Genomic DNA, 54,632 nt, shown 5'->3' with positions numbered 1-54,632 from the left:
CCGCCCGCGACGACCAAACGTCCCGCGATGGCGGCGCGTCCAGCGACGACAACCTGTCCGCTGACGACAATGAGACCGGCGACGACAGTCAGCCCAACGGGTCAGAGCCAAACCAGTCCAGCCAGTCCAGCGGAGACAACCAGGAGGTGCCGAGCCCATGGCGCTCGACCAGTCCTTCGTGGGGCGGTCCTACCCGCCCACCGACCCGTACGAGGTCGGCCGGGAGAAGATCCGCGAGTTCGCGGAGGCGGTGGGTGACGCCAATCCCGCGTACACGGACCCGGAGGCCGCGAAGGCCCTCGGCCACGCCGATGTGATCGCCCCGCCGACCTTCGTGTTCTCGATCACCTTCAAGGCCGCGAGGCAGGTCGTCCAGGACCCCCGACTGGGTCTCGACTACAGCCGCGTGGTGCACGGCGACCAGAAGTTCGCCTACAAGCGCCCGGTGCGCGCCGGTGACCGGCTCACCGTCACCTCCACCATCGACGCGATCAAGTCGATGGCGGGCAACGACATCCTGGACGTCCGCGGTGAGGTCCACGACGAGGCGGGCGAGCACGTGGTGACCGCCTGGACCAAGCTCGTGGCCCGCGCGGCCGAGGAAGGCTGACAATGACCGCGAAGATCGCATACGACGATGTCGAGGTCGGCACCGAACTGCCTGCCCAGGCCTTCGGCGTGACCCGCGCCGTCCTCGTCCAGTACGCGGGTGCCTCCGGGGACTTCAACCCGATCCACTGGAACGAGAGGTTCGCCAAGGAGGTCGGCCTCCCGGATGTCATCGCGCACGGCATGTTCACGATGGCCGAAGCGATCCGGGTCGTCACCGACTGGACCGGCGACCCGGCCGCGGTTATCGAGTACGGCGTCCGTTTCACCAAACCCGTCGTCGTCCCGAACGACGACAAGGGCGCCACGATCGAGGTCAGCGGCAAGGTCGCGGCCAAGCTCGACGACAACACCGTCCGCGTCGACCTCACCGCGACGAGCGCGGGGCAGAAGGTGCTGGGCATGTCCCGGGCGGTTGTACGGCTGGCCTGACGGCAGCGGTAAGCGCAGTGCAGCGCGTAAGGGGCGCCCGCCATTGGGGGCGCCCCTTACGCATACCCGCCCCGTGATCCGCCGCCGGCCCTCACTCCTCCCGGAGTCACGCCCCTTGACGTAGTTAGTGATTGAGTACTAACTTACTCGCATGGTCAGGATGAGCGCAGAAGAGAGGCGTGAGAGCGTCATCCGCGCGGCGGTGAGCGAGTTCTCCCGGGGTGGCTACTACGGCACCTCCACCGAGGCGATCGCCAAGCGCGTGGGTGTCTCGCAGCCGTACCTCTTCCGACTTTTCCCGGGCAAGAAGGCGATCTTCCTCGCGGCGGCCGAGCGGTGCATGGAGCAGACCATGCGCATCTTCGCGGATGCCGCCGAAGGACTGGAGGGTGAGGCGGCCCTGCACTCCATGGCGGACGCCTACACCAAGGTCATCGCCGAGGAGCCTGAACTGCTGCTGATGCAGATGCAGATGTACGTCGCGGTGGCGGCCGCCGAACAGGCCGGAGAGCCCGAGCTCGGCGAGGCGGTACGGGCCGGCTGGATGCGCCTGTGGGAGACCGTTCACCTGCCGCTCGGTGCCGACGTGAACGACACCACGACCTTCATGGCCTACGGGATGCTCGTCAACTGCCTGGTGGCCATGGGATTTCCGCCCGAGCACCGGGTGTGGGAGGGGCTTTACCCCTCGGCTCGGACCAAGGGTCGGCTGGAGCACTGAAGCAAGGAAGGCGGAGTTCGGCGCCTTCTCACGTCCATGGAAGTTAGTTATCAGTTACTAACTAGATGCTCTGGGGGAGCGATGTCACAGCAGACAGAAGGTCGCGGGGGAACCGTCTGGGCCCTCGTCATCACCAGTGTCGCCGGATTCATGGCGGCCCTCGACAACCTCGTCGTCACCACCGCCCTGCCCTCGATCCGCGAGGACCTCGGGGGAGGGCTCGACGACCTGGAATGGACCGTGAGCGCGTACACGCTCACCTTCGCCGTGCTCCTGATGTTCGGCGCGGCCCTGGGTGACCGGTTCGGCCGCCGTCGGCTCTTCCTCGTCGGCATCACCGTCTTCACCGGAGCGTCCGCCGCCGCGGCCATGGCCCCCGGCATCGACTCGCTGATCGCCGCCCGCGCGGTCCAGGGCGTCGGCGCGGCCATCATGATGCCGCTGACGCTGACCCTGCTCACGGCCGCCGTTCCGGCCGCCAAACGCGGGATGGCGTACGGGATCTGGGGCGCCGTGAACGGTCTCGCCGTCGCCTCCGGGCCGCTCATCGGCGGCAGCCTCACCGAACACATCTCCTGGCAGTGGATCTTCTGGCTGAACGTCCCGCTGGGCCTGGCCCTGCTGCCGCTCGCCCGGCTGCGCCTCTCGGAGTCGTACGGCACCGGTGCCCCGCTCGACGTCCGTGGCACCCTGCTCGCCAGTGGCGGCCTCTTCGGGATCGTGTACGGCCTGGTCCGCGCGCCTGTCGTCGGCTGGACCGACGGGCTGATCCTCCTGAGCCTGTTCGCGGGCGCGGCTCTGCTCGTCGGCTTCGTACTACACGGCATCCACGCCAAGAACCCGATGCTGCCGATGCGGCTCTTCCGCAACCGGGCTTTCGCCGGCATCAACGCGGCCAGCCTGCTGATGTTCCTCGGGATGTTCGGCTCGATCTTCCTGCTCAGCCAGTACATGCAGGGCGTGCTCGGCTACTCGCCCACCGAGGCGGGGCTGCGAATGCTGCCCTGGACCGGCATGCCGATGATCGTCGCGCCCGTCGCCGGCTATCTGTCCGACCGGATCGGCGGCCGCCCGGTCGTCGCGGTGGGCCTGTTCCTGCAGGCTGTCGGGCTGGGCTGGTTCGCGTCCGTGATCGCGGCCGACACTTCGTACGCCGCGCAGCTGCCCGCCTTCGTCATCAGCGGTATCGGGATGTCCCTCTTCTTCGCCCCTGCCTCCAGCCTGGCCATGTCCAGCGTCCGGGTTAAGGAGCAGGGGATCGCGTCCGGCACCAACAACGCACTGCGCGAGGTCGGGGGCGCGCTCGGTATCGCGGTGATGGCCTCGATCTTCTCCGCCCAGGGCGGCTACGAGACCCCGCAGACCTTTGTGGACGGGATCCAGCCGGCGCTGTGGGTGGGCGCCTCCGCGGTGGCCGTGGCGGGGATCGCGGCGCTGTTCATCCCGGGGCGTCGCCGTACGGCCGGGCCGGGGGAAGAGAGCGCGGGAACGGCGCCCGCTCCGGTGCTGGAGACGGCCTCGCACTGAGTACGGAAATCAAATGCTCCTCCGGTAGAGGTCAGAGAAGCGCCATCGCTTGGGTCCGGAAATCGAACTCCGATCGGAAATCAGACCCCGAAAGGAACCCGACATGCCCACCGCCCCTTGGACCGTGCCCAACACCCCGCCCCGCCACGCCGAGGTCCACGTCTTCGCCTCGCGCTTCGAGACCCGCACCCTGTGGGGAGCGCTGAAGTTCTTCGTCAAGACGCCCAGCGTCTGGCGGCAGGTGAACGAGGCGCCCGGGGCGTACGGGGCCACGATGAGGGCGGCGCTGCTGCGGCGGACCTTCTGGACCCTGTCCGCCTGGGAGTCACCCGCGGCGCTCAAGGCCTTCGCCCGCTCCGGCACGCACGCACCGACCGCCCGGGGCCTGGCCCCCCTGATGCGGGACGCGAAATTCGCCACCTGGACGGTGACCGCGGAGGACCTCCCGCTCGACTGGTCGGAGGCGCTCCGGCGCCTGTGACCGAGCCGCGCCGAGAGGCACCTGCGGCCGAGCCCCGCCGAGAACGGCCCCGCCCAGACCGGCGGGGCCGTTCTCGTACTCTTGTGCACGTGCAGGAACTCCATGACGCCCCGCTCGCCCCGCTGACCACCTTCCGGCTCGGCGGTCCCGCCGCGCGGCTTATCACCGCGACGACCGACGCCGAGGTGATCTCCGCCGTCCGCGAGGCCGACGACTCCGGTACGCCGCTGCTGCTGATCGGAGGTGGATCCAACCTGGTCATCGGCGACAAGGGCTTCGCGGGCACCGCCCTGCGCATCGCCACGCGCGGCTTCGACCTCGACGGTACGAAGCTGGAGCTGGCCGCCGGCGAGGTGTGGACGGACGCGGTCGCCCGCACCGTCGAGGCCGGCCTCGCGGGCATCGAGTGCCTCGCCGGAATCCCCGGCTCCGCGGGCGCGACGCCGATCCAGAACGTGGGCGCGTACGGCCAAGAGGTGTCGTCGACGATCACCGAAGTGATCGCGTACGACCGGAAGACCCGCGAAACGGTCACCGTTCCGAACGCCGAGTGCGTCTTCTCGTACCGCCACAGCCGATTCAAGGCCGACCCCGAGCGCTTCGTCGTGCTGCGTGTCCGCTTCGAGCTGGAGGATGCGGAGGGGCTGTCCGCGCCGCTCAAGTACGCCGAGACGGCTCGCGCCCTCGGTGTCGGGCCAGGCGACCGCGTGCCCCTCGAAGCCGCCCGGGAGACCGTCCTCAAGCTTCGCTCGGGCAAGGGCATGGTGCTCGACCCGGAGGACCACGACACGTGGTCGGCGGGATCGTTCTTCACCAACCCGATCCTCACCGACGAGGAGTTCGCCGCGTTCCACGCGCGCGTGGCGGCACGGTTGGGCGCCGACGTGACCCCGCCCGCGTACCCGGCGGGCGACGGCCACACCAAGACCTCCGCGGCCTGGCTGATCGACAGGTCGGGCTTCACCAAGGGCTACGGCACCGGCCCCGCCCGCATCTCGACCAAGCACACCCTGGCCCTCACCAACCGGGGCCAGGCCACCACGGAGGACCTGCTGACGCTCGCCCGCGAGGTCGTCGCCGGGGTCCACGCCGCCTTCGGGATCACGCTCGTCAACGAGCCGGTGACGGTGGGCGTCAGCCTCTAGGAGACCGGCAGTCCTCAGGCAGGCCTCTAGAGAGCCGAGTCGGTCAGCCAGTCGTCGATCCCGGAGAGCAGCTTCCGCCTGACGTCCTCCGGCGCCGCCGAACCCCGTACCGACTGTCGTGCCAGCTCGGCCAGTTCCGCGTCCGTGAAGGCGTGATGGCGGCGTGCGCTCTCGTACTGGGCGGCCAGCCGCGAGCCGAAGAGCAGGGGGTCGTCCGCACCGAGCGCCAGGGGGACCCCGGCCTCGAAAAGTGTGCGCAAGGGGACGTCCTCCGGTTTTTCGTACACCCCTAGGGCGACGTTCGACGCCGGGCACACCTCACAGGTGATGCCCCGGTCCGCGAGGCGCTTCATGAGGCGCGGGTCCTCGGCGGCCCGCACTCCATGTCCGATCCGCGTGGCATGCAGGTCATCCAGGCAGTCACGCACCGACGCCGGGCCCGTCAGCTCGCCACCGTGCGGCGCCGCCAGCAGCCCGCCCTCGCGCGCGATCGCGAAGGCCCGGTCGAAGTCCCGCGCCATGCCCCGTCGTTCGTCGTTGGAGAGCCCGAAGCCGACGATGCCCCGATCCGCGTACCGCACCGCCAGGCGGGCCAGTGTGCGGGCGTCCAGCGGGTGCTTCATGCGGTTCGCCGCCACCAGAACCCGCATCCCGAGCCCCGTCTCCCGCACGGCCGAGTCCACCGCGTCCAGAATGACCTCCAGGGCCGGGATCAGACCGCCCAGCCGAGGCGCGTACGAGGTCGGGTCGACCTGGATCTCCAGCCACCCGGAGCCGTCCCTGATGTCCTCCTCGGCGGCCTCGCGCACCAGCCGCTGAATGTCCTCGGGCTCTCTGAGACACGACCGCGCCGCGTCGTACAGCCGCTGGAAGCGGAACCAGCCCCGCTCGTCGGTGGCCCGCAGCTTCGGCGGTTCCCCGCTCGTCAGCGCGTCGGGAAGGTGGATCCCGTGCTTGTCGGCCAGTTCAAGAAGGGTGGCGATCCGCATCGACCCGGTGAAGTGCAGGTGCAGATGGGCTTTGGGCAGTTCAGAGACATCACGTACGCGCTCCATTCCAGGATCCTGCCGTACGCCCCTGCCATACCGGTAGCGCTTTCCCCGATCGTGGTCTTGCTCGCACAAACGGATGGTGGACCACCCCGTACCGATATGGAGTGGCCCACCAGGGGTGGTGCTGGGGAGACCTCAGTCCCGCGCCTCCGCCAACAGCTTCTGAATCCGGCTCACACCCTCCACGAGATCCTCGTCACCCAGGGCGTACGACAGACGCAGGTACCCGGGCGTGCCGAACGCCTCACCCGGGACGACCGCGACCTCGGCCTCCTCCAGGATCAGCGCGGCCAGCTCGACCGTGCTCTGCGGGCGCTTGCCGCGGATCTCCTTGCCGACGAGGGCCTTGACGGAGGGATACGCGTAGAAGGCGCCCTCGGGCTCGGGACAGACCACGCCGTCGATCTCGTTGAGCATCCGGACGACGGTCTTGCGGCGGCGGTCGAAGGCCTCGCGCATCTTGGCGACGGCGTCCAGGTCGCCGGAGACGGCGGCGAGTGCGGCGATCTGGGCCACGTTCGACACGTTGGACGTGGCGTGCGACTGCAGGTTCGTCGCGGCCTTGACGACGTCCTTCGGACCGATGATCCAGCCCACACGCCAACCGGTCATCGCATAGGTCTTGGCCACACCGTTGACGACGATGCACTTGTCGCGCAGCTCGGGCAGCAGCGCCGGCAGCGACACGGAGACCGCGTCGCCGTAGACCAGGTGCTCGTAGATCTCGTCGGTCATCACCCACAGGCCGTGCTCGACGGCCCAGCGGCCGATGGCCTCGGTCTCGGCCTCGGTGTAGACCGCGCCCGTCGGGTTGGACGGCGACACGAAGAGGACGACCTTCGTCTTCTCCGTACGCGCAGCCTCCAGCTGCTCGACCGAGGCCCGGTAACCGGTGGTCTCGTCGGCGACCACCTCGACCGGGACACCTCCGGCGAGACGGATCGACTCCGGGTACGTCGTCCAGTACGGAGCCGGGACGATCACCTCGTCGCCCGGATCCAGGATCGCGGCGAAGGCCTCGTAGATGGCCTGCTTGCCGCCGTTGGTCACCAGGATCTGCGAGACGTCGGGCTCGTAGCCGGAGTCGCGCAGCGTCTTCGCGGCGATCGCGGACTTCAGCTCGGGCAGCCCGCCGGCCGGTGTGTAGCGGTGGTACTTCGGGTTCTTGCAGGCCTCAATGGCGGCCTCGACGATGTAGTCCGGGGTCGGAAAGTCGGGCTCGCCGGCGCCGAAGCCGATCACCGGACGCCCGGCGGCCTTGAGAGCCTTGGCCTTGGCGTCCACGGCGAGGGTGGCGGACTCGGAGATCGCGCCGACTCGGGCGGAGACCCGGCGCTCGGTGGGAGGGATTGCAGCGCTCATGGGCCCATCGTTCCAGACACGAAACGTCCCCGGCACACGGGTTTCACAGACTGAACCGCCGCAGGCAAGGCCCTTACGGACGCTTTCTGTTCGACGACCGGCCGCCGACCACGTACACTCTCACCTCGTTGGCCTTCACCGGTCGCGCTCACCCTGTGCACACCGAGCACTCGGGCGGATGCGGTACGTTGAGGGGAAACAAAGGGTCGTAGCTCAATTGGTAGAGCACTGGTCTCCAAAACCAGCGGTTGGGGGTTCAAGTCCCTCCGGCCCTGCTACACACACCTTTCGCCAGGCTGTGTGCGCATGTACGTACTGCAATTGCACCGCCGTGCGGCTCATACCGGGCGCGGCACGGCCACGACCCGGAATCAGGTGAGGACGAGTGACGGACGCCGTGGGCTCCATCGACATGCCTGATGCCCAGGATGAGGCGCCGGAGTCCCAGAAGAAGGGCCGCAAGGGCGGCAAGCGTGCCAAGAAGGGCCCGCTGAAGCGCCTTGCACTCTTCTACCGCCAGATCGTCGCGGAGCTCCGCAAGGTTGTCTGGCCGACCCGTAATCAGCTGACGACGTACACCACCGTGGTGATTGTCTTCGTCGTCATCATGATCGGTCTGGTGACTGTGATTGACTTTGGACTCGACAAGGCCGCCAAGTACGTCTTTGGCTGAGCCAAGCGCGAAGGGCGCCGTACCCGGCGCCCCTATTCGCGTGTTCCACCCACATGATCCAGGAAGAAGCAGCCACCGTGTCTGACCCGAACCTGAACGACGCCAGCGAGTCGGTCGAGTCCGTTGAGGACGAGCTCGACATCGTTGAGGGCGCGGACACCGAGGAGCCGGACGAGGTCGAGGCTGCCGACGCCGAGGCCGGCGAGGCTGCCGAGGACGCCGCTGTTCACGTCGAGGACGAGTCCGACGAGGACGTCGAGAGCGCCGAGGAGTCCGAGGAGTCCGAGGACGAGGCCACCGCCGAGGAGGCCGAGCCCGAGGAGGAGTCCGAGCCGGTCGACCCCGTCACCGCCCTCCGCGAAGAGCTCCGCACGCTGCCCGGCGAGTGGTACGTCATCCACACGTACGCCGGTTACGAGAACCGCGTGAAGACCAACCTCGAGCAGCGTGCCGTCTCGCTGAACGTCGAGGACTTCATCTTCCAGGCCGAGGTGCCGCAGGAAGAGGTCGCGCAGATCAAGAACGGCGAGCGCAAGACCGTCCGGCAGAACAAGCTCCCCGGCTACGTGCTGGTGCGCATGGACCTGACGAACGAGTCCTGGGGTGTCGTCCGCAACACCCCAGGCGTCACCGGCTTCGTGGGCAACGCCTACGACCCGTACCCGCTGACCCTGGACGAGATCGTCAAGATGCTCGCCCCGGAGGCCGAGGAGAAGGCCGCCCGTGAGGCCGCCGAGGCCGAGGGCAAGCCGGCTCCGTCCCGCAAGCTCGAGGTCCAGGTGCTGGACTTCGAGGTCGGCGACTCGGTCACCGTCACCGACGGCCCGTTCGCGACGCTGCAGGCGACCATCAACGAGATCAACGCCGACTCGAAGAAGGTCAAGGGCCTCGTCGAGATCTTCGGCCGCGAGACCCCGGTCGAGCTCAGCTTCGACCAGATCCAGAAGAACTAGCTTCTTCTGGAACAGATGCCTCCGACCAGGTCAGACAGGCCCTTCGTGGCCCGTCTGACCTGCTCGGTTTTTGGCCGCGCATAGATACCCGTTATCGTTGTGCGGTATGCCTCCATCCGGATGATCCGGAACGGAGGCTGGAAACTCTCACTAGGACCCGGAGAGAGCAATGCCTCCCAAGAAGAAGAAGGTCACGGGGCTCATCAAGCTCCAGATCCAGGCCGGCGCGGCCAACCCGGCTCCGCCGGTCGGCCCGGCGCTGGGCCAGCACGGCGTCAACATCATGGAGTTCTGCAAGGCCTACAACGCGGCGACCGAGTCGCAGCGCGGTTGGGTCATCCCGGTGGAGATCACGGTCTACGAGGACCGTTCCTTCACCTTCATCACCAAGACCCCGCCGGCCGCGAAGATGATCCTCAAGGCCGCGGGTGTGGAGAAGGGCTCCGGCGAGCCGCACAAGACCAAGGTTGCCAAGATCACCCAGGCGCAGGTCCGTGAGATCGCCACCACGAAGATGCCCGACCTGAACGCCAACGACCTGGACGCCGCGTCGAAGATCATCGCCGGCACCGCCCGCTCCATGGGCATCACGGTCGAGGGCTGACCGCCACCCCCGCAGACAGAAGAACCGTGGAAGGGCCTGCTCGGCCCGTACCACGACTCCTCAGAAAACATCAGGAGCAGTAGTGAGCAAGCGCAGCAAGTCTCTCCGCGCTGCGGACGCCAAGATCGACCGGGAGAAGCAGTACGCCCCGCTCGAGGCCGTCCGTCTCGCCAAGGAGACCTCCACGAGCAAGTTCGACGGCACCGTCGAGGTCGCCTTCCGTCTGGGTGTCGACCCGCGCAAGGCCGACCAGATGGTCCGTGGCACCGTGAACCTCCCGCACGGCACCGGTAAGACCGCCCGGGTCCTGGTCTTCGCGACCGGTGACCGTGCCGAGGCCGCGACCGCCGCGGGCGCCGACATCGTCGGCTCCGACGAGCTCATCGACGAGGTGGCGAAGGGCCGTCTGGACTTCGACGCCGTCGTCGCCACCCCGGACCTCATGGGCAAGGTCGGCCGCCTGGGCCGTGTCCTCGGCCCGCGTGGTCTGATGCCGAACCCGAAGACCGGCACCGTGACCCCGGACGTGGCCAAGGCCGTGACCGAGATCAAGGGCGGCAAGATCGAGTTCCGCGTCGACAAGCACTCGAACCTGCACTTCATCATCGGCAAGACGTCCTTCGAGGACACCAAGCTGGTGGAGAACTACGGCGCCGCGCTGGACGAGATCCTTCGTCTGAAGCCGTCGGCCGCCAAGGGGCGCTACATCAAGAAGGCCACGATCAGCACCACGATCGGCCCCGGCATTCAGCTTGACTCGAACCGCACCCGCAACCTCCTCGTCGAGGAGGACCCGGCCGCCGTCTGAGCCTGACGCTCACCCGGCAGCCGCGTCGCGCACGCGATTTCAGGACGGGCCCCGCACCTTTCGAGGTGCGGGGCCCGTCCCTTTTTGCCGGATGCCCGGTTCGGATCCTTGTGTCAGTGGCCTGCGCTAGCGTTCAAATCACGGGAACGGCATAGGGGTGGGGACTAATGAAGAGCACAACCGTGCGTCGCGCGGCCCTCTCGGTGGCGCTGGCGGCCGCTCTGACCGGGATGGCGGCCTGCAGCGGCTCGGACTCCGGCGAGGGCGCCGACGACGGGGACAAGGCGGCCCACGAGGGCGCGGCCGACGTCAGCTCCGTAGCGGCCCTGCGCTCTGTTGACAGGTCCATCGACAAAGCCGACTCCGCCTATATCGAGTCCGAGACGACGCTGGGCACCATGCTGTCCGTGAAGGCTCAGGGCCCCATCAGCTGGGCCGACGGCTACACGGGCACGCAGATGACCCAGTACACCGGCGGCACCATGGCCGACACGATGCGTCAGCTGGGCAGCACGTCGGTCGAGGGCCGCTATCTGCCCGATGCCTACTACGTGAAGATGGGCGACCAGTTCGCCGAGCAGTCGGGCGGCAAGCACTGGATCAAGTACGCGTACGACGACGTGGCGGATCTCGCCGGCGCGTCGGGCGCGTACTTGAAGGACCAGATGCGGAACACCACGCCGAACCAGTCGGTGAAGCTCCTGCTGGCCTCCGGCGACGTGAAGAAGGTCGGCGAGGAGAAGGTGCGCGGCGAGAACACCACGCACTACTCGGGCACGGTCGACGTCGCGGACCTCGCCGACCGGAACTCGGACCTCACCGAGGACCAACTGGCCGGTCTGAAGCATCAGTTGGAGCAGGCCGGCGTCACCACCGAGACCGTCGACATCTGGGTCGACGACCAGGACCTGCTGGTCAAGAAGGTCGAGAAGGGCGAGCTGGCGACCGGCTCGATGTCCTCGACGGCGTACTACAGCGACTACGGCGTAGAGGTCTCCGCCAAGGAGCCACCGGCGAGTGACACGGCCGACTTCAAAGACCTGATACGGACTCAGCCGGCGACCTGAGGCCGGGCGGCGGGCGCGGAAAACCGGCCGACGATTCGGTCGGGCTGGGATAGGTTCGCGCTCTGCTCATTGATTCGGTCATACGTTCCTGGGGGGACTCATGATGATTTCCGCACGCGGCTCCGCGCGGCACAAAGCGGCTTCCGCTGCCCTCGCCGCCGCACTCCTTTCCGCCGGCGCGACCGCCTGCGCGTCCTCGGACGGGGACTCGCCGGGCATGACACCCGCCGCGGCTGTGGCGAAGGCGGCGGCGAAGACGGAGGAGATCACGTCCCTCCACTACCGGATGACCGGCAAGGTCCCGGGGGAGGGCCGCATCGAGGCCGAGGCGTCGATGAGCATGAAGCCGACGATCTCCATGAGCATGGAGATGACGGCACTCGACCAGGCCACGGACAACGAGATCGAGATCCGGCTCGTCGACAAGGCGATGTACGTCGGCGGGGGCGCGGCGGCCGCCAAGGAGATGGACGGCAAGAGCTGGATGAAGTTCGACCTGTCCGCGCTGGGGGAGGGCGCCCTCGGGGGTGAGTCGCTGGGCGCCGGGCAGGCCGACAGGAACCCGGCCGAGGAGTCCGCCATCCTGACCGGCGCCAAGGACGTGGAGAAGGTCGGCACCGAGACCGTCGACGGAGTGAAGACCACGCACTACAAGGGGACGATCACCCTCGACGAGTGGCGTGAGCAGCTGAAGGACGAGGACAAGCAGACGCGCGAGCGCAGGGAGAAGGCCCTCGACCAGTACGAGGACATCGGCATCGAGAAGCTCACGATGGACATGTGGGTCGACCCGGACGACCACACCAAGCAGTTCCGCCTCCGCGGCAGCGCGGACAAGGGCCCGCTCGACATGACCGTCACCTTCCTCGACTTCAACAAGCCGGTGACGGTCAAGGCCCCGCCTGCCAAGGACACCGCGGATCTGGCCGACATGATGGGCGACCTCGACAGCTGAGTGTGCACAACCCCCTCGTTTTGACACGTGGGGCGACAGATACGTACTCTTCCACAGAAGCCAAAGACCGCTGGTCGTTGCCGTGTGCTCGCAAGAGGGCGCGGTGGCCGAAGGATCCGCTGAAACTGCGGACGACCCGCGTAGGTGACTGTGGATGAACTCCCGGACAGTCCCGTACCTCGCTATTCGGTACGGATTCCGTTCGGTCGAGTCACGCCCCGTGCGCCTGCGCCGGGGCGTTTCGTTTTGCCGGGCTCCTTTTGAGCGGTCCTCATCACCCGGAAGGAGGCCGACGCTCTATGGCAAGGCCCGACAAGGCTGCCGCGGTAGCCGAGCTCGCGGACCAGTTCCGCAGCTCGAGCGCTGCTGTGCTGACCGAGTACCGGGGTCTCACCGTGGCGCAGCTCAAGACGCTGCGCCGTTCGCTCGGTGAAGACGCCCAGTACGCCGTGGTGAAGAACACGCTGACCAAGATTGCGGCCAACGAGGCCGGGATCTCTACGCTCGACGACCTGTTCAACGGTCCGACGGCGGTTGCCTTCATCACCGGTGACCCGGTGGTGTCGGCGAAGGGTCTTCGTGACTTCGCCAAGGACAACCCGAACCTCGTCATCAAGGGCGGTGTCCTTGACGGCAAGGCGCTGTCCGCCGACGAGATCAAGAAGCTCGCGGACCTCGAGTCCCGCGAGGTTCTGCTCGCCAAGCTGGCCGGTGCCATGAAGGGCAAGCAGTCCCAGGCTGCCTCGCTCTTCCAGGCTCTGCCGTCGAAGTTCGTCCGCACTGCGGAAGCGCTTCGCGTCAAGCTCGCCGAGCAGGGCGGTGCCGAGTAACTCGGCTCGCGCATTGACCGTCGCCTGAGGCGACGGTCGCAGCGGGCCGAACGTACGCCCGCCTCACATGTACATCGGCACCAGCCGAATTAGTGGAAGGACGCCAACATGGCGACGAAGCTGTCCCAGGAAGAGCTGCTCGCGCAGTTCGAGAACCTCACCCTCATCGAGCTCTCCGAGTTCGTGAAGGCCTTCGAGGAGAAGTTCGACGTCACCGCCGCCGCCGCGGTCGCCGCCGCCCCCGCCGGCCCGGCCGCCGCCGCCGAGGTCGCTGAGGAGCAGGACGAGTTCGACGTCATCCTCACCGGTGCCGGCGAGAAGAAGATCCAGGTCATCAAGGTCGTGCGTGAGCTGACCTCCCTGGGTCTGAAGGAGGCCAAGGACCTCGTGGACGGCGCTCCGAAGCCGGTCCTCGAGAAGGTCGCCAAGGACGCCGCCGAGAAGGCCGCCGAGTCCCTCAAGGGCGCCGGCGCCTCCGTCGAGGTCAAGTGACCCGAGGAGTCGTACGCCACGCGCCCCGGCGCACCGTGGCAGCGGCTCTCGCGAGCTGACGCAGCCGCTCACGTAGCGCTGTAACGCTGACGCACCGAAGAGCGATCATCCATCTGGGTGGTCGCTCTTCGGCGTTCGAGGGGGCCGTGCGGCGGCTGCCTTGCGCTGTCGGTGGCGACGAGTATGGTGATCTTCGTTCGTGCCTCCGGCCGCCCCGGTGACGGGCAGCGGGACGGGCTGCAAGTGACGATGGCAGCACGCGGTTTGGGCATGGGGGGCCTTGACGAACTGCACGCAGCGCGCAATTCTCAGGACGCGTCGTCACAACGATCCGGATCCGAGGCATGGATCGGTGGCGAAGAGGGCAGTATCGATGTGCATCGAGGGCGTGGCTTGCAGCAGGGGTTGAGAACAACGAGGGTCTTCAAAAACCCGCACTGGACATCAGTGGGCCTATTGGCTACACTGACCCTTTGCGCTGCCTGTTAGCTGCCTCCTGCCCGTCACCAGGGGCATGCCCTCGCTTGAGCACTGTGGATTGAAACGGCTCTGACCTGGCCTTCTCTGGCTGAGTCAGGAAACGTCTGTCTCTGTGCCCGGCTTGGGACCGGTACGCGCGTAGTGAGTCCGAGCCCTCGGAAGGACCCCCTCTTGGCCGCCTCGCGCACTGCCTCGACCGCGAATACGAACAACGGCGCCAGCACCGCCCCGCTGCGCATCTCCTTTGCAAAGATCAAGGAGCCCCTCGAGGTTCCGAACCTTCTTGCGCTGCAAACCGAGAGCTTCGACTGGCTGCTCGGCAACGACGCGTGGAAGGCTCGTGTCGAGGCGGCTCTGGACAGTGGACAGGACGTCCCCACCAAGTCCGGTCTGGAAGAGATCTTCGAGGAGATCTCTCCGATCGAGGACTTCTCCGGGTCGATGTCTCTGACATTCCGAGACCACCGCTTCGAGCCTCCCAAGAACTCGATCGACGAGTGCAAGGAGCGCGACTTCACGTACGCGGCCCCGCTCTTCGTCACCGCCGAGTTCACCAACAACGAGACCGGCGAGATCAAGTCCCAGACGGTCTTCATGGGCGACTTCCCGCTCATGACCAACAAGGGCACCTTCGTCATCAACGGCACCGAGCGTGTCGTGGTGTCCCAGCTGGTCCGCTCGCCGGGTGTCTACTTCGACTCCTCCATCGACAAGACGTCCGACAAGGACATCTTCTCCTCCAAGGTCATCCCGTCCCGGGGCGCCTGGCTGGAGATGGAGATCGACAAGCGCGACATGGTCGGTGTCCGCATCGACCGCAAGCGCAAGCAGTCCGTCACCGTTCTCCTGAAGGCTCTCGGTTGGACGACCGAGCAGATCCTGGAGGAGTTCGGCGAGTACGAGTCCATGCGCGCCACCCTGGAGAAGGACCACACCCAGGGCCAGGACGACGCGTTGCTCGACATCTACCGCAAGCTGCGTCCGGGTGAGCCCCCGACCCGTGAGGCCGCGCAGACGCTGCTCGAGAACCTCTACTTCAACCCGAAGCGTTACGACCTCGCCAAGGTCGGCCGCTACAAGGTCAACAAGAAGCTGGGCAGTGAGGCCCCGCTGGACGCCGGGATCCTGACCGTCGAGGACATCATCTCGACGATCAAGTACCTGGTGAAGCTGCACGCCGGTGAGACCGAGACGGTCAGTGAGTCCGGTCGCTCGATCATGGTCGAGACCGACGACATCGACCACTTCGGCAACCGCCGTATCCGCAACGTCGGCGAGCTGATCCAGAACCAGGTCCGTACGGGTCTCGCCCGTATGGAGCGTGTCGTGCGTGAGCGCATGACCACTCAGGACGTCGAGGCCATCACGCCGCAGACCCTGATCAACATCCGGCCGGTCGTCGCCTCCATCAAGGAGTTCTTCGGCACCAGCCAGCTGTCCCAGTTCATGGACCAGAACAACCCGCTGTCGGGCCTGACGCACAAGCGTCGTCTCAACGCCCTCGGCCCGGGTGGTCTCTCCCGTGAGCGGGCCGGCTTCGAGGTCCGTGACGTGCACCCCTCGCACTACGGCCGCATGTGCCCGATCGAGACGCCCGAAGGACCGAACATCGGTCTGATCGGCTCGCTCGCCTCCTACGGCCGGATCAACCCGTTCGGCTTCATCGAGACGCCGTACCGCCGGGTCACCGGTGGTGTCGTCACCGACGAGGTCGACTACCTCACGGCCGACGAGGAAGACCGGTTCGTCATCGCGCAGGCCAACGCGCCGCTCAGTGACGAGTTCCGGTTCGAGGAGGCCCGCGTCCTGGTCCGCCGCCGTGGCGGTGAGGTCGACTACGTCCCCGGTGACGACGTCGACTACATGGATGTCTCCCCGCGCCAGATGGTGTCGGTCGCGACTGCCATGATCCCGTTCCTCGAGCACGACGACGCCAACCGTGCCCTCATGGGCGCGAACATGATGCGCCAGGCCGTGCCGCTGATCACCGCCGAGGCCCCCCTCGTCGGTACGGGCATGGAGTACCGCTGCGCCGTCGACGCCGGTGACGTCATCAAGGCCGAGAAGTCGGGTGTGGTCCAGGAGGTCTCCGCGGACTACATCACCGTCGGCAACGACGACGGCACGTACACCACGTACCGCGTCGCCAAGTTCTCCCGCTCCAACCAGGGCACCTCGGTCAACCAGAAGGTTGTCGTCGACGAGGGCGACCGGGTCGTCGAGAGCCAGGTGCTCGCCGACGGTCCGGCCACCCAGGAAGGCGAGATGGCGCTGGGCAAGAACCTGCTCGTCGCCTTCATGCCCTGGGAGGGTCACAACTACGAGGACGCGATCATCCTGTCGCAGCGCCTCGTGCAGGACGACGTCCTCTCCTCGATCCACATCGAGGAGCACGAGGTCGACGCCCGTGACACCAAGCTCGGCCCGGAGGAGATCACCCGGGACATCCCGAACGTCTCCGAGGAGGTCCTCGCCGACCTCGACGAGCGCGGCATCATCCGTATCGGTGCCGAGGTCGTCGCCGGTGACATCCTCGTCGGCAAGGTCACGCCCAAGGGCGAGACCGAGCTGACGCCGGAGGAGCGCCTGCTCCGTGCGATCTTCGGTGAGAAGGCGCGCGAAGTGCGCGACACCTCGCTGAAGGTGCCGCACGGCGAGATCGGCAAGGTCATCGGCGTCCGCGTCTTCGACCGCGAGGAGGGCGACGAGCTTCCCCCCGGTGTGAACCAGCTGGTGCGCGTGTACGTGGCGCAGAAGCGCAAGATCACCGACGGTGACAAGCTCGCCGGCCGTCACGGCAACAAGGGCGTCATCTCGAAGATCCTGCCGATCGAGGACATGCCGTTCCTGGAGGACGGCACCCCGGTCGACATCATCCTCAACCCGCTCGGTGTCCCGTCCCGAATGAACCCGGGACAGGTCCTGGAGATTCACCTCGGCTGGCTCGCCAGCCGCGGCTGGGACGTCTCCGGGCTCGCGGAGGACTGGGCGCAGCGCCTGCAGGTCATCGGCGCGGACCAGGTCGATCCCGGCACCAACGTGGCGACCCCGGTCTTCGACGGTGCGCGCGAGGACGAACTCGCGGGCCTGCTCCAGCACACCATCCCCAACCGCGACGGCGAGCGCATGGTGCTTCCGTCCGGCAAGGCACGGATGTTCGACGGCCGCTCCGGCGAGCCGTTCCCGGAGCCGATCTCGGTCGGCTACATGTACATCCTCAAGCTCCACCACCTGGTCGACGACAAGCTCCACGCTCGCTCGACCGGTCCGTACTCGATGATCACCCAGCAGCCGCTGGGTGGTAAGGCCCAGTTCGGTGGCCAGCGATTCGGTGAGATGGAGGTGTGGGCGCTGGAGGCGTACGGCGCCGCTTACGCCCTCCAGGAACTGCTGACCATCAAGTCCGACGACGTGACCGGCCGCGTGAAGGTCTACGAGGCCATCGTCAAGGGCGAGAACATTCCTGAGCCCGGCATTCCCGAGTCCTTCAAGGTGCTCATCAAGGAAATGCAGTCGCTCTGCCTCAACGTGGAGGTGCTGTCCTCGGACGGCATGTCCATCGAGATGCGCGACACGGACGAGGACGTCTTCCGCGCCGCGGAGGAGCTCGGTATCGACCTGTCCCGGCGCGAGCCGAGCAGCGTCGAAGAGGTCTGACGGGTCTGGCCGGGGCTCCCTGAACAAGAGCCCCGGCTAACCCCGGACCCCAGTCAGACCAGTGAAGAATCGACCCCGAAAGAGGGATTGACGACAAGTGCTCGACGTCAACTTCTTCGACGAGCTGCGGATCGGCCTTGCTACCGCTGACGACATTCGTCAGTGGTCCCACGGTGAGGTCAAGAAGCCGGAGACCATCAACTACCGCACCCTCAAGCCCGAAAAGGACGGACTCTTCTGCGAGAAGATCTTCGGTCCGACCCGGGACTGGGAGTGCTACTGCGGCAAGTACAAGCGTGTCCGCTTCAAGGGCATCATCTGCGAGCGCTGCGGCGTCGAGGTCACTCGCGCCAAGGTGCGTCGTGAGCGGATGGGCCACATTGAGCTGGCCGCTCCCGTCACCCACATCTGGTACTTCAAGGGCGTTCCGTCGCGGCTGGGCTACCTGCTCGACCTCGCCCCGAAGGACCTCGAGAAGGTCATCTACTTCGCCGCGTACATGATCACGTTCGTCGACGACGAGCGTCGTACGCGTGACCTGCCCTCGCTGGAGGCGCACGTCTCCGTCGAGCGTCAGCAGATCGAGAACCGGCGCGACTCCGACCTGGAGGCCCGTGCCAAGAAGCTCGAGACCGACCTGGCCGAGCTCGAGGCCGAGGGCGCCAAGGCCGACGTACGCCGCAAGGTGCGCGAAGGTGCCGAGCGGGAGATGAAGCAGCTGCGTGACCGTGCGCAGCGCGAGATCGACCGTCTCGACGAGGTATGGACCCGCTTCAAGAACCTCAAGGTCCAGGACCTGGAGGGTGACGAGCTCCTCTACCGCGAGCTGCGTGACCGCTTCGGTACCTACTTCGACGGCTCCATGGGTGCGGCTGCCCTGCAGAAGCGCCTGGAGTCCTTCGACCTGGAGGAGGAGGCCGAGCGCCTCCGCGAGATCATCCGTACCGGCAAGGGCCAGAAGAAGACCCGTGCGCTGAAGCGGCTGAAGGTTGTGTCCGCGTTCCTGCAGACCTCCAACAGCCCCAAGGGCATGGTTCTCGACTGCGTCCCGGTCATCCCGCCGGACCTTCGCCCGATGGTGCAACTGGACGGTGGCCGCTTCGCGACCTCCGACCTGAACGACCTGTACCGCCGTGTGATCAACCGGAACAACCGCCTGAAGCGACTCCTTGACCTCGGTGCTCCCGAGATCATCGTGAACAACGAGAAGCGCATGCTTCAGGAGGCCGTCGACGCGCTCTTCGACAACGGCCGTCGTGGTCGCCCGGTCACGGGCCCCGGCAACCGTCCGCTGAAGTCGCTGTCCGACATGCTCAAGGGCAAGCAGGGCCGTTTCCGTCAGAACCTGCTCGGCAAGCGTGTGGACTACTCCGCGCGTTCCGTGATCGTCGTCGGCCCGCAGCTCAAGCTGCACCAGTGCGGTCTGCCGAAGGCGATGGCGCTGGAGCTCTTCAAGCCGTTCGTGATGAAGCGCCTGGTGGATCTCAACCACGCGCAGAACATCAAGTCGGCGAAGCGCATGGTCGAGCGCGGCCGTACGGTCGTGTACGACGTCCTGGAAGAGGTCATCGCCGAGCACCCGGTTCTGCTGAACCGTGCGCCGACGCTGCACCGCCTCGGCATCCAGGCCTTCGAGCCGCAGCTGGTCGAGGGCAAGGCCATCCAGATCCACCCGCTCGTCTGCACCGCGTTCAACGCGGACTTCGACGGTGACCAGATGGCCGTGCACCTGCCGCTCTCCGCGGAGGCGCAGGCCGAGGCCCGCATCCTGATGCTGTCCTCGAACAACATCCTCAAGCCCGCCGACGGTCGTCCGGTGACGATGCCGACCCAGGACATGGTCCTCGGTCTGTTCTTCCTCACCACCGACGGCGAGCTGCGGGACGTCAAGGGCGAGGGCCGGTCCTTCGGCTCCGCGGCCGAGGCGATCATGGCGTTCGACGCCGGTGACCTCTCGCTGCAGTCGCGCGTGGACATCCGCTTCCCGGTGGGCACCATCCCGCCGCGCGGCTGGACCCCGCCGGCTCAGGAGGAGGGCGACCCGGAGTGGCAGCAGGGTGACACCTTCCGCTTGAACACCACGCTGGGCCGCGCGCTCTTCAACGAGTTGCTGCCCGAGGACTACCCGTTCGTCGACTACGAGGTCGGCAAGAAGCAGCTCTCCGAGATCGTCAACGACCTCGCCGAGCGCTACCCCAAGGTCATCGTGGCGGCGACGCTCGACAACCTGAAGGCGGCCGGCTTCTACTGGGCGACCCGCTCCGGCGTCACCGTGGCCATCTCCGACATCGTCGTTCCCGACGCGAAGCGCGCGATCGTCAAGGGCTACGAGGACCAGGACGAGAAGGTCCAGAAGCAGTACGAGCGTGGTCTGATCACCAAGGACGAGCGCACGCAGGAGCTCATCGCGATCTGGACCAAGGCGACCAACGAGGTCGCCGAGGCGATGAACGCGAACTTCCCGAAGACCAACCCGGTCTCGATGATGGTCAACTCGGGCGCTCGCGGCAACATGATGCAGATGCGTCAGATCGCCGGTATGCGTGGTCTGGTGTCGAACGCCAAGAACGAGACGATCCCGCGTCCCATCAAGGCGTCCTTCCGTGAGGGCCTGTCCGTGCTGGAGTACTTCATCTCCACGCACGGTGCCCGTAAGGGTCTGGCGGACACCGCCCTGCGTACCGCCGACTCGGGTTACCTCACCCGTCGTCTGGTCGACGTGTCGCAGGACGTGATCATCCGCGAGGAGGACTGCGGCACCGACCGCGGTCTGCGTCTGGCGATCGCCGAGCGGGGCGCCGACGGCGTCCTGCGCAAGACGGAGAACGTCGAGACCAGCGTGTACGCACGTGCGCTGGCCGAGGACATCACCGTCGACGGCAAGGTGCTGGCCCCGGCCAACACCGACCTGGGCGACGTCCTCATCGACGAGCTCGTCAAGCACGGCATCGAGGAGGTCAAGACCCGTTCGGTCCTGACCTGTGAGTCCGCCGTCGGTACCTGCGCCATGTGCTACGGCCGCTCGCTGGCCACCGGCAAGCTGGTCGACATCGGTGAGGCGGTCGGCATCATCGCCGCCCAGTCCATCGGTGAGCCCGGCACGCAGCTGACGATGCGTACCTTCCACACCGGTGGTGTGGCCGGTGACGACATCACCCAGGGTCTGCCCCGTGTCGTCGAGCTCTTCGAGGCTCGTACGCCGAAGGGTGTCGCCCCGATCTCCGAGGCCTCCGGCCGCGTGCGGATCGAGGAGACCGAGAAGACCAAGAAGCTCGTCGTCACCCCGGACGACGGCAGCGACGAGACGGCGTTCCCGATCTCGAAGCGTGCCCGTCTGCTGGTGGGCGAGGGCGACCACGTCGAGGTGGGCCAGAAGCTCACCGTGGGTGCCACCAACCCGCACGACGTGCTGCGCATCCTCGGTCAGCGGGCCGTCCAGGTCCACCTGGTCGGCGAAGTCCAGCGGGTCTACAACTCGCAGGGCGTGTCGATCCACGACAAGCACATCGAGATCATCATCCGGCAGATGCTCCGCCGTGTGACGATCATCGAGTCGGGCGACGCGGAGCTGCTGCCCGGCGAGCTGGTCGAGCGTTCGAAGTTCGAGACCGAGAACCGTCGTGTGGTCCAGGAAGGCGGCCACCCGGCCTCCGGCCGTCCGCAGCTGATGGGTATCACCAAGGCGTCGCTGGCCACCGAGTCGTGGCTGTCGGCGGCGTCCTTCCAGGAGACGACCAGGGTTCTGACGGACGCGGCGATCAACGCCAAGTCCGACTCCCTGATCGGCCTCAAGGAGAACGTCATCATCGGTAAGCTCATCCCGGCCGGTACGGGCCTCGCCCGCTACCGCAACATCCGGGTCGAGCCGACCGAGGAGGCCAAGGCCGCGATGTACTCGGCCGTCGGCTACGACGACATCGACTACTCGCCGTTCGGCACGGGCTCCGGCCAGGCCGTTCCGCTGGAGGACTACGACTACGGTCCGTACAACCAGTAAGGCGTACGTCTGCTGAAGGGCGGCCACTCCGTTTCGTACGGGGTGGCCGCCCTTCGGCGTTTCGCCGACTACAGGTACGGCCGGAGCCGGTGCGGACGGGTCGGGTGGCCGGGGTGGCTGGACAGCAGACGGGCCAGGAACCCAGGCGCGGCGTGTCCACGGTCGGCGGCGGCCTTGGCCGCGTACCTGGCCTCCCGCTGGGTCTGGTGCGTCGTCGCGAGTACCGCGGCGAGTTCGCGGGCGAGGCCGAGCACGGCGGCATGCTGGTCCGCGCGCAGTTCCGCCCCTGCGGTCCACGGCGGCGATGAGATACGGCGTTGCCAGCAGCATGAGGGGCAGCCCGTTGCTTGAGGGCGTCGCGCGGGGGCGAGCGACAATCGGCCTCACTGGCCGACGAGCGACTTCCGGGACGGGAAAGTCCGGCGTACTGGTCAGCCGGCCCCCGGAAACGACTCGTCCCGCACCGGAATATCCGCAGTGAGGCAGTGCGGGAACCTGTGCCGGAAATGCCGCGTTGGGGGATGATGTAGGCCCAGCCGTTCGGGGGAGGTGCTCCCGTGTCGTACCCGTCGTGGCAGCCCTGGGAGGGGCCGAAGGATGCGCAGGCCCGGCAAGGGGCGGGCGGTCCGCAGTCCTGGGGCGGTCAGCCGCAGTCGTGGCAGGGGCAGGGCGGTCCGCCGCAGCCCTGGCGCGGGGAGAGCGGCCAGTCGATGCTCGCCTCACACGCCGACCGGGAGCGCGCCGTGGACGTGCTGAGAGCGGGCTTCGGCGAAGGGCGTATGCAGCAGCCCGAGTTCGAGAAGCGGGTTGCGCGGGCGTACGCGGCCCGTACGGTGGGCGAGCTGGCCCTTCTGGTCGCCGACCTGCCCCAGGGGCCTGTACCGCTCCCAGCGGCCCCTGCGCACGTGCCACCGACGTTCCTGCCCGCTCCGGCACCGAAGACGAACGAGAAGGCCATCGGCTCGGCCGTCTGCGGCGGGCTCTGCCTGCTGACCGTCGGTCTCACCGGCATTCCCGCGGTGATCCTGGGACACACGGCGCGCTCCGAGATCCGCCGCACGGGCGAGGGCGGCGACGGTCTCGCGCTCACCGGGCTCGTACTCGGGTGGTTGTCCACCGCGGGCTGGACCCTGATGCTGACGCTGCTGCTCATCGCTGCCCTGGCGGCCGGCTGAAGATCGCGGAGGGCGTGAAGGCTTGGCATGAGCCGCTCAGGAATGTTAGTGCGGTGTATTTGTTTTGACCGCAGCGTATGAGGTAGGTACGCTCAGACCTTGTGCCTGGGGTGTGCCCTGGCTCCGCTGCGTGCCTTTGAACCGCAGCGGAAGCCGTAGGCGGCCACCGTAATCTGCGCTCTTTTCGCCTTGCGGCGGGAGTCTGCAGTTTCGACACACCCGACCGCGTGGGTCGGCGACGTTCCAGGTTAGCTTTACCATTCGGCACACAGAAACCGGAGAAGTAGTGCCTACGATCCAGCAGCTGGTCCGGAAGGGCCGGCAGGACAAGGTCGAGAAGAACAAGACGCCCGCACTCGAGGGTTCGCCCCAGCGTCGTGGCGTCTGCACGCGTGTGTTCACGACCACCCCGAAGAAGCCGAACTCGGCCCTGCGTAAGGTCGCGCGTGTGCGTCTGACCAGCGGGATCGAAGTCACCGCTTACATTCCGGGTGAGGGACACAACCTGCAGGAGCACTCCATCGTGCTCGTGCGTGGCGGCCGTGTGAAGGACCTGCCCGGTGTTCGTTACAAGATCATCCGTGGTTCGCTCGACACCCAGGGTGTCAAGAACCGCAAGCAGGCCCGCAGCCGCTACGGCGCCAAGAAGGAGAAGTAAGAATGCCTCGTAAGGGCCCCGCCCCGAAGCGCCCGGTCATCATCGACCCGGTCTACGGTTCTCCTCTTGTCACCTCCCTCATCAACAAGGTGCTGCTGAACGGCAAGCGCTCCACCGCCGAGCGCATCGTGTACGGCGCCATGGAGGGCCTGCGCGAGAAGACCGGCAACGACCCGGTCATCACGCTGAAGCGCGCCCTGGAGAACATCAAGCCGACCCTCGAGGTCAAGTCCCGCCGTGTCGGTGGCGCCACCTACCAGGTGCCGGTCGAGGTCAAGCCCGGCCGCGCCAGCACGCTGGCGCTGCGCTGGCTGGTCGGTTACTCCCGCGCCCGTCGCGAGAAGACCATGACCGAGCGTCTGCTCAACGAGCTTCTCGACGCCTCCAACGGCCTTGGTGCCGCTGTGAAGAAGCGCGAGGACACCCACAAGATGGCCGAGTCCAACAAGGCCTTCGCGCACTACCGCTGGTAGTCGCAACCCACATCGAGACCGAGAGAAGACCGAAGCCTTATGGCTACCACTTCACTTGACCTGGCCAGGGTCCGGAACATCGGGATCATGGCCCACATCGACGCGGGCAAGACGACCACCACCGAGCGGATCCTCTTCTACACCGGCGTCAGCTACAAGATCGGTGAGGTCCACGACGGCGCTGCCACCATGGACTGGATGGAGCAGGAGCAGGAGCGTGGCATCACGATCACCTCTGCTGCCACCACCTGTCACTGGCCGCTCGAGGACAACGACTACACGATCAACATCATCGACACCCCGGGGCACGTCGACTTCACGGTCGAGGTGGAGCGCTCGCTGCGCGTCCTCGACGGTGCCGTCACGGTGTTCGACGGTGTCGCCGGTGTTGAGCCGCAGTCCGAGACGGTATGGCGTCAGGCCGACCGTTACGGCGTGCCGCGCATCTGCTTCGTGAACAAGCTGGACCGTACCGGCGCCGAGTTCCACCGCTGCGTGGACATGATCTCGGACCGTCTGGGCGCCCAGCCGCTCGTCATGCAGCTGCCGATCGGTGCCGAGGCCGACTTCAAGGGTGTCGTCGACCTCGTCACCATGAAGGCGTTCGTGTGGTCCGCCGAGGCCGCCAAGGGCGAGATGTACGACGTCGTCGACATCCCGGCCACGCACGCCGAGGCCGCCGAGGAGTACCGCAGCAAGCTGATCGAGGCTGTCGCGGAGAACGACGAAGAGATCATGGAGCTGTACCTGGAGGGCGAGGAGCCTTCCGAGGAGCAGCTGTACGCCGCGATCCGTCGCATCACCATCGCGTCCGGCAAGTCCAACGACACCACGGTCACCCCGGTGTTCTGTGGCACCGCGTTCAAGAACAAGGGCGTCCAGCCCCTGCTCGACGCGGTCGTGCGCTACCTGCCGACCCCGCTCGACGTCGAGGCCATCGAAGGCCACGACGTGAAGGACCCCGAGCTGGTCGTCAAGCGCAAGCCGTCCGAGGACGAGCCGCTGTCCGCCCTCGCGTTCAAGATCATGAGCGACCCGCACCTGGGCAAGCTCACCTTCGTCCGGGTTTACTCGGGCCGCCTGGAGACCGGCACCGCGGTGCTGAACTCCGTCAAGGGCAAGAAGGAGCGCATCGGCAAGATCTACCGCATGCACGCGAACAAGCGTGAGGAGATCGCGGCGGTGGGCGCCGGCGACATCGTCGCCGTGATGGGCCTGAAGCAGACCACCACCGGTGAGACGCTGTGCGACGACAAGCAGCCGGTGATCCTGGAGTCCATGGACTTCCCGGCGCCGGTCATCCAGGTCGCCATCGAGCCCAAGTCCAAGGGTGACCAGGAGAAGCTGGGTGTCGCCATCCAGCGTCTCGCGGAGGAGGACCCCTCCTTCCAGGTCCACACGAACGAGGAGACCGGCCAGACCATCATCGGTGGCATGGGCGAGCTGCACCTCGAGGTGCTGGTCGACCGTATGCGCCGTGAGTTCAAGGTCGAGGCCAACGTCGGTAAGCCTCAGGTCGCCTACCGTGAGACGATCCGCAAGGCCGTCGAGCGGGTGGACTACACCCACAAGAAGCAGACCGGTGGTACCGGTCAGTTCGCCAAGGTGCAGATCGCGATCGAGCCCATCGAGGGCGGCGACGCGTCGTACGAGTTCGTGAACAAGGTGACCGGTGGTCGTATCCCGAGGGAGTACATCCCTTCGGTCGACGCCGGTGCGCAGGAGGCCATGCAGTTCGGCATCCTCGCCGGGTACGAGATGACGGGCGTCCGCGTCACGCTTCTCGACGGTGCCTACCACGAGGTCGACTCCTCCGAGCTGGCGTTCAAGATCGCCGGTTCGCAGGCCTTCAAGGAGGCCGCGCGCAAGGCCAGCCCCGTGCTGCTCGAGCCGATGATGGCCGTCGAGGTCACCACGCCCGAGGACTACATGGGCGAGGTCATCGGTGACATCAACTCCCGCCGTGGTCAGATCCAGGCCATGGAGGAGCGTGCCGGTGCCCGCGTCGTGAAGGGCCTGGTTCCGCTGTCGGAGATGTTCGGCTACGTCGGCGACCTCCGCAGCAAGACGTCGGGTCGCGCGAGCTACTCGATGCAGTTCGACTCCTACGCCGAGGTTCCCCGGAACGTCGCCGAGGAGATCATCGCGAAGGCCAAGGGCGAGTAACTCACCGAGTCGGACTCAATAGAGTTCACACCTTAGGCTTGACTCCGGAGCCTGCTGGGGCATTCCACCGCAACCGCGGCGGAACTGCCCCGGGCCCCGGCTTTCCAGCAAAGATCACCTGGCGCCGATGAGTAAGGCGTACAGAACCACTCCACAGGAGGACCCCAGTGGCGAAGGCGAAGTTCGAGCGGACTAAGCCGCACGTCAACATCGGCACCATCGGTCACATCGACCACGGTAAGACGACCCTCACGGCCGCCATTACCAAGGTGCTGCACGACGCGTACCCGGACCTGAACGAGGCCTCGGCCTTCGACCAGATCGACAAGGCTCCTGAGGAGCGCCAGCGCGGTATCACCATCTCCATCGCGCACGTCGAGTACCAGACCGAGACGCGTCACTACGCCCACGTCGACTGCCCCGGTCACGCGGACTACATCAAGAACATGATCACGGGTGCGGCGCAGATGGACGGCGCCATCCTCGTTGTCGCCGCCACGGACGGCCCGATGCCGCAGACCAAGGAGCACGTGCTCCTGGCCCGCCAGGTCGGCGTTCCGTACATCGTCGTAGCCCTTAACAAGGCCGACATGGTGGACGACGAGGAGATCCTGGAGCTCGTCGAGCTCGAGGTCCGTGAGCTGCTCTCCGAGTACGAGTTCCCGGGCGACGACCTGCCGGTCGTCAAGGTCTCGGCGCTCAAGGCCCTTGAGGGTGACAAGGAGTGGGGCCAGTCCGTCCTCGACCTGATGAAGGCCGTCGACGAGAACATCCCGCAGCCCGAGCGTGACGTCGACAAGCCGTTCCTGATGCCGATCGAGGACGTCTTCACGATCACCGGTCGTGGCACCGTCGTCACCGGTCGTATCGAGCGTGGTGTCCTCAAGGTCAACGAGACCGTCGACATCGTCGGTATCAAGACCGAGAAGACCACCACCACGGTCACCGGCATCGAGATGTTCCGCAAGCTGCTCGACGAGGGCCAGGCGGGCGAGAACGTCGGTCTGCTCCTCCGTGGCATCAAGCGCGAGGACGTCGAGCGCGGCCAGGTCATCATCAAGCCGGGCTCTGTCACCCCGCACACCGAGTTCGAGGCGCAGGCGTACATCCTGTCCAAGGACGAGGGCGGCCGTCACACGCCGTTCTTCAACAACTACCGTCCTCAGTTCTACTTCCGTACGACTGACGTGACCGGTGTTGTGACCCTCCCCGAGGGCACCGAGATGGTCATGCCGGGCGACAACACTGAGATGATCGTTGAGCTCATCCAGCCCGTCGCCATGGAGGAGGGCCTGAAGTTCGCCATCCGTGAGGGTGGCCGGACCGTGGGCGCCGGCCAGGTCACCAAGATCAACAAGTAAGTCTCGCTTACCTGTTGGGCTTGAATGCCTGGTAGCTCCTCGCGAGCTCCTTGAAGGGGCCCGTACGACTTCGGTCGTGCGGGCCCCTTCGCTGTGCAAGTTGCGCAAGCGTCGGGTCGTGTCGAAATGATTCGTTACGAAACTATTCGACGCTTCCGACCCGTTGTTCCCTCGGTTCACTCGCCCCACTATTTGTCATGCCACTGACCAAATTGGGCTTCGGGTCTTCGAATCGAGGGGTGAGGCATGTCTGGGCACGTCAGCCGTAGAGCCGTTCTCGGGGTGGTGGGAGCCGGGCTCGTGGCGTTACCCGCGCTGCCAGGCGTCGCAGGGGTCGCGCGGGCGGCCGCGGGGCCGCGGCCCACGGACCCGGGCGCGTACATCTCCTTCTCGCCGAAGGCAGGGGCCTTCTCGCTCGTGGGTGCTCCGGTCGTCGTCAGCCCCGAGGACCACTCCGGAGTCGTACGGGTGGCGGGGGATCTCCGTGACGACATCGAGCGGGTCACGGGTGTACGGCCCGGGTCCTCGGTGGCGCGGGAAGTCGTCATCGTGGGGACGATCGGGCGCAGTCCGCTGATCGACGGGCTGGTCGCGGACGGAAAGCTGGACGTCACGGGCGTGAAGGGCAAGTGGGAAACCTCCCTCCAGACCGTCGTCGAGCGCCCGATGCCGGGCGTCGACCGCGCCTTCGTCATCGTCGGCAGCGATCCGCGCGGCACGATCTTCGGGGCGTACGACGTCTCGTACGGGATCGGGGTCTCGCCCTGGTACTGGTGGGACGACGTGCGGCCGGTGCGGCGGAGTGAGGTGTACGTGCTGCCGGGGCGGTACAGCCAGGGCACGCCGGCGGTGAAGTACCGCGGGGTCTTCATCAACGACGAGAATCCGGCGCTGGGGACGTGGGCCCCCGGGTATTTCGGGCCGGGGAAGGCGCCCGGGCATCCCGGCGGCTTCACCGCGGACTTCTACGCCAAGGTCTTCGAGGTGCTGCTGCGGCTGAAGGCGAACTACCTGTGGCCGGCGGTGTGGGGGCGGGCCTTCGCCGAGGACGACCCGGAGAACCACGCGCGCGCCAAGGAGTACGGGATTGTCATGGGCACGTCCCATGAGGCGCCGATGATGCGGGGGATCGAGGAGTGGAACCGGCATGCGGTGCCCGCGGAACGTGACAGTTCTGGGGAAATCGTCACACCCGGGCGGGACCCCTATGGCGGCACGGGGGAGTGGTCGTACCGGCGTAACTCCGAAGCGATCAAGGCGTATTGGCGCGACGGCATCCGGCGCATGGTCGACCAGGACTTCGAGGGCGTCGTCACGCTCGGCATGCGCGGCAACGGCGACACGAGCCTGCCGGACGGCGATGCCGTCGAGTTGATGCAGGAGATCATCGCGACCCAGCGGGGGATTATCGCGGAGGTCACGGGCAGACCGGTGGTGGAGACCCCGCAAGTGTGGACGCTCTACAAGGAGGTCCAGCGCTACTGGGACCGCGGCCTGCGCGCCCCGGATGACGTGACCGTCGTCCTGACCGACGACAACTGGGGGAACATCCGCAAGCATCCGGACCCCGCGGAGCCGGCGCGTGGCGGCGGCTATGGGCTGTACTACCACTTCGATTACGTGGGCGTCGGCCGCAACTACAAGTGGGTCGACACCACCTCGCTGCCGAACATGTGGGACCAGCTCCACCAGGCGATCGAGTACGGGAACCACGGACTGTGGGTCACGAACGTCGGCGACCTCAAAGGGAACGAGCTCCCGACCGAGTTCTTCCTGAACTACGCCTGGAATCCAGAGCGTTGGCCGCTGGAGAGTCTGGGCGAGTGGGAGCGGCGGTACGCCCGGCAGAACTTCGGCGAGGCGCGGGGCCAGGGTCAGAGCCATGGCCAGGGTCAGGCGTCGGCGATCGCGTCGGTCCTGCGGGCGTACGCGCAGCTCCAGTCGCGCCGCAAACCCGAGCTGCTGAACCGCAGGATCACGCTGGTGGACGGGAAGGTCGTGTACGACGACCAGGAGACGCCTTTCCACTTCGGCCACCGCGAGCTGGAGCGGGCGACGGACGAGTGGCGGCGGCTGGGCAAGGACGCGGAACGGATTGCGCGGAGCCTGCCGGCCTCCGCGCAGGACGCCTGGTACGAGCTCGTCGGGTACGAGGTGGAGGCGACCGCCAACCTGTACGAGCTGCGCGAGGCGGAGTTCACCAATCTGCTGTACGCGAGGCAGGGCCGGGCCGCGACCAACGACCTGGCGTCCGCCGCGGAGGCCGGTCTCGCACGCGACTTCGCACTTGCCGAACGCTTCAACTCCCAGGTGGCGAACGGGAAATGGCGCGGCTTCCAGACGCAGCCGCACATCGGATACGGCGACGTCGAACGCTACGGGCCGAACGCGCCCTGGCAGCAGCCCGAGCGGAACAACGTGGCGCTTCCCGACGAGATCTTCCCGGCGGTCAAGCGCATCGAGGTGCCGCTGAAGGCCGAGCTGGGCGTGGCGGTGGACGGCTCGGAGTCGGGGCAGTGGTGGCCGCGTGGGGCGTCCGACGCGGCGGCCGTGTTGCCGGTCTTCAGCCCGTACCAGACCCGGCCCACCCAGTACATCGAGGTCTTCAACCGGGGCCGTACGCCCTTTGACTACCGCATCACACCGTCCGTCCCGTGGATCAAGGCCGACCGCCCGCGCGGCCGGGTCGACCAGCAGGTGCGAGCCGTACTGACCGTGGACTGGGCGAAGGCTCCGCGCGGACGTACCGAGGCGTCGGTGACCGTGGAGGGAGCGGGCACCACGGTGACGGTCGCGCTGATCGCCGAGCACCCGTCCGCGCGCGGGCTGCGCGGCTTCGTGGAGGCGGGCGGGTACGTGGCGATCGACGCCGCTCACCACACGCGGGCGGTCGGCGCATGGCGCCGTATCGACGGGATCGGCCGCACGGGGGCCGGCATGACGCCGTGGCCGGTGACGGCTCCTCGGAGGACTCCCGGTGGCTCGTCTCCGCGCCTTGAGTACGAGGTGAGCCTGCTGGACTCGGGCCCGGTGACGGTGTGGGCGTACCTGTCGCCGCGGAACCCGACCCTGCCGACGGGCGGTCTGAAGTACGGGATCTCGTTCGACGAGGACACCCCGGAGACCGTCGACATCCACGCGGCCACCGGGGCCGACGACGGCCTGATGGACATCGAGTGGGCCCGCAACACATCGGACAACGTCAACCGTACGGCGACCCAACACACGATCAACGCGGCCGGAGTGCACCGGCTGAAGTTCTGGATGGTCGACCCGACGGTCGTGCTGCAACGGCTCGTGATCGACACGGGTGGGCTGACGCCGACGTATCTGGGGCCGCTGGAGAGCCGTCGTCTCGGCTGAGCGTCGGCCCGCATTCCATCGCGGTACTCCCTTCTCGCCCGCGGTACTCCCTTCTCGCCGTAACTCACTTCTTGAGGAAGGACCGGACATGAAGTACTTCCGCATACCCGTTGTAGGCCTGCTCGGCGCGACGTTGCTGCTCACAGGCATCCAGGCGGCTTCCGCGCACGAGGCCCCTGGGGGTGCGCAGGCTCCTCTACGGACGCTCGCCGACCGCGCGGACCTACGCATCGGCACGGCCGTGGACATGGCCGCCCTGGCCGACGACACCACGTACCGCAGAACGACGGGCCGGGAGTTCAACTCCGTCACCGCCGAGAACGTCATGAAGTGGGAGGTCGTCGAGCCCGCGCGTGGAACCTATGACTGGTCGGGGGCCGACGCCCTGGTCCGTTTCGCCCGCGACCGAGGCCAGGTCGTGCGCGGCCACACGCTGGTCTGGCACAGCCAGCTGCCCGGCTGGCTGACGTCGGGGGTGGCGGACGGTTCGATCGACGCGGCGGAGCTGCGCGGGATCCTGCGGAAGCACGTCACCACGGAGGTCAAGCGCTACAGGGGCCAGATCCAGCAGTGGGACGTGGTGAACGAGGTCTTCGAGGAGGACGGTTCGCTGCGGGATTCGATCTGGCTGCAGAAGCTCGGCCTGTCCTACATCGCCGACGCCTTCCGCTGGGCGCACGCGGCGGATCCGAAGGCGAAGCTCTTCCTGAACGACTACAACGTGGAAGGGATCAACGCGAAGTCCACGGCCTACTACGACCTGGCGAAGCGGCTGCGGGCGGAAGGCGTTCCGGTGCAGGGCTTCGGGGCCCAGGGGCACCTGGCGATCCAGTACGGGTTCCCGGGCGATGTCGCCGCCAACCTCGACCGCTTCGCGAAGCTGGGCATGCAGACGGCCTTCACGGAGGTGGACGTCCGGATGATCCTGCCCGTGGACGAGGAGAAGCCGGCGACTCAGGCGGCGTACTTCCGAGGGCTGCTGGACGCGTGCCTGGGGACGCGTAGCTGCAAGTCGTTCACGGTGTGGGGATTCACGGACAAGTACTCGTGGGTGCCGGGGGTCTTCGAGGGGCAGGGGGCGGCGACGTTGATGGATGAGGGGTTCGGGGTGAAGCCGGCGTGGGGGGCGGTACGGGAAGGGCTGGCGGCGGGTCGCTGAAGCTGAATGCGGCCTCTTCCGCGCCGAAGGCGCACTCCCAATTCCAGCTCACGCGCGGACTGCCTTCATCGCCTCGTCCAGGACGGCGCTCAGCTCCCGCAGGGCTTCCTGCGCGATGGCCGGGTTCTCGTGCTCCAGGTTGCTCTTCGTGTCGGCGTACCGGGTGGAGAGGTCTGAGCGGCGGGCGATCTCGATCTCCCTGGCCCAGACGAGGACCCAGCTCTGCACTGGAGTCAGAGACTGCCATTCGACCGCCTTGGCGAAGGCTTCGTCCTTCTCGGCCTGCATCTCCTTCACGCGACGGGGGCGACGACAGCGAGGGCCTCGCGCAGGGCGTCAGGAATCTGTTCGGGGCGGGGGATCAAGCTCGTGTCCCTGGTCTCGCGGAGCCGTTCGTCATAGCTCCCGTCCCGTTCGGTCTCGCGGAGCTGAAGCTCTTCGTCGAGGTGAGGGCTCACCGCGCTCTGCCCACCCGGGTCGGAGGTTCCGGCAGGCCGGGAGGGTGGCCATCGGGATGCGGGCCGTGCACCGGCTCCGGAGAGCCACCTACGGCTGTCGCACGTGTACGGCGCAGGCTGTTCCGACGAGTTCCTGTGGATTTTCGCCGACAGCCCAGAGAACGAGTACCTCGACATCGACGCGGCCACCGCACAGACGCGGTCGGCCCTGCGACACAAGCACATCCCCGAACTCCGTGACGCGCTGCGGGAGTTCGGCTCGCCCCCGGAGAGGCTCATCCAGTGGGGAGTGACCGACAACGCGGACGTACTGCTGTGGGTCCCTGCCGGGGACCCCGAGGGTTGGCCGACCGTCGTACTCCAGGCCGGACAGCTGGGCTTCGTCGTCGCGCGACGCAGCTCGACCGGTCTGGTGCTCGACCTGCTGACGGGGGCGCTCCGCGTTCCGTTCTTCCCGGAGGAGGACTTCCCCAGCCGCTGCTGCCCCCGCTTCTTGGCGCCCCCGCCGTAGGGGAGGGGCACGGGCCGGCCGCATATGGACCTGTGCCGCATCAGCTTGGTCTAGCGGGATGACCTGTACGCGACTGTGATGTCGCCGACTCCCTCCTGATCGGTACGGAGTCTCGGGCGGAGGCCTTGCCGAACCTGCGTTCCCTGTATGTTCGCGTGTGCATACGGTGTTGTTGTAGGTGTGGACGTGACGGGGGTTGCGTGGTGGCGGGTTATCGGCCGACGGACTGGCATGTCCTCGATCTGGAGAAGGATCCGACGCCGGGGGATCCGGTCCGGGTGAAGTCGCTGACCAAGAGCCTGCACGACTTCGCGGACGATGTGCAGGACGCGCTGCGTCTCGTCAAAGGGATGGCGGAGGAAGACGCCGTCCTGACGATGGTGGGCAAGACAGCCCAGGTGTTCCGGGACGAGTTTTCCGGCGTGCCGAAGAACTTGAAGAAGCTGAAGAGGTCGTACGACCTGGCCGGGGACGCGCTGGCCGCGTACTGGCCGAAGCTCGAACGCGCGCAGGCGCTGGCCGACAAGGCCCTCGCCAGGGGGCGCGAGGCTCAATCCGATCTCTCCTCCGCCAAGTCCCGGCTCTCGTCGGCCGACTCGTGGGTGACCCGGGCGAACAAGGAGGCGGACAAGTACAAGGACGACCCGACCAGCGGTAAGGACGTCGAGAAGCCCGACGAGGCCAAGGTCAGGGCGGCCACCCGGGATGCGCAGAGTGCCAAGGACGCGCACACCGCCGCCCAGTCGGATGTGACCTCCGCGCAGAGTGCGCTGGACGCGGCGAAGAAGATGGCCGCCGACGCCCGTCAGATGCGTGAGGAGGCCGCGGGGGAGGCGAAGCGCAAGCTGGACGAGGCGTCCGACGCGGGGATCCAGAACCGTAAGTGGTACGAGGAGGTCGGGGACTGGTTCGTCGACAACTGGGACACCATCGTCGCCGTGTGCAAGGTCGTCGTCGCCGTCCTCGGGATCATCGCCCTCATTATCGGTGGGCCCATTCTCGGCGCCATCGTGCTCATCGCCGCTCTCGTCGTCCTGGCCGACACCCTCAACAAATACATGAAGGGGCAGGCATCCCTGTGGGATGTGGCCTTCGCGGCGCTGGACTGCATACCCGGCATGAAGGGCCTCACCACCCTCGGCGGACTCGCCAAGGGGCTCAAGGGCCTCCGGACCATGAACGGGCTCAAGGCCGGGCTCAAAGGCATGGCCGAGGGCGTTCGCGGCATGAGCGGCGTCTTCAAGGGCGGAGCCCGCATGCCGGGTGGCCAGATCCCTTACCGGGCGCTGTCCCCGAAGGCCAGGCAGCTCACCCGGGCGCTGGAGAACGGGCACATACCCATCAGGCCCGGAGAGGTGAATGTTTCCCACCTCTCCGAACTCCAGAGCTTCCACGGGGTCGAGCACGCCATCATCCAGAATCCGGCGGGAGATCTGCGTCTCTTCCGGGGGACGGAGCGGACGAGTTCCATTCCACGGGACCTCAGGGGACAGGATTACGATTTCATCGCCCATACACACCCGGAAGACCGAATTCCCGGACCGCCCAATCGAATAGAAGAGGCGCGAGGAATTCCCAACAGCATGTCGCGGGACTTGGAATACAAGGCGTCGGATCATATGGAAGTGGTCGTCAGCAGGGACGGAAATCTGAGATTTTTCGACGGTGCGGGAATCCGCGAGCTGCCGCAGGGAACGTATCCTGAGGGTGGTCCGGTGAATCCATTGGGGTTCATCGTTCCCGTGCGGATGGGATGACCGATGTGCATACCTTGGCATGAACCGCGCCGCGGAAAGGGAAAGCTGCAATGAGTAATGAACACGCTTCGTGTGTCTTCTGCGGGGAATTCGTCCTGCACATCCCCGGGTGGGCCAGCAGTGTTCCTTCGTACCGCCTCATGCGGGCGACCTGGCAGGAGGACCACGCGTTCGTGGTCGGGTCGCTCCACTTCTCCTGCCTGCGTGCCTCGCCCGCCCGGTCGGAGTTCGCCGCCGAGTTCGCGCAGATCGCGACAGGACACGGAAGGGAGATCACGTATCAGGCGGCCGGCGAGACCCAGACCCTGATCCAGCCCGGTCTCGGCTACGTCGAGCAGATCTTCCGGGGCGACGAATGCGCCATCCATCGCAGTGACACCCGGGACAGCTGGCTCGTGCAGGAGTATGCCGGGCCCTGGTACGTGCTGGACCGGCCCCAGTTGGAGGACATCGCGCAAGGGAAGCGGCCTCGTCTCGACCCCGGTGTGGAGCGGATCGTGCTCCCGCGTGAGCCGATGGCGAATCTCGCCGATGCCACGCTTCCCGAGCTCCTGGACAGCCTCGGCGTCACGGACCGGTATCCGGGCCTCGCGGCGGGGGAGCCGGAGTACGAGTTCTGGAAGTACTTCGCCCCGAAGCGCGTACTGGAGTACGCGGTGATCGCGACCCCGCCCCTGCCGACGGAGGCGGCCGCGTTCCTGCGTGACTACGCCCCGGGCTATCAGCCGATCGACTTCGACGCACTCGAGCGCGACGAGCCCCGGAGCTGAGAAGCCGGTCGACGCGGGCCGGGGGCAGGCCCGCCGACCGCGAGCGACCGCGATCGTGTCACGAGTGCAGGACGGCTGCGAGACCTGGCGGCGGGAGATCGTCCAAGCGGTCGGCGATGCTCAAAAGGCCCTGCGTCGGCATCGCTGACGGGGCGGGCCCGCCCGAAGAGTTTGAGCCGCGTCCCCCCGGGGGTATCCTCTCCCGCTCGATTGGCCAGCCCCCTGCCCCGTATGGCAGACTGTCGGGGTTGCTCGGTTGAGTTGCCGATGCTGCGCGCCTCCCGTCGGGAGGACCGGAAGCGAGTCCCACAGTACTCGTCGCTCCAACTGCCGTGAGGCAGCGCTGGGGCGGACGTACGGGAATCTTCCGGGAAGTGTCAGCGGGGTGCCGACCAGGCGCCCGGTGGGTGTTCGGCCCCCGGTCCTGCGGTTGATATTGGGCCGCGTCCCTCGGTAGGGAAAATCCACTCGTGGATATTTCTGTCAGTGAGGACGCGACACGCCCGACCGCGTGGGTCGGAGGTAGGAACGCGAACCCCCGGGTTCCAGAGCGTTAAACGAGACAAAGGACTACTGAGTAGCCATGGCGGGACAGAAGATCCGCATCCGGCTCAAGGCCTACGACCACGAGGTCATCGACAGCTCGGCGAAGAAGATCGTCGAGACGGTGACCCGCACTGGTGCGTCGGTCGCGGGCCCGGTGCCGCTCCCCACCGAGAAGAACGTGTACTGCGTCATCAAGTCGCCGCACAAGTACAAGGACTCGCGCGAGCACTTCGAGATGCGCACGCACAAGCGCCTGATCGACATTCTCGACCCGACCCCCAAGACCGTTGACTCCCTGATGCGACTCGACCTCCCGGCCGGTGTCGACATCGAGATCAAGCTCTAAGGGCCGGTGATCTGAGAATGGCTAAGCAGATCAAGGGCATCCTGGGCGAGAAGCTCGGCATGACGCAGGTGTGGGACGAGAACAACCGTGTTGTTCCCGTCACCGTCGTCAAGGCCGGTCCGAACGTCGTGACCCAGGTCCGTACGAATGACTCCGACGGCTACGAGTCGGTCCAGATCGCCTTCGGCGAGATCGACCCTCGCAAGGTGAACAAGCCCCTCAAGGGTCACTTCGCCAAGGCCGACGTCACCCCCCGCCGCCACCTCGTCGAGATCCGTACCGCTGACGCCAGCGAGTACACCCTCGGCCAGGAGATCACCGCTGAGACCTTCGAGTCCGGCGTCAAGGTGGACGTGACCGGCACGAGCAAGGGCAAGGGCTTCGCCGGTGTCATGAAGCGTCACAACTTCAAGGGCCTCGGCGCCGGTCACGGCACCCAGCGCAAGCACCGCTCTCCCGGCTCCATCGGTGGCTGCGCCACCCCGGGCCGTGTGTTCAAGGGCCTCCGCATGGCGGGTCGCATGGGCAACGAGCGTGTCACCACCCAGAACCTGACCGTCCACGCCGTTGACGCGGAGAAGGGTCTGCTGCTCATCAAGGGCGCGGTTCCCGGTCCGAACGGCGGCCTCGTCCTGGTCCGCACCGCGGCCAAGGGGGCCTGAGGTAACGATGAGCACTGTTGACATCATTTCGCCGGCAGGCGACAAGACCGGGACGGTCGAGCTCCCCGCGGAGATCTTCGACGTCGAGAAGATCAGCATTCCGCTGATCCACCAGGTCGTCGTCGCCCAGCTGGCCGCTGCCCGCCAGGGCACGCACAAGACGAAGACCCGCGGCGAGGTTCGTGGTGGCGGTAAGAAGCCTTACCGCCAGAAGGGCACCGGCCGCGCGCGCCAGGGCTCGACCCGCGCCCCGCAGTTCGCCGGTGGTGGCGTCGTGCACGGTCCCGTGCCGCGTGACTACTCGCAGCGGACCCCGAAGAAGATGAAGGCCGCGGCCCTGCGCCACGCCCTCACCGACCGGGCCCGCAACAACCGCATCCACGTCGTCACCGGCGTGGTCGAGGGCGAGATCTCCACCAAGGCCGCAAAGACTCTGCTGGGCAAGATCAGTGAGCGCAAGAACCTGCTCCTGGTCATCTCCCGCGAGGACGAGCAGGGCCTGCTCTCCGCCCGCAACCTGCCCCAGGTCCACATCCTGGAGCCGGGCCAGCTGAACACGTACGACGTTCTCGTCTCGGACGACGTGGTCTTCACCCAGGCCGCGTTCGAGTCCTTCGTGTCTGGCCCCAAGGCCGCTGACACCGAAGGGAGCGAAGCCTGATGGCTACGCGTCACCCGAGCATTGCCCCGAAGGCTGCCAAGGCCGCCAAGGCCGCGCGCGTCGCCAAGGCGAAGCGCCACGCCACCGAGGGCAAGAACACCGTCGAGACCCCGCTGAGCAAGAGCTTCACGGATCCCCGTGACGTCCTCCTCAAGCCGGTCGTCTCGGAGAAGAGCTACGCGCTGCTCGACGAGGGCAAGTACACCTTCGTCGTGGACCCGCGGGCCAACAAGACCCAGATCAAGCAGGCCGTCCAGGCGGTCTTCTCGGTCAAGGTCACCGGGGTCAACACGATCAACCGTCAGGGCAAGCGCAAGCGGACCCGCACCGGCTTCGGCAAGCGTGCGGACACCAAGCGCGCGATCGTGACCCTCGCAGAGGGCGACCGTATCGACATCTTCGGCCAGGCCTCCTAACGGAGCGCCCTGGTCCGAATATCGGACGAGGACTGAGAAATGGGAATCCGCAAGTACAAGCCGACTACGCCGGGCCGTCGTGGCTCCAGCGTCGCCGACTTCGTCGAGGTCACGCGGTCCACGCCGGAGAAGTCGCTGGTCCGCCCGCTGCACAGCAAGGGCGGCCGTAACAATTCCGGTCGTGTGACCGTGCGCCACCAGGGTGGTGGCCACAAGCGCGCCTACCGCGTCATCGACTTCCGTCGCCATGACAAGGACGGCGTGCCGGCGAAGGTCGCGCACATCGAGTACGACCCCAACCGCACCGCGCGCATCGCGCTGCTGCACTACGCCGACGGCGAGAAGCGCTACATCCTCGCCCCGCGCAACCTGCAGCAGGGTGACCGCGTCGAGAACGGTCCCGGGGCCGACATCAAGCCGGGCAACAACCTGGCCCTCCGTAACATCCCGGTCGGTACCACGATCCACGCGATCGAGCTCCGTCCGGGTGGCGGTGCCAAGTTCGCCCGCTCCGCCGGTGCCTCCGTGCAGCTGCTCGCGAAGGAGGGCACGATGGCCCACCTTCGTATGCCGTCCGGAGAGATCCGCCTGGTCGACGCGCGCTGCCGCGCCACCGTCGGCGAGGTCGGCAACGCCGAGCAGAGCAACATCAACTGGGGCAAGGCCGGCCGCAAGCGCTGGCTCGGTGTCCGCCCGACCGTCCGCGGTGTGGCGATGAACCCGGTTGACCACCCGCACGGTGGTGGTGAGGGCAAGACCTCCGGTGGTCGCCACCCGGTCTCGCCGTGGGGTCAGAAGGAGGGTCGTACTCGTTCGCCGAAGAAGGCTTCGAGCAAGTACATCGTCCGCCGCCGCAAGACGAACAAGAAGCGCTAGGAGCGGGTTTAGATGCCGCGCAGTCTCAAGAAGGGGCCCTTCGTCGACGACCACCTGATCAAGAAGGTGGACGCCCAGAACGAAGCAGGTTCCAAGAACGTCATCAAGACCTGGTCCCGTCGCTCGATGATCATCCCGGCCATGCTCGGCCACACGATCGCGGTGCACAACGGCAAGACCCACATTCCGGTGTTTGTCACCGAGTCGATGGTCGGCCACAAGCTCGGCGAGTTCTCGCCGACGCGCACCTTCCGGGGTCACGTCAAGGACGACCGGAAGTCGAAGCGCCGCTAACGCGGGGTGGAATGACCATGACAGACACTGGAAGGACAACCATGGAAGCCAGGGCCCAGGCGCGGTACATCCGCGTTACGCCCATGAAGGCCCGCCGCGTGGTGGACCTTATCCGTGGCATGGATGCCACGGAGGCTCAGGCGGTCCTGCGTTTCGCCCCGCAGGCCGCGAGCGTGCCGGTCGGCAAGGTGCTTGACAGCGCCATCGCCAACGCCGCGCACAACTACGACCACACCGACGCCGACAGCCTCGTCATCACTGAGGCCTACGTCGACGAGGGCCCGACCCTTAAGCGGTTCCGGCCGCGCGCCCAGGGCCGCGCCTACCGGATCCGCAAGCGGACCAGCCACATCACCGTGGTCGTCAGCAGCAAGGAAGGAACCCGGTAATGGGCCAGAAGGTTAACCCGCATGGGTTCCGGCTCGGCATCACCACGGACTTCAAGTCCCGGTGGTACGCCGACAAGCTGTACAAGGACTACGTCAAGGAAGACGTCGCCATCCGTCGGATGATGACGTCCGGCATGGAGCGCGCCGGCATCTCGAAGGTTGAGATCGAGCGCACCCGTGACCGCGTGCGGGTGGACATCCACACCGCGCGTCCCGGCATCGTCATCGGCCGCCGTGGCGCCGAGGCCGACCGCATCCGCGGTGACCTCGAGAAGCTGACGGGCAAGCAGGTCCAGCTGAACATCCTCGAGGTCAAGAGCCCCGAGACCGACGCTCAGCTGGTTGCCCAGGCCGTTGCCGAGCAGCTGTCCTCCCGCGTCTCCTTCCGTCGCGCCATGCGTAAGAGCATGCAGGGCACGATGAAGGCCGGCGCCAAGGGCATCAAGATCCAGTGTGGTGGCCGTCTCGGCGGCGCCGAGATGTCCCGCTCGGAGTTCTACCGCGAGGGCCGTGTGCCCCTGCACACGCTCCGCGCGAACGTCGACTACGGCTTCTTCGAGGCCAAGACGACCTTCGGCCGCATCGGTGTGAAGGTCTGGATCTACAAGGGCGACGTCAAGAACATCGCCGAGGTCCGCGCCGAGAACGCAGCTGCCCGCGCGGGCAACCGCCCGGCCCGTGGCGGCGCCGACCGCCCGGCCGGCCGTGGTGGCCGCGGTGGCGGCGGTGGCGAGCGTGGCGGCCGCGGCCGCAAGCCGCAGCAGCAGTCCGCGCCGGCTGCCGAGGCCCCCAAGGCCGAGGCTCCCGCCGCCACTGCCGCTCCGGCTGAGAGCACTGGAACGGAGGCCTGACCGACATGCTGATCCCTCGTAGGGTCAAGCACCGCAAGCAGCACCACCCCAAGCGCCGTGGTCAGGCCAAGGGTGGTACGACGGTCGCGTTCGGCGAGTACGGCATTCAGGCCCTCACGCCGGCGTACGTGACGAACCGCCAGATCGAGGCGGCTCGTATCGCGATGACCCGCCACATCAAGCGTGGCGGCAAGGTCTGGATCAACATCTACCCGGACCGCCCGCTGACCAAGAAGCCCGCCGAGACCCGCATGGGTTCCGGTAAGGGTTCCCCCGAGTGGTGGGTCGCGAACGTGCACCCGGGCCGGGTGATGTTCGAGCTGTCCTACCCGAACGAGAAGACTGCGCGTGAGGCCCTCACTCGTGCGGCGCACAAGCTGCCGATGAAGTGCCGGATCGTCAAGCGCGAGGCAGGTGAAGCGTGATGTCGGCCGGTACCAAGGCGTCAGAGCTGCGCGAGCTGGGTGACGAGGAGCTTCTCGCGAAGCTCCGCGAAGCCAAGGAAGAGCTGTTCAATCTCCGCTTCCAGGCGGCGACGGGCCAGCTCGAGAACCACGGTCGGCTGAAGGCCGTCCGAAAGGACATCGCGCGGATCTACACCCTGATGCGTGAGCGCGAGCTGGGCATCGAGACGGTGGAGAGCGCCTGATGAGCGAGAACAACGTGACTGAAGAGACGAAGGCCGAGCGCGGCTTCCGCAAGACCCGCGAGGGTCTGGTCGTCAGCGACAAGATGGACAAGACCGTCGTCGTCGCCGTCGAGGACCGCGTCAAGCACGCGCTGTACGGCAAGGTCATCCGCCGTACGAACAAGCTCAAGGCCCACGACGAGCAGAACGCCGCGGGCGTCGGCGACCGTGTCCTCCTCATGGAGACCCGGCCGCTGTCCGCGACGAAGCGCTGGCGCATCGTCGAGATCCTCGAGAAGGCCAAGTAATTCCTGCGGGGACTAGCCCGCAGGACAGTTCCGCCAGGCTCGGGGCGGGGCCGCCGTAAAGGTCGGCCCCGCCCCGGGAACCGGCAGACAATCAGGAGATAGACGTGATCCAGCAGGAGTCGCGACTGCGTGTCGCCGACAACACTGGTGCGAAGGAGATCCTTTGCATCCGTGTGCTCGGTGGCTCCGGTCGCCGCTACGCGGGCATCGGTGACGTCATCGTCGCCACCGTCAAGGACGCGATCCCCGGTGGCAACGTGAAGAAGGGTGACGTCATCAAGGCGGTCATCGTTCGCACCGTCAAGGAGCGCCGCCGTCCGGACGGCTCGTACATCCGCTTCGACGAGAACGCCGCCGTCATTCTCAAGAACGACGGCGACCCTCGCGGCACCCGTATCTTCGGCCCGGTGGGTCGTGAGCTGCGCGAGAAGAAGTTCATGAAGATCATCTCGCTCGCGCCGGAGGTGCTGTAAGCATGAAGATCAAGAAGGGCGACCTGGTCCAGGTCATCACCGGTAAGGACAAGGGCAAGCAGGGCAAGGTCATTGCCGCTTACCCGCGCGACGAGCGCGTCCTGGTCGAGGGTGTCAACCGGGTCAAGAAGCACACGAAGGCAGGCCCGACCGCTCGCGGTTCGCAGGCCGGTGGCATCGTCACGACCGAGGCCCCGATCCACGTCTCCAACGTCCAGCTGGTCGTGGAGAAGGACGGCAACAAGGTCGTCACGCGCGTCGGTTACCGCTTCGACGACGAGGGCAACAAGGTTCGCGTTGCCAAGCGGACGGGTGAGGACATCTGATGGCTACCACCACGATTCCGCGTCTCAAGACGAAGTACCGCGAGGAGATCGCGGCCAAGCTGCAGGAAGAGTTCTCGTACGAGAACGTCATGCAGACCCCCGGCCTGGTCAAGATCGTGGTCAACATGGGTGTCGGCGACGCCGCCCGTGACTCGAAGCTCATGGACGGTGCCGTCCGTGACCTGACCACCATCACCGGTCAGAAGCCGGCCATCACCAAGGCCCGCAAGTCCATCGCGCAGTTCAAGCTGCGCGAGGGTCAGCCGATCGGTGCCCACGTCACGCTCCGTGGCGACCGCATGTGGGAGTTCCTGGACCGCACCCTGTCGCTCGCGCTGCCGCGCATTCGCGACTTCCGTGGTCTGTCCCCCAAGCAGTTCGACGGCCGTGGCAACTACACCTTCGGTCTCACGGAGCAGGTCATGTTCCACGAGATCGACCAGGACAAGATCGACCGCGTCCGGGGTATGGACATCACCGTGGTCACCACGGCGACCAACGACGCTGAGGGCCGCGCGCTCCTTCGTCACCTCGGCTTCCCCTTCAAGGAGGCATAAGCGAGATGGCGAAGAAGGCTCTGATTGCCAAGGCTGCTCGTAAGCCCAAGTTCGGTGTGCGTGGCTACACCCGTTGCCAGCGCTGCGGCCGCCCGCACTCCGTGTACCGCAAGTTCGGCCTCTGCCGCGTGTGCCTTCGTGAGATGGCTCACCGTGGCGAGCTGCCGGGCGTGACCAAGAGCTCCTGGTAGTCCCGTACTTCGGGATTCCAGAGGCTCTCGGTAAGTAAAGGGTTCGGTCAGGTGCCCACCCATCCATGGCTTAGGCTGGGACGGTTGGGCGCTTGACGCCCGTACGACTTACTACGCCGTAGGTCCCCGCACCGCACCCGTCCCGCCACTGAGTGGGGAGAGGGATGGCGCATACAGGAAACCCCGGCGAGAGAGGCCGAAGGCCAATTCATGACCATGACTGATCCGATCGCGGACATGCTTACGCGTCTGCGTAACGCGAACTCGGCGTACCACGACTCCGTGGCTATGCCGCACAGCAAGATCAAGTCGCACATCGCGGAGATCCTCCAGCAGGAGGGCTTCATCACGGGCTGGAAGACCGAGGACGCCGAGGTCGGCAAGAACCTCGTCCTCGAGCTGAAGTTCGGCCCGAACCGTGAGCGCTCCATCGCGGGCATCAAGCGGATCTCCAAGCCCGGTCTCCGGGTGTACGCGAAGTCCACCAACCTGCCCAAGGTGCTGGGTGGCCTCGGCGTGGCGATCATCTCCACGTCCCACGGGCTCCTCACCGACAAGCAGGCCGGCAAGAAGGGCGTAGGCGGAGAAGTTCTCGCCTACGTCTGGTAGCGGAAGGGAACGGAGGAAACAGCTATGTCGCGTATTGGCAAGCTCCCCATCACGGTTCCCGCCGGCGTGGACGTCACCATCGACGGCCGTACGGTCCAGGTGAAGGGCCCCAAGGGCTCCCTCTCCCACACCATTGCGGCACCGATCGAGATCGCTAAGGGCGAGGACGGCATTCTCAATGTCACCCGCCCGAACGACGAGCGTCAGAACAAGGCCCTGCACGGCCTGTCCCGCACGCTGGTGGCGAACATGATCACCGGCGTGACCACGGGTTACGTGAAGAAGCTCGAAATCAGCGGTGTCGGTTACCGAGTCCTGGCAAAGGGTTCCAACCTGGAGTTCTCGCTCGGCTACAGCCACTCGATCACGGTCGAGGCGCCCGAGGGCATCTCGTTCAAGGTCGAGAACCCGACGCACTTCTCTGTCGAGGGAATCGACAAGCAGAAGGTCGGCGAGGTTGCGGCCAACATCCGCAAGCTGCGCAAGCCCGACCCGTACAAGGCCAAGGGTGTCAAGTACGAGGGCGAAGTCATCCGCCGCAAGGTCGGAAAGGCGGGTAAGTAAGCCATGGCATACGGTACGAAGATCGCTAAGGGCGACGCTTACAAGCGTGCTGCCATCAAGCGGCGCCACATCCGGATCCGTAAGAAGGTCAACGGTACGGCTGAGCGTCCCCGCCTGGTCGTGACGCGCTCGAACCGCCACATCGTGGCCCAGGTCATCGACGACATCAAGGGTCACACCCTGGCGTCGGCGTCGACCCTGGACGCATCGATCCGCGGCGAGGGCGAGAAGTCCGCCCAGGCCGGCAAGGTCGGCGCACTTGTCGCCGAGCGCGCCAAGGCCGCCGGTGTCGAGGCTGTCGTATTCGACCGTGGTGGCAACCAGTACGCCGGGCGCATCGCCGCCCTGGCGGACGCCGCCCGCGAGGCCGGACTCAAGTTCTGAGGCCTGCCCGTCGCGGCAGCGACTATTCGCTGCTGCGTAGCTAGCGGAAACAGAGAGAGGTAATTCCAATGGCTGGACCCCAGCGCCGCGGAAGCGGTGCCGGTGGCGGCGAGCGGCGGGACCGGAAGGGCCGTGACGGCGGCGCTGCTGCCGCCGAGAAGACCGCGTACGTTGAGCGCGTTGTCGCGATCAACCGCGTCGCCAAGGTTGTGAAGGGTGGTCGTCGCTTCAGCTTCACCGCGCTGGTCGTGGTGGGCGATGGTGACGGCACCGTGGGTGTCGGTTACGGCAAGGCCAAGGAGGTGCCGGCCGCCATCGCCAAGGGTGTTGAGGAGGCCAAGAAGCACTTCTTCAAGGTCCCCCGCATCCAGGGCACCATCCCGCACCCGATCACGGGCGAGAAGGCCGCGGGCGTCGTCCTGCTCAAGCCTGCTTCCCCCGGTACCGGCGTTATCGCCGGTGGCCCGGTGCGTGCTGTGCTCGAGTGCGCCGGCGTTCACGACATCCTGTCGAAGTCGCTCGGCTCGTCCAACGCGATCAACATCGTGCACGCGACCGTGGCGGCCCTCAAGGGTCTGCAGCGTCCCGAGGAGATCGCGGCCCGCCGTGGTCTTCCCCTCGAGGACGTCGCCCCCGCGGCTCTGCTGCGTGCGCGTGCGGGAGCGGGTGCGTAATGGCTCGCCTCAAGATCACGCAGACGAAGTCGTACATCGGCAGCAAGCAGAACCACCGCGACACCCTGCGTTCGCTCGGGCTCAAGCGCCTGAACGACGTGGTCGTCAAGGATGACCGCCCCGAGTTCCGCGGAATGGTGCACACCGTCCGCCACCTCGTGACGGTTGAGGAGGTCGACTGATCATGGCGGAGAACAACCCGCTCAAGATCCACAACCTCCGTCCCGCCCCGGGCGCCAAGACCGCCAAGACCCGTGTTGGTCGTGGTGAGGCGTCGAAGGGTAAGACGGCCGGTCGTGGTACCAAGGGCACGAAGGCTCGTTACCAGGTTCCGGAGCGCTTCGAGGGTGGCCAGATGCCCCTCCACATGCGTCTCCCGAAGCTGAAGGGCTTCAAGAACCCGTTCAAGACCGAGTACCAGGTCGTGAACCTCGACAAGCTGGGCGCGCTGTACCCGGAGGGTGGCGAGGTCACCGTCGAGGGGCTCGTCGCCAAGGGTGCCGTTCGCAAGAACAGCCTCGTCAAGGTCCTCGGCCAGGGCGAGATCTCCGTGGCGCTGCAGGTGACGGTCGACGCCGTCTCCGGCTCCGCCAAGGAGAAGATCACCGCCGCCGGCGGTACCGTCACCGAGCTCGTCTGAATGCAGTAGGCGTCTCGATGACTTGAGCGATCCCGACCGGGGGTGCCCCACAAAAGGGGCATCCCCGGTCGGTCGTTCCTAGGGAAGCGGTGTCGCCGGTAAGGTGGCCTGCACTGCTCATTTTCGTCCGGTGTGACATCAGGGAACTCCGGGCGGCTCTTGACTGTTAGTTAGCTGTCCGTTACTTATCCGTCGAACCTCAAGACCGTCACCTCTGACGCAGTTGCGCGGGGGTCGCAGGAGGCACCGTGCTCACCGCGTTCGCCCGGGCGTTCAAGACGCCCGACCTGCGCAAGAAGCTGCTCTTCACGCTCGGCATCATCGTGGTCTATCGGGTGGGTACGCATATCCCGATCCCCGGTGTCGACTACAAGAACGTCCAGACCTGTATCGACGAGGCGAGCGAGAACACGGGCCTGTTCGGCCTGGTCAACATGTTCAGCGGTGGCGCTCTGCTGCAGATCACGATCTTCGCGCTCGGCATCATGCCCTACATCACCGCGAGCATCATTCTGCAGCTGCTGACCGTGGTGATCCCGCGACTGGAAGCCCTCAAGAAGGAGGGCCAGGCGGGTACGGCGAAGATCACGCAGTACACCCGTTATCTGACGGTGGCGTTGGCCATCCTGCAGGGCACCGGTCTGGTGGCCACCGCCCGTAGTGGTGCGCTGTTCCAGAACTGCCAGGTCGCCAACCAGATCGTTCCCGACCAGTCGATCTTCGTCACCGTCACCATGGTCATCACCATGACCGCGGGTACGGCCACCGTCATGTGGCTCGGCGAGCTCATCACCGACCGCGGTATCGGTAACGGCATGTCGATCCTGATGTTCATCTCGATCGCCGCCACGTTCCCGTCCGCGCTGTGGTCCATCAAGACGCAGGGCGACCTCGCGGACGGCTGGATCGAGTTCGGCACCGTGATCGCGGTCGGCCTGTTCATGGTCGGCCTGGTGGTCTTCGTCGAGCAGGCTCAGCGCCGCATTCCGGTCCAGTACGCGAAGCGGATGATCGGCCGCCGGTCCTACGGCGGCACGTCGACATACATTCCGCTGAAGGTCAACCAGGCGGGCATCATCCCTGTGATCTTTGCCTCGTCGCTGCTCTATATCCCTGCGCTGATCGCGCAGTTCGCCGGTGGAACCTCCGGCTGGAAGACCTGGATCGAGCAGAACCTCGCGGATACGGCGGCGACGCCGCACATCGTCCTCTACTTCTTCCTGATCGTTTTCTTCGCGTTCTTCTACGTGGCGATCTCGTTCAACCCCGAGGAAGTCGCGGACAACATGAAGAAGTATGGTGGCTTCATCCCGGGCATCCGGGCTGGCCGACCGACCGCTGAGTATCTGGGATACGTACTCAACCGGATCACCTGGCCGGGTTCGCTGTACTTGGGTCTGATCGCTCTCGTGCCGACGATGGCGTTGGCGGGCTTCGGCGCCAACCAGAACTTCCCGTTCGGTGGCACCAGCATCCTGATCATCGTGGGTGTCGGTCTGGAGACGGTGAAGCAGATCGAGAGCCAGCTCCAGCAGCGCAATTACGAAGGGTTCCTCCGCTGATGCGAATCGTCCTCGTCGGGCCGCCCGGTGCAGGCAAGGGAACACAGGCCGCGTTCCTTGCCAGGAACCTGTCGATCCCGCACATCTCCACGGGCGACCTCTTCCGTGCCAACATCAGCCAGCAGACGGAACTCGGCAAACTTGCCAGGTCCTACATGGATGCCGGAAACCTGGTGCCGGACGAGGTCACCATCGGGATGGCCAAGGACCGCATGGAGAAGCCCGACGCCGAGAACGGCTTCCTGCTCGACGGCTTCCCGCGCAACGTCTCGCAGGCCGAGGCGCTGGACGAGATGCTGAAGTCCGAGAGCATGAGGCTGGACGCGGTGCTGGACCTGGAGGTCCCCGAGGACGAGGTCGTCAAGCGCATCGCCGGACGCCGTGTCTGCCGCAACGACTCGGCGCACGTCTTCCACGTGACGTACAGCCCGCCGAAGAAGGAAGGCGTCTGCGACGTCTGCGGCAATGAGCTGTACCAGCGTGACGACGACTCCGAGGGCACCGTTCGCAAGCGTCTCGAGGTGTACCACACGCAGACCGAGCCGATCATCGACTACTACAAGGCCCAGGGCCTGGTCGTCACGATCTCGGCGCTAGGCAAGGTGGACGACGTCACGAAGCGGGCGATGGACGCGCTCCAGCACGAGGACGAGAACGAAGACGGCGGCAAGTAACGGCGGCAGGCAGTCGTTGTGCTGGTTCGGCCGCGGGGCCCTTGAGGGGCGCCGCGGCCGTACTGTTGTGTAGATATCCGAGTAGGCAGAGAAGACGGAGAGCGCGGGCCCCCATGGTGCAGATCAAGACCCCCGAGCAGATCGCCAAGATGCGTGAGGCGGGCCTTGTCGTCGCCGCCGTCCACAAGGCGACGCGGGAAGCGGCGGTGCCCGGGGCTACCACGAAGGACCTGGACGAGGTCGCTCGCAAGGTGCTGGCCGAGCACGGGGCCAAGTCGAACTTCCTTGGGTACGGAGGCTTTCCGGCGACGATCTGCACCTCGGCGAACGAGGTCGTCGTGCATGGCATCCCGAGTGACGAGGTCGTCCTCAAGGACGGGGACATCATCTCGATCGATGCCGGCGCGATCGTCGACGGATGGCACGGGGACGCGGCCTACACGGCCTTTGTCGGCTCCGGCCACGCTCCGGAGCTCATCGAGCTGTCTCGGGTGACCGAGGAGTCGATGTGGGCCGGGATCGCGGCGATGAAGCTCGGCAACCGGCTTGTCGATGTCTCGCGTGCCATCGAGACGTACATCAGGCGCCAGCCGAAGCCCGGTGGCGGCAAGTACGGAATCGTCGAGGACTACGGCGGGCACGGCATCGGCACCGAGATGCACATGGATCCGCATCTGCTCAACTATGTGGAGCGGAAGCGGGGCAAGGGGCCGAAGCTGGTGCCCGGCTTCTGCCTCGCCATCGAGCCGATGGTGTCGTTGGGTACGCCCAAGACCGAGGTCCTCTCGGACGACTGGACCGTCATCACGACGGACGGCACGTGGTCGTCCCACTGGGAGCACTCGGTGGCGCTGACCGAGGAGGGGCCGTTGGTGTTGACGGCTCCGGACGGCGGCAAGGCGAAACTGGCGGAATTCGGCATCACGGTGGCGCCGGATCCGGCTGCGTAGTCGTTCGCCGGGCCGGGATCGGTTAACGATCTCCGTGGTGGGGCATTCTTCCTCGATTCGTGTTTCCGAGGGCCCTGACGTAGACTGACTCGTCGACTCTCGTGTAGCCGCATGTCTGCATGCGGGTGACGGAGTCGATCAAGGTAGTCGATTCGAAGGGCGAAGCGTGGCCAAGAAGCAAGGTGCCATCGAGATCGAAGGCACTGTCGTCGAGTCTCTCCCGAACGCCATGTTCAAGGTGGAGCTCCAGAACGGCCACCAGGTCCTGGCACACATCAGCGGCAAGATGCGTATGCACTACATCCGCATCCTCCCTGACGACCGGGTCGTGGTGGAGCTGTCTCCTTACGACCTGACACGTGGCCGGATCGTCTACCGGTATAAGTGAGCTTGGGCGAGTCCTGTACTTGCCTCGGCGGCCGGGAGGGTCGTCGTCGGACAGGCTCGTCCTGTCAAACTCCCCGGAGCGATCCAGGAGAGAGTCTTCCTGACCTGTCGGGAAGAGAACTCCAACGGTACAAGTAGATCTTTTGATGCGCCCCGCCTCCGCCTGGTGCGGTGGCACTGACCCGGAGAACCTCACCTAATGAAGGTCAAGCCGAGCGTCAAGAAGATCTGCGACAAGTGCAGGGTGATCCGCCGTCACGGCCGGGTCATGGTCATCTGCGAAAACCCGCGCCACAAGCAGCGCCAGGGCTGACGCACGACCGCACCTTCTGCACCCGCAGAACTTCGCGCGACGCAAGCAGTACATGTTCATACGCAGAGCCCGGACCTGAGTGTTCAGATCAGCGATCTGATCGTTTTCAGTCCGATACCCCCGGTCGGAGGCCGGGGACCCGGTTCGTACCGAATCTTCGGCTGTATCTCTGAACAGCGTGAAGAGGACGGCGGGCGGGAGCCGGCTCTGCGGAAGACCTCCGAACGACAACTGGAGCCATTGAATGGCACGCGTTTCCGGTGTTGACATCCCGCGCGAGAAGCGTGTGGAGGTCGCCCTCACCTACGTGTTCGGCATCGGCCGGACCCTCTCGCAGAAGACGCTGGCTGACACCGGCGTCAACCCGAACACCCGCGTTCGTGACCTCTCCGAGGAGGAGCTGGTCAAGATCCGCGAGTACGTGGACAACAACTTCAAGACCGAGGGTGACCTCCGCCGTGAGGTTCAGGCCGACATCCGCCGCAAGGTCGAGATCGGCTGCTACCAGGGTCTGCGCCACCGCCGTGGCCTGCCCGTCCACGGTCAGCGCACCAGCACGAACGCTCGTACCCGCAAGGGTCCGCGTCGCGCCATCGCCGGCAAGAAGAAGCCGGGCAAGAAGTAGTCCTCAGCCGGACGCACTGTGTGTCCGGGGGATGCCCCCGGACCCCCCAAGCGGTCTTCGCTGTAGGACCGACCACCTCCCGTAGGAGTAATAGATGCCCCCCAAGGGTCGTCAGGGCGCTGCCAAGAAGGTGCGCCGCAAGGAAAAGAAGAACGTCGCTCACGGGCACGCGCACATCAAGAGCACGTTCAACAACACCATCGTCTCGATCACGGACCCCTCGGGCAACGTGATCTCCTGGGCCTCCGCCGGCCACGTCGGCTTCAAGGGCTCGCGCAAGTCCACCCCCTTCGCCGCGCAGATGGCCGCCGAGTCGGCCGCCCGCCGCGCGCAGGAGCACGGCATGCGCAAGGTCGACGTCTTCGTGAAGGGCCCGGGTTCGGGTCGCGAGACCGCCATCCGTTCGCTTCAGGCGACCGGGCTCGAGGTGGGCTCCATCCAGGACGTCACCCCCACCCCGCACAACGGCTGCCGTCCGCCCAAGCGCCGTCGCGTCTGAGGCTCGGTTGTCTTGAGGATTCGGGCGGTACGGCTCTTCGGCCGTGCCGCCCGTACCCTTGCAGTATCCGCGCGGTGAAACGCGCGGTCCCGTCGGGCGTCAAATAGCGGGCGTCCACGAGTGAAGGATCTGATCCATACATGCTGATCGCTCAGCGTCCCTCATTGACCGAAGAGGTCGTCGACGAATTCCGCTCCCGGTTCGTGATCGAGCCGCTGGAGCCGGGCTTCGGCTACACCCTCGGTAACTCTCTTCGCCGGACCCTCCTGTCGTCGATCCCCGGTGCTGCTGTCACCAGCATCCGTATCGACGGCGTTCTGCACGAGTTCACCACCGTGCCGGGCGTCAAGGAGGACGTCACCGACCTGATCCTCAACATCAAGCAGCTGGTCGTCTCCTCGGAGCACGACGAGCCTGTCGTGATGTACCTGCGCAAGCAGGGTCCGGGTCTGGTCACCGCCGCCGACATCGCGCCCCCGGCCGGTGTCGAGGTGCACAACCCCGACCTCGTCCTGGCCACGCTCAACGGCAAGGGCAAGCTGGAGATGGAGCTGACCGTCGAGCGCGGTCGCGGTTACGTCTCCGCCGTGCAGAACAAGCAGGTGGGCCAGGAGATCGGGCGTATTCCGGTCGACTCGATCTACTCGCCGGTGCTGAAGGTCACGTACAAGGTCGAGGCCACGCGTGTCGAGCAGCGCACCGACTTCGACAAGCTGATCGTCGACGTCGAGACCAAGCAGGCCATGCGTCCGCGTGACGCCATGGCGTCGGCCGGCAAGACCCTGGTCGAGCTGTTCGGTCTGGCGCGTGAGCTCAACATCGACGCCGAGGGCATCGACATGGGTCCGTCCCCGACGGACGCCGCCCTCGCCGCTGATCTCGCCCTGCCGATCGAGGAGCTCGAGCTCACCGTCCGTTCGTACAACTGCCTCAAGCGCGAGGGCATCCACTCCGTGGGTGAGCTCGTGGCGCGTTCGGAGGCCGACCTGCTCGACATTCGCAACTTCGGTGCGAAGTCGATCGACGAGGTCAAGGCGAAGCTGGTCGGCATGGGCCTGGCCCTCAAGGACAGCCCGCCCGGATTCGACCCCACGGCCGCGGCTGACGCCTTTGGCGCCGATGATGACGCGGACGCGGGTTTCGTGGAGACCGAGCAGTACTAAGGCTCCGCGAGGACCGTTTTTGGGTGCGGGTGCGCTGTGGCTTGTCGCGCAGTTCCCCGCGCCCCTTCCGGGCGCCCCTTCGGGGCTGCCCGGATCTCCGACGGGCGACCGCTCGCTCGGACACTGACCTCGGTACCTGATACGGCCGGGGCAGACACCAAGGAGAAACACCATGCCGAAGCCCGCCAAGGGTGCCCGTCTGGGCGGCAGCGCCGCGCACGAGAAGATGCTCCTCGCGAACCTCGCGAAGGCGCTTTTCGAGCACGGCCGCATCACCACGACCGAGGCGAAGGCCCGCCGTCTGCGGCCGTACGCCGAGCGTCTGGTCACCAAGGCGAAGAAGGGCGACCTTCACAACCGCCGTCAGGTGCTCCAGGTCATCACGGACAAGAGCGTCGTGCACACGCTCTTCACCGAGATCGGCCCGCGGTACGAGAACCGTCCGGGTGGCTACACCCGTATCACCAAGATCGGTAACCGTCGTGGCGACAACGCGCCCATGGCTGTCATCGAGCTGGTGGAGGCGCTGACCGTGGCCCAGCAGGCCACCGGTGAAGCCGAGGCGGCGACGCAGCGTGCCGTGAAGGAAGACGCCCTGAAGAAGGACGACGTTCTCAAGAAGGACGAGGCCGTCGAGGCCGAGGCCGAAGAGGTCGTCGAGGACGCCAAGCCGGCCGACGAGGCCGCCGCTGAGGAGTCCGAGTCCAAGGACGCCTGAGGCTCTGCCTGGCTGTGAGCGGGTCCGTCCCTCCGGGGGCGGGCCCGCTTCCGCGTCTTGGGAGAGGCTCCGGGACGATCCGGCGCTGAGAGGATTTGTGTGTGAGTGACGAGGTGGAGCCCGGGTTCGTACGGGTGCGGCTGGATGTTTCGTACGACGGGAGTGAGTTCTCCGGTTGGGCCAAGCAGGCCGGGGGGCGCAGGACCGTACAGGGGGAGATCGAGGACGCGCTGCGTACGGTGACGCGGTCGCGTGACGTCACGTACGAGCTGACGGTGGCCGGGCGGACCGATGCCGGGGTGCATGCGCGGGGGCAGGTGGCGCACGTCGATCTGCCTGTGGAGCTGTGGGCCGCGCACCGGGAGAAGCTGCTCAAGCGGCTTGCCGGCCGGTTGCCGAAGGATGTGCGGGTGTGGGCGCTGAGGGAGGCGCCGAGCGGGTTCAACGCGCGGTTCTCCGCGGTCTGGCGGCGGTATGCCTATCGCGTCACCGACAACCCCGGTGGTGTTGATCCACTATTGCGCAGCCACATTCTCTGGCACGACTGGCCGCTCGACGTCGAGGCCATGAACGAGGCCGCGGGCAGGCTCCTTGGGGAGCATGACTTCGCCGCCTACTGCAAGAAACGGGAGGGGGCGACGACGATTCGTACCCTTCAGGAGCTGCGTCTCGAGCGGGGGAGTGACGGGGTCATCACCGCCACCGTGCGTGCTGATGCCTTCTGCCACAACATGGTGCGGTCGCTGATCGGTGCCCTGCTGTTCGTGGGGGACGGGCACCGGGGCGCCGACTGGCCCGCGAAGGTGCTGGCCGCCGGTGTGCGGGACTCCGCCGTGCATGTCGTGCGGCCGCACGGGCTGACGCTGGAGGAGGTCGGATATCCGGCCGACGAGTTGCTGGCGGCGCGGAACAAGGAGGCGCGGAACCGGCGGTCCCTGCCCGCGGCCGGGTGCTGCTGACCGCCAGGCGCTGGTGGACAAGTGGTTACTTGTGCCCACTGTTGCAAGTGATGAAACCCCTGCGTAACACGTACGTTCGGACGTACCCTCAGAAACTCAGTTATGCTTTCGCTGCTCGGTCGAGGGTTCGATTAGGGGTCGGCCGAGTTCGGGTGGGGGTAACGGGCCGGTTCGGCCCGGGGGGTTGTGCATGAGTGCAGTGGGGACTGCTCGTGTTCCACAGAACCGGAAGCGCAAACGGACGCCGCAGAGTCATGGACTGCTGCCGACGCCACCGGACGACGTGGAGAAGTACTCGTACACGCGGCGGCACCTGTGGGTGCTGACGATCGGTTCGCTGATCAGCTTCGCGTGCCTGGCGATGAGCCAGTTTCTGTTCACGGCGTCGAGCCCGTGGTTCTGGCTGACGCTGCCGCTGCTGGCGTTCATCATCGCGGACTATCTGATCTCGCTGTACCTCGACGGGCTCAGCAAGGACTTCGACATCAAGGGGCACAAGCGCCTCGTACGCAAGTGGCAGCCCGCCAGATACCCGAGCGTGGACATCTTCCTGCCGGTGTGCGGTGAGCCCCTGGAGGTGCTCCACAACACCTGGGTCCATGTGAACCGGCTCGCCAGCAGCTACCAGGGCGTCGTGAAGACGTACGTCCTCGATGACGCCGACGAGGACGAGGTCGGGGCCATGGCGGCC

The 54,632-nt window shown here is 66.5% G+C and carries 62 protein-coding genes, 1 tRNA gene and 1 pseudogene (1 of these 64 cut by a window edge); 59 read left to right on the top strand and 5 right to left on the bottom strand.

From position 1 onward, the window contains the following. The first annotated feature begins 157 nt into the window (after positions 1-157). The 6 genes from ACTWQR_RS21610 (at position 158) to ACTWQR_RS21585 (ending at position 4,915) form a co-directional block, all read left to right on the top strand. Positions 158-610, top strand: coding sequence for an FAS1-like dehydratase domain-containing protein (locus ACTWQR_RS21610; protein WP_443228754.1), 453 nt, complete (start codon positions 158-160; stop codon positions 608-610). A 2-nt stretch (positions 611-612) separates the two neighbouring features. Then, complete coding sequence (locus ACTWQR_RS21605; protein ID WP_443228753.1) at positions 613-1,041, top strand: MaoC family dehydratase; 429 nt, start codon at positions 613-615, stop codon at positions 1,039-1,041. A 151-nt stretch (positions 1,042-1,192) separates the two neighbouring features. Then, positions 1,193-1,762: a TetR/AcrR family transcriptional regulator gene (locus ACTWQR_RS21600; protein WP_443228752.1), complete on the top strand. Its 570-nt coding sequence runs from the start codon at positions 1,193-1,195 to the stop codon at positions 1,760-1,762. An 81-nt stretch (positions 1,763-1,843) separates the two neighbouring features. Further along, positions 1,844-3,289 (top strand): MFS transporter, encoded by a 1,446-nt coding sequence (locus ACTWQR_RS21595; protein WP_443228751.1) that lies wholly within the window; start codon positions 1,844-1,846, stop codon positions 3,287-3,289. A gap of 103 nt (positions 3,290-3,392) precedes the next feature. After that, positions 3,393-3,770 carry a DUF3291 domain-containing protein gene (locus ACTWQR_RS21590; RefSeq protein WP_443228750.1) on the top strand — a complete coding sequence of 126 codons (378 nt, stop codon included), beginning with the start codon at positions 3,393-3,395 and terminating at the stop codon, positions 3,768-3,770. Positions 3,771-3,859: 89 nt separating this feature from the next. Beyond that, on the top strand, positions 3,860-4,915 hold the full coding sequence (locus tag ACTWQR_RS21585; protein ID WP_443228749.1) for a UDP-N-acetylmuramate dehydrogenase: 1,056 nt from the start codon (positions 3,860-3,862) through the stop codon (positions 4,913-4,915). 26 nt (positions 4,916-4,941) lie between these two features. On the opposite strand, the gene ACTWQR_RS21580 is transcribed toward ACTWQR_RS21585, so the two are convergent. Together ACTWQR_RS21580 and ACTWQR_RS21575 are read right to left on the bottom strand one after the other, a co-directional pair. Next, positions 4,942-5,970 (bottom strand): adenosine deaminase, encoded by a 1,029-nt coding sequence (locus ACTWQR_RS21580; RefSeq protein ID WP_443228748.1) that lies wholly within the window; start codon positions 5,968-5,970, stop codon positions 4,942-4,944. A gap of 132 nt (positions 5,971-6,102) precedes the next feature. Next, complete coding sequence (locus tag ACTWQR_RS21575) at positions 6,103-7,329, bottom strand: pyridoxal phosphate-dependent aminotransferase (protein WP_443228747.1); 1,227 nt, start codon at positions 7,327-7,329, stop codon at positions 6,103-6,105. 202 nt (positions 7,330-7,531) lie between these two features. On the opposite strand from ACTWQR_RS21575, the gene ACTWQR_RS21570 reads away from it, so the two are divergent. The 11 genes from ACTWQR_RS21570 to ACTWQR_RS21520 all read left to right on the top strand — a co-directional run bounded on the left by ACTWQR_RS21570 (position 7,532) and on the right by ACTWQR_RS21520 (position 21,845). Then, positions 7,532-7,604: transfer RNA gene (locus ACTWQR_RS21570), tRNA-Trp, on the top strand. Positions 7,605-7,714: 110 nt separating this feature from the next. After that, positions 7,715-8,002, top strand: coding sequence for a preprotein translocase subunit SecE (gene secE, locus ACTWQR_RS21565; protein ID WP_055610500.1), 288 nt, complete (start codon positions 7,715-7,717; stop codon positions 8,000-8,002). A 77-nt stretch (positions 8,003-8,079) separates the two neighbouring features. Then, entirely contained in the window at positions 8,080-8,955 is an 876-nt protein-coding gene (gene nusG, locus ACTWQR_RS21560; protein ID WP_443228746.1) for a transcription termination/antitermination protein NusG, read from the top strand. A 169-nt stretch (positions 8,956-9,124) separates the two neighbouring features. Further along, entirely contained in the window at positions 9,125-9,559 is a 435-nt protein-coding gene (gene rplK / locus ACTWQR_RS21555) for a 50S ribosomal protein L11 (protein WP_030359033.1), read from the top strand. 82 nt (positions 9,560-9,641) lie between these two features. Next, the gene (rplA, locus tag ACTWQR_RS21550; protein WP_443228745.1) at positions 9,642-10,367 is read left to right on the top strand and encodes a 50S ribosomal protein L1; all 726 of its coding nucleotides are present in this window, start codon (positions 9,642-9,644) and stop codon (positions 10,365-10,367) included. Positions 10,368-10,534: 167 nt separating this feature from the next. Continuing rightward, a complete protein-coding gene (locus tag ACTWQR_RS21545; RefSeq protein WP_443228744.1) occupies positions 10,535-11,434 on the top strand; it encodes a hypothetical protein in 900 nt (299 codons plus the stop codon). Positions 11,435-11,534: 100 nt separating this feature from the next. Then, a complete protein-coding gene (locus ACTWQR_RS21540; RefSeq protein WP_443228743.1) occupies positions 11,535-12,389 on the top strand; it encodes a DUF1396 domain-containing protein in 855 nt (284 codons plus the stop codon). Positions 12,390-12,688: 299 nt separating this feature from the next. Continuing rightward, a complete protein-coding gene (gene rplJ / locus ACTWQR_RS21535; RefSeq protein ID WP_443228742.1) occupies positions 12,689-13,219 on the top strand; it encodes a 50S ribosomal protein L10 in 531 nt (176 codons plus the stop codon). Positions 13,220-13,327: 108 nt separating this feature from the next. After that, entirely contained in the window at positions 13,328-13,711 is a 384-nt protein-coding gene (rplL, locus tag ACTWQR_RS21530; protein WP_443228741.1) for a 50S ribosomal protein L7/L12, read from the top strand. Between the two features lie 651 nt (positions 13,712-14,362). Next, a complete protein-coding gene (rpoB, locus tag ACTWQR_RS21525) occupies positions 14,363-17,848 on the top strand; it encodes a DNA-directed RNA polymerase subunit beta (protein WP_443228740.1) in 3,486 nt (1,161 codons plus the stop codon). 97 nt (positions 17,849-17,945) lie between these two features. Then, positions 17,946-21,845, top strand: a complete 3,900-nt coding sequence (locus ACTWQR_RS21520; protein WP_443228739.1) for a DNA-directed RNA polymerase subunit beta' — start codon at positions 17,946-17,948, stop codon at positions 21,843-21,845. A 68-nt stretch (positions 21,846-21,913) separates the two neighbouring features. On the opposite strand, the gene ACTWQR_RS21515 is transcribed toward ACTWQR_RS21520, so the two are convergent. Then, positions 21,914-22,099: a hypothetical protein gene (locus tag ACTWQR_RS21515; protein WP_443228738.1), complete on the bottom strand. Its 186-nt coding sequence runs from the start codon at positions 22,097-22,099 to the stop codon at positions 21,914-21,916. A 303-nt stretch (positions 22,100-22,402) separates the two neighbouring features. On the opposite strand from ACTWQR_RS21515, the gene ACTWQR_RS21510 reads away from it, so the two are divergent. From ACTWQR_RS21510 to ACTWQR_RS21480, 7 genes are all read left to right on the top strand, one after another. Beyond that, entirely contained in the window at positions 22,403-23,020 is a 618-nt protein-coding gene (locus ACTWQR_RS21510) for a DUF1707 and DUF4190 domain-containing protein (protein WP_443228737.1), read from the top strand. Positions 23,021-23,306: 286 nt separating this feature from the next. Then, entirely contained in the window at positions 23,307-23,678 is a 372-nt protein-coding gene (gene rpsL / locus ACTWQR_RS21505; protein ID WP_003948652.1) for a 30S ribosomal protein S12, read from the top strand. Between the two features lie 2 nt (positions 23,679-23,680). Beyond that, entirely contained in the window at positions 23,681-24,151 is a 471-nt protein-coding gene (gene rpsG / locus ACTWQR_RS21500; protein ID WP_030345396.1) for a 30S ribosomal protein S7, read from the top strand. 39 nt (positions 24,152-24,190) lie between these two features. After that, positions 24,191-26,317 (top strand): elongation factor G, encoded by a 2,127-nt coding sequence (fusA, locus tag ACTWQR_RS21495; RefSeq protein ID WP_443228736.1) that lies wholly within the window; start codon positions 24,191-24,193, stop codon positions 26,315-26,317. 167 nt (positions 26,318-26,484) lie between these two features. Then, entirely contained in the window at positions 26,485-27,678 is a 1,194-nt protein-coding gene (tuf, locus tag ACTWQR_RS21490; protein WP_443228735.1) for an elongation factor Tu, read from the top strand. Positions 27,679-27,924: 246 nt separating this feature from the next. Beyond that, the gene (locus ACTWQR_RS21485) at positions 27,925-31,041 is read left to right on the top strand and encodes a glycosyl hydrolase 115 family protein (RefSeq protein ID WP_443228734.1); all 3,117 of its coding nucleotides are present in this window, start codon (positions 27,925-27,927) and stop codon (positions 31,039-31,041) included. A gap of 88 nt (positions 31,042-31,129) precedes the next feature. Next, the gene (locus tag ACTWQR_RS21480) at positions 31,130-32,200 is read left to right on the top strand and encodes an endo-1,4-beta-xylanase (RefSeq protein ID WP_443228733.1); all 1,071 of its coding nucleotides are present in this window, start codon (positions 31,130-31,132) and stop codon (positions 32,198-32,200) included. Positions 32,201-32,248: 48 nt separating this feature from the next. Here ACTWQR_RS21480 and ACTWQR_RS21475 read toward each other — a convergent pair whose 3' ends face one another. Both ACTWQR_RS21475 and ACTWQR_RS21470 read right to left on the bottom strand, forming a co-directional pair. After that, positions 32,249-32,497, bottom strand: coding sequence for a hypothetical protein (locus ACTWQR_RS21475; RefSeq protein WP_443228732.1), 249 nt, complete (start codon positions 32,495-32,497; stop codon positions 32,249-32,251). Then, a complete protein-coding gene (locus ACTWQR_RS21470) occupies positions 32,494-32,658 on the bottom strand; it encodes a hypothetical protein (RefSeq protein WP_443228731.1) in 165 nt (54 codons plus the stop codon). Before ACTWQR_RS21470 ends, ACTWQR_RS21475 begins: the two co-directional genes overlap by 4 nt. A gap of 103 nt (positions 32,659-32,761) precedes the next feature. On the opposite strand from ACTWQR_RS21470, the gene ACTWQR_RS21465 reads away from it, so the two are divergent. From ACTWQR_RS21465 to ACTWQR_RS21295, 35 genes and pseudogenes are all read left to right on the top strand, one after another. Next, entirely contained in the window at positions 32,762-33,169 is a 408-nt protein-coding gene (locus ACTWQR_RS21465; protein ID WP_443228730.1) for a hypothetical protein, read from the top strand. A 203-nt stretch (positions 33,170-33,372) separates the two neighbouring features. Beyond that, positions 33,373-34,419 (top strand): annotated as a pseudogene (locus ACTWQR_RS21460) (putative T7SS-secreted protein); the annotation flags it as partial. Positions 34,420-34,976: 557 nt separating this feature from the next. Continuing rightward, on the top strand, positions 34,977-35,696 hold the full coding sequence (locus tag ACTWQR_RS21455; protein WP_443228729.1) for a hypothetical protein: 720 nt from the start codon (positions 34,977-34,979) through the stop codon (positions 35,694-35,696). Between the two features lie 583 nt (positions 35,697-36,279). Next, the gene (gene rpsJ, locus ACTWQR_RS21450) at positions 36,280-36,588 is read left to right on the top strand and encodes a 30S ribosomal protein S10 (protein ID WP_003948644.1); all 309 of its coding nucleotides are present in this window, start codon (positions 36,280-36,282) and stop codon (positions 36,586-36,588) included. A 17-nt stretch (positions 36,589-36,605) separates the two neighbouring features. Next, positions 36,606-37,250 carry a 50S ribosomal protein L3 gene (gene rplC, locus ACTWQR_RS21445; RefSeq protein ID WP_151482635.1) on the top strand — a complete coding sequence of 215 codons (645 nt, stop codon included), beginning with the start codon at positions 36,606-36,608 and terminating at the stop codon, positions 37,248-37,250. 7 nt (positions 37,251-37,257) lie between these two features. After that, complete coding sequence (gene rplD, locus ACTWQR_RS21440; RefSeq protein WP_443228728.1) at positions 37,258-37,911, top strand: 50S ribosomal protein L4; 654 nt, start codon at positions 37,258-37,260, stop codon at positions 37,909-37,911. Then, the gene (gene rplW, locus ACTWQR_RS21435; protein WP_443228727.1) at positions 37,911-38,327 is read left to right on the top strand and encodes a 50S ribosomal protein L23; all 417 of its coding nucleotides are present in this window, start codon (positions 37,911-37,913) and stop codon (positions 38,325-38,327) included. Before rplD ends, rplW begins: the two co-directional genes overlap by 1 nt. Before the next feature lie 39 nt (positions 38,328-38,366). Beyond that, the gene (rplB, locus tag ACTWQR_RS21430) at positions 38,367-39,203 is read left to right on the top strand and encodes a 50S ribosomal protein L2 (protein ID WP_443228726.1); all 837 of its coding nucleotides are present in this window, start codon (positions 38,367-38,369) and stop codon (positions 39,201-39,203) included. Between the two features lie 12 nt (positions 39,204-39,215). Then, positions 39,216-39,497, top strand: a complete 282-nt coding sequence (gene rpsS / locus ACTWQR_RS21425) for a 30S ribosomal protein S19 (RefSeq protein ID WP_010986346.1) — start codon at positions 39,216-39,218, stop codon at positions 39,495-39,497. A gap of 41 nt (positions 39,498-39,538) precedes the next feature. Continuing rightward, positions 39,539-39,886 (top strand): 50S ribosomal protein L22, encoded by a 348-nt coding sequence (gene rplV / locus ACTWQR_RS21420; RefSeq protein WP_093777432.1) that lies wholly within the window; start codon positions 39,539-39,541, stop codon positions 39,884-39,886. Next, positions 39,886-40,737 (top strand): 30S ribosomal protein S3, encoded by an 852-nt coding sequence (rpsC, locus tag ACTWQR_RS21415; protein ID WP_443228725.1) that lies wholly within the window; start codon positions 39,886-39,888, stop codon positions 40,735-40,737. The genes rplV and rpsC overlap by 1 nt, the downstream gene beginning before the upstream one ends. 5 nt (positions 40,738-40,742) lie before the next feature. Next, positions 40,743-41,162: a 50S ribosomal protein L16 gene (gene rplP, locus ACTWQR_RS21410; protein ID WP_151482631.1), complete on the top strand. Its 420-nt coding sequence runs from the start codon at positions 40,743-40,745 to the stop codon at positions 41,160-41,162. Further along, positions 41,162-41,386 (top strand): 50S ribosomal protein L29, encoded by a 225-nt coding sequence (gene rpmC, locus ACTWQR_RS21405; RefSeq protein WP_003998824.1) that lies wholly within the window; start codon positions 41,162-41,164, stop codon positions 41,384-41,386. Before rplP ends, rpmC begins: the two co-directional genes overlap by 1 nt. Next, positions 41,386-41,673 carry a 30S ribosomal protein S17 gene (rpsQ, locus tag ACTWQR_RS21400; RefSeq protein WP_443228724.1) on the top strand — a complete coding sequence of 96 codons (288 nt, stop codon included), beginning with the start codon at positions 41,386-41,388 and terminating at the stop codon, positions 41,671-41,673. The genes rpmC and rpsQ overlap by 1 nt, the downstream gene beginning before the upstream one ends. A 104-nt stretch (positions 41,674-41,777) precedes the next feature. Next, positions 41,778-42,146 carry a 50S ribosomal protein L14 gene (gene rplN / locus ACTWQR_RS21395; protein ID WP_003992364.1) on the top strand — a complete coding sequence of 123 codons (369 nt, stop codon included), beginning with the start codon at positions 41,778-41,780 and terminating at the stop codon, positions 42,144-42,146. Between the two features lie 2 nt (positions 42,147-42,148). After that, positions 42,149-42,472 carry a 50S ribosomal protein L24 gene (gene rplX, locus ACTWQR_RS21390; protein WP_266501032.1) on the top strand — a complete coding sequence of 108 codons (324 nt, stop codon included), beginning with the start codon at positions 42,149-42,151 and terminating at the stop codon, positions 42,470-42,472. Further along, positions 42,472-43,029 carry a 50S ribosomal protein L5 gene (rplE, locus tag ACTWQR_RS21385; protein WP_363103804.1) on the top strand — a complete coding sequence of 186 codons (558 nt, stop codon included), beginning with the start codon at positions 42,472-42,474 and terminating at the stop codon, positions 43,027-43,029. Before rplX ends, rplE begins: the two co-directional genes overlap by 1 nt. 5 nt (positions 43,030-43,034) lie before the next feature. Then, positions 43,035-43,220, top strand: a complete 186-nt coding sequence (locus ACTWQR_RS21380) for a type Z 30S ribosomal protein S14 (RefSeq protein ID WP_003948630.1) — start codon at positions 43,035-43,037, stop codon at positions 43,218-43,220. A 210-nt stretch (positions 43,221-43,430) separates the two neighbouring features. Beyond that, positions 43,431-43,829 carry a 30S ribosomal protein S8 gene (gene rpsH / locus ACTWQR_RS21375; protein ID WP_030831671.1) on the top strand — a complete coding sequence of 133 codons (399 nt, stop codon included), beginning with the start codon at positions 43,431-43,433 and terminating at the stop codon, positions 43,827-43,829. 24 nt (positions 43,830-43,853) lie between these two features. Next, positions 43,854-44,393, top strand: a complete 540-nt coding sequence (rplF, locus tag ACTWQR_RS21370) for a 50S ribosomal protein L6 (protein WP_443228723.1) — start codon at positions 43,854-43,856, stop codon at positions 44,391-44,393. 3 nt (positions 44,394-44,396) lie between these two features. After that, on the top strand, positions 44,397-44,777 hold the full coding sequence (rplR, locus tag ACTWQR_RS21365) for a 50S ribosomal protein L18 (protein ID WP_055614918.1): 381 nt from the start codon (positions 44,397-44,399) through the stop codon (positions 44,775-44,777). Between the two features lie 68 nt (positions 44,778-44,845). Continuing rightward, entirely contained in the window at positions 44,846-45,451 is a 606-nt protein-coding gene (rpsE, locus tag ACTWQR_RS21360; RefSeq protein WP_006376045.1) for a 30S ribosomal protein S5, read from the top strand. Next, positions 45,451-45,633, top strand: coding sequence for a 50S ribosomal protein L30 (gene rpmD, locus ACTWQR_RS21355; RefSeq protein ID WP_385309879.1), 183 nt, complete (start codon positions 45,451-45,453; stop codon positions 45,631-45,633). Before rpsE ends, rpmD begins: the two co-directional genes overlap by 1 nt. Before the next feature lie 2 nt (positions 45,634-45,635). Then, a complete protein-coding gene (gene rplO / locus ACTWQR_RS21350) occupies positions 45,636-46,091 on the top strand; it encodes a 50S ribosomal protein L15 (protein ID WP_030671797.1) in 456 nt (151 codons plus the stop codon). Positions 46,092-46,339: 248 nt separating this feature from the next. Then, entirely contained in the window at positions 46,340-47,653 is a 1,314-nt protein-coding gene (gene secY, locus ACTWQR_RS21345) for a preprotein translocase subunit SecY (RefSeq protein WP_443228722.1), read from the top strand. Then, complete coding sequence (locus tag ACTWQR_RS21340; protein ID WP_443228721.1) at positions 47,653-48,327, top strand: adenylate kinase; 675 nt, start codon at positions 47,653-47,655, stop codon at positions 48,325-48,327. The genes secY and ACTWQR_RS21340 overlap by 1 nt, the downstream gene beginning before the upstream one ends. A gap of 113 nt (positions 48,328-48,440) precedes the next feature. Then, a complete protein-coding gene (map, locus tag ACTWQR_RS21335) occupies positions 48,441-49,277 on the top strand; it encodes a type I methionyl aminopeptidase (protein ID WP_443228720.1) in 837 nt (278 codons plus the stop codon). Between the two features lie 166 nt (positions 49,278-49,443). Continuing rightward, complete coding sequence (infA, locus tag ACTWQR_RS21330; protein WP_003948620.1) at positions 49,444-49,665, top strand: translation initiation factor IF-1; 222 nt, start codon at positions 49,444-49,446, stop codon at positions 49,663-49,665. Between the two features lie 198 nt (positions 49,666-49,863). Next, the gene (rpmJ, locus tag ACTWQR_RS21325) at positions 49,864-49,977 is read left to right on the top strand and encodes a 50S ribosomal protein L36 (protein ID WP_003998809.1); all 114 of its coding nucleotides are present in this window, start codon (positions 49,864-49,866) and stop codon (positions 49,975-49,977) included. A gap of 244 nt (positions 49,978-50,221) precedes the next feature. After that, entirely contained in the window at positions 50,222-50,602 is a 381-nt protein-coding gene (gene rpsM, locus ACTWQR_RS21320; RefSeq protein WP_363103796.1) for a 30S ribosomal protein S13, read from the top strand. A 94-nt stretch (positions 50,603-50,696) separates the two neighbouring features. Continuing rightward, positions 50,697-51,101: a 30S ribosomal protein S11 gene (gene rpsK, locus ACTWQR_RS21315; protein WP_003956432.1), complete on the top strand. Its 405-nt coding sequence runs from the start codon at positions 50,697-50,699 to the stop codon at positions 51,099-51,101. 140 nt (positions 51,102-51,241) lie between these two features. Beyond that, on the top strand, positions 51,242-52,264 hold the full coding sequence (locus tag ACTWQR_RS21310) for a DNA-directed RNA polymerase subunit alpha (protein ID WP_306939468.1): 1,023 nt from the start codon (positions 51,242-51,244) through the stop codon (positions 52,262-52,264). Between the two features lie 172 nt (positions 52,265-52,436). Next, the gene (rplQ, locus tag ACTWQR_RS21305; RefSeq protein WP_443228719.1) at positions 52,437-52,982 is read left to right on the top strand and encodes a 50S ribosomal protein L17; all 546 of its coding nucleotides are present in this window, start codon (positions 52,437-52,439) and stop codon (positions 52,980-52,982) included. Positions 52,983-53,083: 101 nt separating this feature from the next. Beyond that, the gene (truA, locus tag ACTWQR_RS21300) at positions 53,084-53,941 is read left to right on the top strand and encodes a tRNA pseudouridine(38-40) synthase TruA (protein ID WP_443228718.1); all 858 of its coding nucleotides are present in this window, start codon (positions 53,084-53,086) and stop codon (positions 53,939-53,941) included. Positions 53,942-54,131: 190 nt separating this feature from the next. Next, positions 54,132-54,632, top strand: the beginning of a protein-coding gene (locus ACTWQR_RS21295; RefSeq protein WP_443228717.1) for a glycosyltransferase family 2 protein. Its footprint extends 1,095 nt past the window's final position; 501 of the gene's 1,596 nt are visible here — the first part of the coding sequence; it begins with the start codon at positions 54,132-54,134; its stop codon lies off the right edge, out of view.

The organism is Streptomyces sp. 2A115 (genome assembly GCF_052245575.1).
Taxonomy (GTDB): domain Bacteria; phylum Actinomycetota; class Actinomycetes; order Streptomycetales; family Streptomycetaceae; genus Streptomyces.
This window is presented reverse-complemented; position numbering and strand designations above follow the sequence as displayed.

What these genes read in the sequence shown, in the direction of transcription:
- fusA (WP_443228736.1), top strand. Translation starts at nt 24,191, where the DNA reads ATGGCTACCACTTCACTTGACCTGGCCAGGGTCCGGAACATCGGGATC.
- rplO (WP_030671797.1), top strand. Translation starts at nt 45,636, where the DNA reads ATGGCGGAGAACAACCCGCTCAAGATCCACAACCTCCGTCCCGCCCCG.
- ACTWQR_RS21545 (WP_443228744.1), top strand. Translation starts at nt 10,535, where the DNA reads ATGAAGAGCACAACCGTGCGTCGCGCGGCCCTCTCGGTGGCGCTGGCG.
- rpsK (WP_003956432.1), top strand. Translation starts at nt 50,697, where the DNA reads ATGCCCCCCAAGGGTCGTCAGGGCGCTGCCAAGAAGGTGCGCCGCAAG.
- rplL (WP_443228741.1), top strand. Translation starts at nt 13,328, where the DNA reads ATGGCGACGAAGCTGTCCCAGGAAGAGCTGCTCGCGCAGTTCGAGAAC.
- rplP (WP_151482631.1), top strand. Translation starts at nt 40,743, where the DNA reads ATGCTGATCCCTCGTAGGGTCAAGCACCGCAAGCAGCACCACCCCAAG.
- rplX (WP_266501032.1), top strand. Translation starts at nt 42,149, where the DNA reads ATGAAGATCAAGAAGGGCGACCTGGTCCAGGTCATCACCGGTAAGGAC.
- rpsJ (WP_003948644.1), top strand. Translation starts at nt 36,280, where the DNA reads ATGGCGGGACAGAAGATCCGCATCCGGCTCAAGGCCTACGACCACGAG.
- rplR (WP_055614918.1), top strand. Translation starts at nt 44,397, where the DNA reads ATGGCATACGGTACGAAGATCGCTAAGGGCGACGCTTACAAGCGTGCT.
- rplJ (WP_443228742.1), top strand. Translation starts at nt 12,689, where the DNA reads ATGGCAAGGCCCGACAAGGCTGCCGCGGTAGCCGAGCTCGCGGACCAG.
- rplD (WP_443228728.1), top strand. Translation starts at nt 37,258, where the DNA reads ATGAGCACTGTTGACATCATTTCGCCGGCAGGCGACAAGACCGGGACG.
- rpsC (WP_443228725.1), top strand. Translation starts at nt 39,886, where the DNA reads ATGGGCCAGAAGGTTAACCCGCATGGGTTCCGGCTCGGCATCACCACG.
- rpsQ (WP_443228724.1), top strand. Translation starts at nt 41,386, where the DNA reads ATGAGCGAGAACAACGTGACTGAAGAGACGAAGGCCGAGCGCGGCTTC.
- ACTWQR_RS21580 (WP_443228748.1), bottom strand. Translation starts at nt 5,970, where the DNA reads ATGGAGCGCGTACGTGATGTCTCTGAACTGCCCAAAGCCCATCTGCAC.
- rplK (WP_030359033.1), top strand. Translation starts at nt 9,125, where the DNA reads ATGCCTCCCAAGAAGAAGAAGGTCACGGGGCTCATCAAGCTCCAGATC.
- ACTWQR_RS21590 (WP_443228750.1), top strand. Translation starts at nt 3,393, where the DNA reads ATGCCCACCGCCCCTTGGACCGTGCCCAACACCCCGCCCCGCCACGCC.
- rplW (WP_443228727.1), top strand. Translation starts at nt 37,911, where the DNA reads ATGGCTACGCGTCACCCGAGCATTGCCCCGAAGGCTGCCAAGGCCGCC.
- ACTWQR_RS21340 (WP_443228721.1), top strand. Translation starts at nt 47,653, where the DNA reads ATGCGAATCGTCCTCGTCGGGCCGCCCGGTGCAGGCAAGGGAACACAG.
- ACTWQR_RS21575 (WP_443228747.1), bottom strand. Translation starts at nt 7,329, where the DNA reads ATGAGCGCTGCAATCCCTCCCACCGAGCGCCGGGTCTCCGCCCGAGTC.
- ACTWQR_RS21605 (WP_443228753.1), top strand. Translation starts at nt 613, where the DNA reads ATGACCGCGAAGATCGCATACGACGATGTCGAGGTCGGCACCGAACTG.
- rplV (WP_093777432.1), top strand. Translation starts at nt 39,539, where the DNA reads ATGGAAGCCAGGGCCCAGGCGCGGTACATCCGCGTTACGCCCATGAAG.
- ACTWQR_RS21485 (WP_443228734.1), top strand. Translation starts at nt 27,925, where the DNA reads ATGTCTGGGCACGTCAGCCGTAGAGCCGTTCTCGGGGTGGTGGGAGCC.
- rpsE (WP_006376045.1), top strand. Translation starts at nt 44,846, where the DNA reads ATGGCTGGACCCCAGCGCCGCGGAAGCGGTGCCGGTGGCGGCGAGCGG.
- rplE (WP_363103804.1), top strand. Translation starts at nt 42,472, where the DNA reads ATGGCTACCACCACGATTCCGCGTCTCAAGACGAAGTACCGCGAGGAG.
- rplF (WP_443228723.1), top strand. Translation starts at nt 43,854, where the DNA reads ATGTCGCGTATTGGCAAGCTCCCCATCACGGTTCCCGCCGGCGTGGAC.
- rpsH (WP_030831671.1), top strand. Translation starts at nt 43,431, where the DNA reads ATGACCATGACTGATCCGATCGCGGACATGCTTACGCGTCTGCGTAAC.
- ACTWQR_RS21480 (WP_443228733.1), top strand. Translation starts at nt 31,130, where the DNA reads ATGAAGTACTTCCGCATACCCGTTGTAGGCCTGCTCGGCGCGACGTTG.
- ACTWQR_RS21455 (WP_443228729.1), top strand. Translation starts at nt 34,977, where the DNA reads ATGAGTAATGAACACGCTTCGTGTGTCTTCTGCGGGGAATTCGTCCTG.
- rplQ (WP_443228719.1), top strand. Translation starts at nt 52,437, where the DNA reads ATGCCGAAGCCCGCCAAGGGTGCCCGTCTGGGCGGCAGCGCCGCGCAC.
- rpsG (WP_030345396.1), top strand. Translation starts at nt 23,681, where the DNA reads ATGCCTCGTAAGGGCCCCGCCCCGAAGCGCCCGGTCATCATCGACCCG.
- rpmC (WP_003998824.1), top strand. Translation starts at nt 41,162, where the DNA reads ATGTCGGCCGGTACCAAGGCGTCAGAGCTGCGCGAGCTGGGTGACGAG.
- ACTWQR_RS21540 (WP_443228743.1), top strand. Translation starts at nt 11,535, where the DNA reads ATGATGATTTCCGCACGCGGCTCCGCGCGGCACAAAGCGGCTTCCGCT.
- rpsS (WP_010986346.1), top strand. Translation starts at nt 39,216, where the DNA reads ATGCCGCGCAGTCTCAAGAAGGGGCCCTTCGTCGACGACCACCTGATC.
- ACTWQR_RS21610 (WP_443228754.1), top strand. Translation starts at nt 158, where the DNA reads ATGGCGCTCGACCAGTCCTTCGTGGGGCGGTCCTACCCGCCCACCGAC.
- rpmJ (WP_003998809.1), top strand. Translation starts at nt 49,864, where the DNA reads ATGAAGGTCAAGCCGAGCGTCAAGAAGATCTGCGACAAGTGCAGGGTG.
- rpmD (WP_385309879.1), top strand. Translation starts at nt 45,451, where the DNA reads ATGGCTCGCCTCAAGATCACGCAGACGAAGTCGTACATCGGCAGCAAG.
- ACTWQR_RS21380 (WP_003948630.1), top strand. Translation starts at nt 43,035, where the DNA reads ATGGCGAAGAAGGCTCTGATTGCCAAGGCTGCTCGTAAGCCCAAGTTC.
- rplC (WP_151482635.1), top strand. Translation starts at nt 36,606, where the DNA reads ATGGCTAAGCAGATCAAGGGCATCCTGGGCGAGAAGCTCGGCATGACG.
- ACTWQR_RS21600 (WP_443228752.1), top strand. Translation starts at nt 1,193, where the DNA reads ATGGTCAGGATGAGCGCAGAAGAGAGGCGTGAGAGCGTCATCCGCGCG.
- ACTWQR_RS21310 (WP_306939468.1), top strand. Translation starts at nt 51,242, where the DNA reads ATGCTGATCGCTCAGCGTCCCTCATTGACCGAAGAGGTCGTCGACGAA.
- ACTWQR_RS21595 (WP_443228751.1), top strand. Translation starts at nt 1,844, where the DNA reads ATGTCACAGCAGACAGAAGGTCGCGGGGGAACCGTCTGGGCCCTCGTC.
- map (WP_443228720.1), top strand. Translation starts at nt 48,441, where the DNA reads ATGGTGCAGATCAAGACCCCCGAGCAGATCGCCAAGATGCGTGAGGCG.
- rplB (WP_443228726.1), top strand. Translation starts at nt 38,367, where the DNA reads ATGGGAATCCGCAAGTACAAGCCGACTACGCCGGGCCGTCGTGGCTCC.
- rpsM (WP_363103796.1), top strand. Translation starts at nt 50,222, where the DNA reads ATGGCACGCGTTTCCGGTGTTGACATCCCGCGCGAGAAGCGTGTGGAG.